Below are 57,671 nucleotides of genomic sequence, written 5' to 3'. Positions count from 1 at the left end.
CGAGGGTCTGGGCAACGGCGCGATCGCGCAGCGGCTCGTCGTGACGGACGGCGCGGTGCACAAGCACATCCGCAGCATCTTCGCCAAGCTCGACCTGTCGCCGGCCGACCAGGTGGACCGGCGGGTGGCCGCCGTCCTGCGGTACCTGGAGGACGCCCGCCGCCGGGCCTGACGACGCCGGGGGCCCCGGGGTACAGCCTGCTGTACCGCCACCTGGGGCGCGCACGGCAATGACCCCCGGACCTGGGGCTGATGTGCTGAACACGTCACGTCAGCCCCCTCGAAGGGACATCACGGTGAGCCCCCAAGCACCCGTCAGCGTCAAGAACGGACCGGCCACCGAGGCCGGACCGGCCGTCGAGGCCGCCAAGGCCCGCGGGAACCGCCCCACCACCGGCCTGCGGGGCAGCATGCACCGCAGCCCCGTGATCTGGTTCTTCTCGCTGGCCTTCGTGCTGAGCTGGGCGGCCTGGACACCGTACGTGATGTCCGAGAACGGCCTGGGCGTCTGGCAGTTCGCCTTCCCCGCGACCGGTGGCAGCACCCAGCTCTTCGGCGTCCTGCCCGGCGCCTACCTCGGCCCGATCGTGTCGGCCCTGCTGGTAACGGGGGCCACCGAGGGGCGCGCCGGACTGCGGGCCTGGCGCGGGCGGATGACCAAGTTCCGCGTCAACTGGCGCTGGTACGCCGTGGTCCTGCTCTCGGTGCCCGCGGCGCTGATCATCGCCTCGTCCGCGCTGGGCGACCGCGGGCCCGCGATGCCGCCCGCCGTGGTGCTGGCCGCGTTCCTGCCCGGCCTGCTGCTTCAGATGGTCACCACCGGTCTCGCCGAGGAGCCCGGCTGGCGCGAGTTCGCCATGCCCCGGTTGCAGCACCGCTACGGGCCGCTGGCCGCCACCGTCGTCGTCGGCCCGCTGTGGGGTGTCTGGCACCTGCCGCTGTTCCTGACCGAGTGGGGCGGCTACCCGGACGTGACCGGGCTCCACGTGCTGAAGTTCGTCGTCACCGCGATCGCCTTCAGCTTCGTGATGACCTGGGTGTTCAACCGCTCCGGCGGGAGCATGCCGCTGGTCATGCTGCTGCACTGCGGCATCAACAACTACTTCTCCGTGCTCTCGCTGGACATGTTCCCCTGGCTGTCCAAGGAGGCCACGTCCAACGCCTTCCTCCTCAGCGCCGTCACGGCGGCCCTCGTCCTGCTCGTCGCCACCCGGGGGCGGCTCGGATGCCCGCCGGCGTCCGGCGACGGCGCGCTCGACGCACCCGTGGATGTGCGGATGTCCTGAACGCCGCATCCGGAGGAAGCGGATTCCCCGTCTACAGGGGCATGGACATGAAACAAGGAGGGCAGGGCCCGGTGAGCGATCGCACGACACCACCGCCCCCGCGCCCGGTCCGCGGCACCGCCCGCTTCGCCGTCGCCGCGCTCGCCCTGGCGGCCGTCGCCTGGGTGGCCCGAGCCGTATGGCACATACGACTCGCCGTGGCGGGCATGCCGGCGTCCGGGCCGCTGGACCAGGGCGACGGCCGGCACCGCCCGCCGACCGCGCTGGAGGACGGGTACCACATCGTCAGTTCCCTGGGGGACGCCGTCACGGTGCTCTGCGCGGCCATGTTCCTGAACTGGCTGTGGCGCGTCCGGGACAACGCACGCGCCTTCTCCGGAGAACGCCCGCGCTACATATGGCCCTGGATGTACCTGGGCTGGATCGTGCCCGTCATGAACCTGTGGGTGCCCCGCGGCATCGTCGTGGACATCCACCGGGCGAGCGCCCCCGGCGAGCGGCTGCCGAGCGTCGTGAACTGGTGGTGGGGACTGTGGCTGGCCGGGATGCTCGGCGGGGCGGGCCTGATCTACGCCGACGACACGGACGACGTCATCGGGCGCGCCTACTCGGACGTGGGGCTGCTGCTGGCGGCCGACGCGGCCGTCATCGGCGCGGCCGTGACCTGCGCGCTCGTCGTCCGCACCGTCACGAAGGCGCAGCAGAACCGCCTGGGCGAGGACGTGCGACCGGGCGGCAGGGCATGAGCATGAGCGGGCCCCGGCCTCCGGAGCCGGCGGGCGTACCGACGCTCGGCCAGTCGGGCGAATTGTCCGTATAGTCATAATTTTCACCGGACTTGAGGGGTAGGTGTGCGGTAAGGAAAAACCCACCGAGGAGTTGGTGTTGATGTCGGTCGCCACGCTGCAACGGGATGTCCTGTCGGTGAACGCCGAGCTGCTGGAAGGGCTGATGGCGGCCCCCGAGACGGCGGTGAGCGGCGCTCCGCTGCCCTGCCCGAACGGGGCTGCCATCATCATCCTCGGGGCGAAGGAGCCGAAGGAGCCGAAGGAGCCGAAGGGCCGGTGATCGCCGAACGGCTGCGCGCCGCTTACGAGGCTTCGGCCGCGGATTTGGCGCGGGGTGCTCTCGGTGTCCTGCGGGGCGCCGGGGGCACCGCTGTTGTGGCGGATCATCTGGAGGCCGCGCAGGCCGGCCCGCCGATGGCCGCGGATGCCGGTGGGGTGGATGCCGGTGGCGTGGCTGCCGCGGTGAGCGCTGTGCGTGTGCTGGGGGCGGATGTGCTGGCTCCGTATGTGCTGGTCGACCAGAGGCTCCCGCCGGAGGAGTCGGCCGCCGTGTGCCTGTGCGTGTCGGCGTTGCCGCCGGTGCGGCAGTCACCGGCCGCGCCGCCCGGCGGGCCGGAAGCGCCGTGGATCAGGGCCTGGATCGACTGGGGGCTGGTCACTGTCCTGGCGGGCCTCGATCCCGCTGCGCGCCCGGCCGCCGCAGTGGTCCCGCAGCAACCGCCCCGCTGTGACGACAGCGCGCCGCGACACCGCACGGGCGGCGGGTCCGACGGCGATGGCGGGGAGGGGTGGGTGCCGTGGTCGTTGCGGATGGGGCAGCTGGCATCGCTGGCCCTGCCCGGTCTGGACAGCCCGGTCCACCACCTCGCACGGTGCGGTGTCCTGGCTTTGGCGCGGGGGGCGACCCGGGCGGTGTTGCGGGGTGACTTCGCCACGGCGGCCCGTATCACCCGCTGGCTGGCCTGGCTGGCCGCCGACGGTGTCCCGCTCCCGGTGAACGTGTCCTTGCTGGTGCGGGAAATCGCGCTGCGCGGCCATGACGGCGGCCGCTGCACCCTGGATCTGGCGATCGCCCGTCGCCTGCTGGGTGAGGAGGGCCCATGAGTACGGTCCTGGCGCCGCTCGCCCACGGCATCCGCTCACGCGCTCTGCACTGGCTGCACGCCCACCGCCGGCTGGGGGCGTTGGGGGAGGCGGGCATCGAGAAGGACCTGGACGCCTACAAAGCCCTGACGGAGACGGCCCTTGCCGCGGGTCTGGTCCTGCGGGACGGCACCGCCGGCAGCCGCGAGCGTGTCCTGGCCGGTGAGCTGCTGGAATTCAGCTGGGCTCAGCTGGGGCAGGGCACGCGTCTGTACGAGCGGCTGGTGCACCACCCCATGAAAACCGATCCGGTGGAGTGCTACTCCCACTTCGTCGACGCGGGTTACCGCCATACCGGCCTGGACCAGTTGATCTCCCACCTCGCGGCGGCGGGCGCCGCGCAGGCCGCCGAGCTTCTGCCCAACCGGCGGCTCGCCGTCGCCAACGCCCTGCGCGCCACTGGTTGTGGCCACACGGCCGCGGTCCCCGACTGGGAGACGCTGACCCGGGCCACCTGGCTCGGCCGCGTCCTGGAGCCCTGGCACATCGACTGGGAAACCGGCTACGACCTGACCCACACCGTCTTCCACCTCACCGATTGGGGACGCCGCCCGCACGCCCTGCCCGCCGACCTGGCCGCCTACCTCACACACTGGCTGCCGGTGTGGACCGACCTCTGGACAGAAGTCGGCGAGTGGGACCTGGTGGGCGAACTGCTGACGGTCGCCGGCTGTCTGCCCGACCCGCACACCGAGATCGACGACTGGCAGCGGCTGGCACGACTACAGCACCCCGACGGCCTGGTGCCCCGCGACAGCGACCCGGTCGACGACGATCCCGCCACCCGCTTCCAGGACCACCAGCACACCACCGTCGTGGCCGTCATCGCCGCATCCATCGCCCTCACCCGCGACCTGGAAACGCCCGCCGCCACCGGACCGGACAGCGGCCCGTGACGGCCCTCACCGAGACCGGCAGCCTGGCCGACGACGCCGAACGCCGACTCGCACCCGCCCTCGTGCGGCAGGCGACGCACCACCTGCTGTCCGCGGCACCGGGAGCCAGCACCATCGCCGTCGGGCTGCACCGAGAAGGCCGCCGTGCCACCGTCGTCCGGGGCGCCACCGCCCACCACGGCGGCGTGCCCGCGACCGCGGCGACCCGTTTCGAGATCGGCTCGGCCACCAAGACCTTCACCGCCCTGCTGCTCGCCGAACAGGCGGCGCGAGGCGAACTGAACCTCGACGACTCGCTGGCCCGCCACCTGCCCGCCGTCGCCACCGGGCCCGCGGCCAGGCACACCATCACCCTCACTCACCTGGCCACCCACACCTCCGCGCTGCCCGGCACCCCGCCCGGACTGCCCCGCCTCCTGCCCGCCCTGTGCGGGCCCCTGCTGCAAGCCCCTCTGCCTTCGCGAATGGCCGCCGCGTACGCCGCCTACACCCCCGACCACGCCCTGCGCGCACTGGGACGCACCCGCCTGCGAGCCCGGCCGGGCACGCGCGTGCGCTACTCCAACTACGCCGTCGGTCTGCTGGGACAGGCCCTGCCCGCGGCAGCCGGAGGCATCCCCTACCCCGACCTGCTCGACACCCGGGTACTGCGGCCCCTGGGCCTGCGGGAGACCGACTGCACCCCCACCGCGCCCTCAGGCACCACACAGGCCACCGGCTACTGGCACCACCGCGCCCAGCCCCCGCTGCGCATGCCCGCCCTCACGGCCTCCGGGGAACTCAGAAGCAGCACACGCGATCTGCTCACCGTCACCGAGGCCCTCATCGACCCCGCCTCAGCCACCGGCGTTCCCCCGAGCCTCCACACCGCCCTGCGGGACGTCCTGCGTCCCCGACTGCGCATCCCGCGCGGCACCACCCTGCTGGCACTGGTGTGGAACATCCGTCCCCGGCCCGACGGCTCACACCTGTACTTCCACACCGGCGGCACCTTCGGGTTCAGCACGTTCATCGGCTTCAATCCCCAACACCGCACAGCCCTCGTGGCGCTGGCCAACACCTCCGCCCACCGCCGCAACAACCTCGTGCAGCAGGCTTACAACACACTGATCGACCTGCACCGTTGAGCGCGGACTCCGCGCACACCACCCGAGTTCGGCCACGGAGCCGAGGGGGGCGGCCCACTGGGATGGACCGCCCCCTGGCACCGCGACGTGGCCTCTACGGGCCTACGAGCCGTCGTGGAGCGTGATGGCGGACGCCGGGCACACCGCGGCCGCCTCCCGGACGTCGGAGTGCTGGTCCGGGGAGGGCTCGGGGGTGAGGAGGACGACGATGCCGTCTTCGTCCCGCTGGTCGAACACCTCCGGTGCGAGCAGCACGCACTGCCCGGCACCGCAGCACTTGGCCTCGTCCACGCTGACCTTCATGGTCTTCCCTGTCCTTCCTTTCGTCACCACCGCACGGGCACCGTACGCAGACCGCCGACGAGGAGCCCCTCGACACGCTGCAACTCCTCGACGGGCACGGCCAGTCGGAGCGTCGGCAGCCTGCGCAGCAGCACTTCGAGGACGACCTGGAGTTCGGTGCGGGCCAGGGACTGGCCGAGACAGGCGTGCGGTCCGGCACCGAAGGTCATGTGGGGGTTCGGGGCGCGGGTGAGGTCCATCTCCGCCGCGTCGGCGAAGACCTGCTCGTCGCGGTTGGCGGCGGACAGAGCGCAGACGACGGTGGTGCCGCCCGGCAGCAGCTCGCCACCCACCTCCACGTCCTCCCCGAGGTAACGGCGCACCCCGAAGCCGAAGTTGGCGTCGAAACGCAGTACCTCGTCCACCGCGGTGCGCACCAGGGAGGGATCGTCCAGCAGCCGCTCCCAGCGGGTACGGTCGGCCAGCAGCATCGAGACCATCTTGCCGATCATGTTCGCGGTGGTCTCGTGCCCCGCGACCAGCAGTCCCATCCCGGTGCTCAGCAGCAGCTCGTCGGACAGGCCCTCGCCGCCCTCCGTGCCGTCCTTGATCAGGTTGCTGATCAGGTCGTCGCCGGGTTCGGCGCGCTTGGCCGCGATGAGCTCGGACATGTAGCGCGCGAACTCGCCGTACGACGCCTGCGCCTCCTCGGTCGAGTACCGGCTGACGTTCAGGAACGCGTCGGACCAGTAGGAGAAGCGGTCCCGGTCCTCGGCGGGCGCGCCCAGGAGGTCGCAGATGACGTACACCGGCAGTGGGAAGCCGACGGTCGCCTTGAGGTCGCCGGGCTGCCCCTGCTCCACCAGGTCGTCGACGAGGGACTCCACGATGGCCACCATGCCGGGGCGCAGCGCGGTCACGCGTTTGGCGGTGAGGTACTTGCCGACGTGCCGCCGCCACCGCAGGTGCTCCTCGCCCTGGGTGGCGATGGCGATCGAGGAGTCCCCGTTGGCGACCGGGCCGCCCGCGCCTTCGGGGGCGATCCTGGCGGCGCCCTCGTCCCTGTCGGTCGGGCGGGCGAAGCGGGGGTCGGACAGGAGGGCCTTGATGTCGTCGTAGCGGGTCAGGTACGCCGCCTTGTCCCCGCTGGGGAGTTCGACGGTGGCCACCGGGCACTTCCGGCGTAACTCCTGCCATTCGGCCGGTGCCTCCAGTGGCCCGTCGGTGGGCAGGGGCAGGCGCATGGCCGGTTCGTTCGGGCTCATCTGTCATCTCCTTGTGGGGGATCACTGGTCCGAGGACAGCGAATTGCACACTACACGCGCTGTGCATGATGCAACACTGGTGCATTCTGCACTCCTCAGGCATCGTGCAATCCCACGTAGGGTGTGGCCGTGCGGACCAGGCGGCGAAGGAGATGAAGGAGAACGGCGTGGAGGCCAGGGAGGCGGGGGAGCACATCGAGCGGGAGCTGATGATCCTGATGCGGCACCGGGAACTGTCGGTGCCCCGAGGCGCCCGCGACGGCGGCGCCCTGGACCGCAGCGCCTACGTCCTGCTCAGCAGACTCGAAGTCCAGGGGCCCATGTCCATCCCCGACTTCGTCGAGGCGTTCGGGCTCGCCCCGTCCACCTTCACCCGCCAGACCGCGCCCCTCCTGCGCGACGGCCTCGTGGAACGGATGCTCGACCCGGACGGCGGCGTGGCCCGCAAGTTCCGTATAACCGAGGAGGGCACGAAGCGCCTCTCCGCCCAACGCGAGGAAACCGTCACCAGACTGGCCGAGGTCCTGACGGACTGGCCCACCGAACGCCTGCGCCGCTTCGTCTCCGACCTGGAGCAGTTCAACACGGACATCGAACGCCTCGCGGGCCGCCCGTGGCCGCGCTCGGCGCGCTGAGCCCTCACGGCCGGCGTGGTGGAGGCAAGGCGTCGAGGGCGCTCCTGGGGACGACGTGGTCGAGGAGGTGCAGAGGGGCGGGGCGGACTCCGGTGAGGTCGGCGGCGTTCCAGTAGGCGAGGGCGCGGGGGAGGTCCACCAGGCCGTGGACCAGTGGTGGTGCGGTGTGGTTCCCGTGGGTCGGCGACGGGCGGGCCGGGTCGGTCATGTGGGCGTGGAGCAGGGACTCCAGGCGGCATGAGGCGAGGGTGCCGGGCAGGTGGTGGCGCCCGACGGGTTCCGGGCCCGCGCCGGTTGTGCGGGCGAGGGAGCGGAGATCCTCCGGCACGTGCGTCTCGGTGGTGTCGAGCGCGAGCAGCCCGCCTCCGACCACGAGGACGTCCTGCTCGTTGCGCATACGGGCGAGGGCGCGCCCGGTGTCGAAACAGTGCGGGAAGGAGTCGTCGACGACGATCGTGCCGGGCCGCAGCCGGTCGGGGTCCAGCAGGGTCGTCGGGCCGCTGACCGCGGTGACGAGGACGTCCGCCTGGTACACCTCGGCGGGCAGGTCCTGGTCCTGGCCGGATTCGACGACCTGTATGCGCATCGTGGGGTACTCGGCGGACAGGTCCGCGGCCAGGCGGTTGAGCCGTGGGGCGCTGCCCGGCAGGTCGCACAGGAGCAGCCGGGCCGGCGGGCGGGGGCCGCGGGCCAGCAGCAGGCGGAGGGACGAGGTGCCGATCGACCCGCAGCCGACGACGGCGAGGGTGAGTTCGGACAGGTCCCGGCCGGTCGCGTCGAGTGCGGCGTGCACGGTCTTGACCACGGCGACGGTGGTCGTCGCGTGCCCGGTGGTGAGCGCCGTCGTCGTCGCGGCGGTTTCCCGCAGGACGTCGTAGCCGTAGCCGGTCAGGGACGGGATCAGGCCGGCGAGCGACACGCACCGGGCTCCGAGCGACGCGGCGAGTTCGACGCCGCAAGCGGTGCGGGCGGCCAGGCCGCCGCCGGGGGTCAGTTCGTCGGCGAACACCGGGAGCGAGACGAAACCCGACCTGCCGAGGGGCGTGGTGACCGCTTCCAGGAGCCTGGCCCGCCCGTCCGGGAAGAGCAGGGCGCGCAGGTGTTCCCGCCCGGGTGCCGCCTGCGGGGGCAGGCCGGCGAAGGCGGCCAGCTGGTGGGGGGTGGGCAGGTAGCCGACCAGGGCTGCGTCGAGGTGGGGAACGGCTTGGGTGGTGTGGGTGGTCCTGGGGCTTTGCGCGGTGTGCAGTTGGTGGCGTATCTCCCCTGCGAACGCGATGAGTTCGGTGTCGGTGAGGGCCGCCGCCGACGCCCGGACGGTGACGCGCATGCCCTGGCCGTCCGCCGTCGGCCGCACGGCCAGGAACACGTCCGTGCCCATCGGGGGCGGGGCCAGCGCGGTGTCGGTGTCGGTGTCGTCGGTGTGCAGGGTCAGGGTGGTGTCCGGTGGCGTGCCGAGGGAGGTGAAGTCGAGGAAGGTGAAGAAGAACTGGGCGGTACGTGGCAACCCCCGGTCCGTACGCAGGTCCAGGGGCCCGGCGGTACGGGCCGCGACCGCCTCGGCGGCGATCCTCCGCAGGTCCTCGCCGAACGAGGGGGGAGTGGGCGGAGCGGGCGGTGTGGGCGGTGTGAGTGGCTCGCCTGGTCCGGACGGGCGCACCGCCACCGCCTCCGCGAATGGGCCGAAGACGCGGTGTGCGTCCCGCGTGCTCTCCTCGCGGCCGGTGACTGCCAGGCCGAGCACCAGGTCGCGGCGGGCGGTGAGTGCGGCGAGGGCGCGGTAGTACGCGGTGAGGAAGGGGGCGTGCGGCGTGGTGCCGGCGTTCCGCGCGAGGTGGCGCAGTGCCTGTGTGCGGGTGCTGTCGAGGGTGAAGCCCGTGGTGTGGAAGCCGGGGGTGGTGGTGCTGTCGGGGTGGGCCGCGCGGAGCGCGGGTGGGGTGTAGGGGGCGTGGTGGCGGGTGGCGTAGTCCACAGCCTGTGGATGGGTGGGCGTCTGCGGGGCTGGTGTCTGCGGGTCTGGGGCCTGCGGGTCTGGTGCCTGTGCGCGGGCCGTGAGGTGGGCGACGTGGTCGCGGAAGGTGGAGCGCAGTGGTTCGAGGCCGTGGGGCAGGCCTCGCTCGAACCGGTCGTACACGGTGAGGAGTTCGCGGGCGAGCAGGGCGGCGCTGTAGCCGTCGCCGATGAGGTGGTGGGCGTGGACGAGGAGGACGTGCTCCTCGGCGGAGACAGTGAACAGGCGCAGGCGCAGCAGTGGCCACGCCCACGGTTCGAAGCGGCGTCGTGCCTCCTCGGCGACCCGCTCCTCCAGCGCGTCCGGGTGGGCCAGGGTCTCCGTCTCGACGGGCAGGCGCAGCGAGGCGGGCAGTTCCTGTTGTACGGGTGGGCGGTTACCGGCGGGGAAGACGGTGCGGAGCATGGGGTGCCGGGCCACCAGGACGTCGACGGAGCGCTGGAAGAGGCCGTGGTCCAAGGGGCCGGTGAGGCGGAAGCGGGCCAGCCAGGCGGAGCCCCCGCCGGGCGCGAGGGGGTCGGCGAGGTTGTCGGAGAGGGCGTCGGCGAGGAGGAAGCCCCGTTGGGACGGGGTGAGGGGGTAGGGGGGTGGGACGGTGTCGGTGGCCGGGGGGACCGTTTCCGGTTGTTGGGTGGTCTCGCCCTCGGTGCCGGTGCCGGTGCCGGTGCTGGTGCCGGTGGCGGTGGCGGCGTCGACGGCCGCTGCCAGGGTGGTCAGGGTGCGGTGCGTGTAGACGGTGGTCGGACGCGGCAGGGCGGGGCGGGCGGTGCGCAGGCGGGCGAACAGCTCCAGCACCGTCATGGAGTCGCCGCCGAGCGTGAAGAAGTCGTCCTCCCGGAAGACCTCCGGCACCTCCAGCACCTCGCACCACACGCCCGCGACCAGGCGTTCGGTGGGGGTCGCGGGCGGGGTCCCGCGCCGGGGTGCGGGGCCCGGGCAGGCCGTCCCGGTCGTGTCGTCCGGCCGCGCCAGCCGGTTGCGGTCGATCTTGCCCGTGCCGGTCAGCGGGAGCGCCGGGACGGAGTGGACGCGGGCGGGCACCATGTACGGGGGCAGGGTGCGGGACAGGAAGGTGCGTACCTCGCGGGCGTCGGGCTCGTGCGCGCCGGTCCGGGGCTCGACGTACGCCACGAGACGCCCGTCCCGCAGCAGTACGGCCGTGCGGGCCACGCCCGGGTGGGTGAGCAGGGCGGCCTCGATCTCGCCGAGCTCCACCCGGTGGCCGCGGACCTTGACCTGGTCGTCCAGTCGCCCCAGGAACTCCAGCACGCCGTCGGTCCCGCGACGGACGCGGTCGCCGCTGCGGTACCAACGGCGGCCGTCCCGCTCGGTGAAGGCCGCCGCGGTGAGTTCGGGGTCGCCCAGGTAGCCGGGGGTCAGGCCGGTTCCGGTGATGAGGAGTTCACCGGCCTCCCCCGGGCCGCAGGGGCGGCCGTCCTCGTCGACGACGGCCAGTTCGGTTCCGGTGATCGGCCGGCCGATGGGCAGATGCCGTACGTCGTCGGTGGGGCGGGTGGTGATGATGTGGCAGGTGGCGTTGATGGTGGCTTCGGTGGGGCCGTAGAGGTTGGAGATCCGGTGACCGGAGCCAGGGCTGGCAGTGCTCTCCAACAGGTCGAACCAGCGGCGTACGTGGGCGGCGGGCAGTGCCTCGCCGCCCACGTGGACCCAGCGCAGCGCGGACAGGTCCGGGTCCGGGCCGCCTTCCCTGACACGGTTCTCGGCCGCGGTCAGCAGCCCCTCCCACAGTGTCGGCACCGAACTCCACACCGTGATCCGGTTCTCCACGACACGGTCGAGGAGTGCCTCGGGGTCGCGGAGAATGTCGCGGCTGAGGGTGTGCACCGTCGCGCCCGCGAGCAGCGGGGCCAGCACCTGGCGTACGGAGGCGTCGAAGCAGACCGACGCCGTCTGCACCAGCCGGTCGTCCGGGCCGTAGCCGAAGGTGGAGAGCGCCCAGTCGAGGTAGGCGGTCATGGACCGGTGTGTGACCGGGACGGCCTTGGGGCGGCCCGTCGAGCCGGACGTGAAGATCACGTACGCGACGGAGTCGGGATGGGCGGTGGGTTGCTCATACGGCACGGGCACGGGCACAGGGGCAGGTGTGGGCGGGGCCGGTGACGAGGCGTCGGTGACGACCAGCGTGACGTCGCCCGGCAGGGCGGCCGCAGCGGCACGGGTCGTCGCGTCGCACACCAGCACACGGACCCCCGTACGGCTCACCTGGTCCCGGTGCCGGGCGGCGGGATGGGTGGCGTCCAGCGGCACCCAGCCGGCGCCCGACCGCAGGATGCCGACGACGCCGGTGACGGTGTCCGCGCCCGGTTCGGTGAGCAGTCCGACCAGGTCGCCGGGCCGTACGCCGTGGGCGCGCAGCCGGGCCGCGAGGGCGGCGGAGGCCTCGTCGAGGGCCGCGTAGGTGAGGGTGGCGCGTCCGGTGTCGACGGCGACGGCCTCGGGCGTGGCACGCAGCCGTGCGCACAGCCGGTCCACGATGCCGCCGTCGCCGCCTTCCTCCGCCGTCACCTCCGCCGTCACCTCCACCGTCCCTGCCGAATCCCGTGCCGCTGCCGGGGGTTCCGCGACGGCGGCGCGCAGTTCGTCGACGTACGCGTCCGCGAGGCGGCGCACGGTCTCGGGGCGGAACAGGCGGGCGGGGTGGTTCCACGACAGGCGCAGGCTCGCGTCGGCCTCCCAGCACAGCAGTCCGAGCCGGGTGGCGGCGGTGGCGGTGGCCGCGGCCGTCGGCGTCACGGTGACCGGCCAGTCGGCGCCGTGGACCACGGGGAAGCGGGCGAAGCTGAACCCCGCCTCGGCGGCCGTGCGCGGCGCCGGGCCGGGGCCTCGGCGGGCGGCGGGCAGCAGCCGCGCGATGTCCGTACTGCTCACGGTGGCGTGGGCCTCGGCCTCGCGCCAGATCCGCCGCAGCCGTTCGGCCAGTACGGTCACGGGTTCGTCGGGGTCGACGGTCACGAACACCGGCAGGGTGTCGGCCAGCGGACCCACCAGACGGTCGATGCCGGGCAGCGGCAGTTCGCGGCGGGACCGCGCCACATTGACGGCGACGGCCCGCTGTCCGCTCCACCGCGCAAGGCAACGCCCGTACACCGCCAGCAGCAGATGGAACAGGGACACACCGTGCCGGGCGGCGACCTCGCGGAGCGCGGCCGTCAGGGTCTCGTCGACGACGGTGCGGTGGTGGGTGAGCGGCGGGGCGGGAGGCGCCTCGGGATCACCGTCGTACGGCAGCGCGGGGAACCCCGAAGCGGCCGTGTGTGCGGCGAGCCGGTCGCGCCAGTACTCCTGGTCCCGTGCGTGCGCGGGGGACTGCCGCTCGGCGGCGACGGCCGCCGCGTAGTCGGCGAACCGCGCGTGCGGGGGCGGGAGTCGGGGTGCGCTGTCGTCGTCCCGGGCGAGCGCGGTGTAGAGCGCCCAGAGTTCCTCGCCGAGCACTTTGAGGCTGAAGCCGTCAGCGGCGGCGTGGTGGACGACCAGGAGCAGATGGGAGAGGTGCGGGTGCTCGCGTACGAGGACGGCTCGTACGGGGTCCTCGGAGGTCAGGTCGAACGGGCGGTTGCACAGGGCCTGTTCGAGCTCGTCCAGCTGATGCGTGGCCGGTTCCCTCACCTCGTACCAGTGAGGGGCGACGTCGGCGGGCGCGGCGGGTACCGCGTACTGGCCTGGCCGGGTGTCGCCGTCCTGGGTGATCCGCAGGCGCAGCATGGGGTGGCGGGCGGCGAGGCGGGCCAGGGCCCGGCCGAGGAGCGCGCTGTCGAGGGGACCGCTGACGCTCTGGCGGACATAGCCGTAGGCGGTGACGCCCTCGTGGAGCGTCTCGGTGGTGTGGAAGGCGCGTTGCAGCGGGGTGAGGGGGCCGGGGAGGCCGTCGTCCGCCGGGGGCTCGTACGGGGGCTCGTATCCGGAGGCGGCCGGGGTCGGCTGGGGCCGGGTGGCCAGGTGGGCGGCCAGTTCGCCGAGCGTGCGGTACTCGAACAGCAGCGTGGCCGGCAGCGTCCGGCCGAGCTTCCTCTCCAGACGGCGCGCGAGGTCCACGGCGGTGAGGGAGTCCAGCCCGAGCGCGAGGAACTGCTCGTCGTCGCCGATGTCCTCCGGGGCGCGGTGCAGCGCCTCGGCCAGCAGGTGGCGTACGAGGTCGGCTACGGGCGTCGCGTCCTGGCCGGGCCCGGGGGTGCGGCGGATGCGGTCGCGCTCAAGGGCTCCGACGGGCCCTGCGGCTGGTACGGGTCCGGCCGCCGTGCCCGTCGGGTCCGCCGTGCCCGTCACCAGTACGTGGGCCGCGTCCACGTCGATCGCCGCGTACAGACCCGCCAGCGCGGCGCGCGCGGTCATGGGCGCGAGCCCCCGGACCCGCACACCGCTCGCCAGTCCCGTGTCGGCGACGGGGCCGAAACCGATCGCCTGCCACGGCCGGCCCGCCGCCCGCTCGGCGGCGGCGAAGGCGTCGAGGAAGGCGCCCGCGGCCGCGTAGTCGCCGAGTGCGCCGGCCATGCCGGGCAGGACGGACGAGACGGAGGAGAAGGCGACGCACACGGCGTCGTCGTGGCCGTGGCGGCGCAGCGCCCCGGCGAGCAGCGCGGTGCCGCGTACCTTCGCGGCGAGAACGTCCTCGATCTCCGCGTCCGGCTTGCCGCGCAGGCTGCCGGGGCGGGCCGTACCCGCGGCATGGAAGACCCCGTCCAGGGGCGGCAGACCGGCGACGAGTGCGTCGACGGCGACCTCGTCGCAGACGTCGACCGCGTGGTAGCGGGCCCGTGCGCCCCGCGCCCGCAGCTCGGCGAGAAGGTCCCGGGGCGGTGTGGCGGTGCGCCCGGTGAGGACGAGGTCCGGCGTGCCCCGCTCCGCGAGATCGCGGGCGAGCGCGGACCCGAGCCCTCCGGCGCCCCCGGTGATCAGGTACGTGCCGTCCGGAGGCAACGCCCTCGCGGTCGTGCCGCCCGCGCCGGCGCTCACGGCGACGGGTGTACGGGTCAGCCGGCGGCCCGCCCGCCAGGCGACCGTACCCCCGGCACCGGGTACGTCCTGGGCGTACAGCTCGCGTTCGAGTGCGTCGAGCCGGGAGTCGAGCGTGTCCCGTGCGGAGAGGTCGATGCTCCGGGAGGACAGGCCCGGGTGTTCGGCGGGCAGGGCGAGGGTGAAGCCGTGCAGCAGTGCGTGTCCGGGGCGGGACCGTTCCGGTGTCGGCGGGACGCCGGTGGTGTGGACGTCCTCGGTGACCAGCAGCAGCCGGGCGGTACCCGTGCCGAGCAGGGGCAGCACCTCGCGCAGCCCGGCGATGGCCGAGCGTGTCACGGGGTCCGTGGCGGCACCGGCGAGCCACACCACGGTGTCCGGGGCGGTCGGGCCGGACGCGTCGTGCTGCCCCAGCACGGTCACTCCGCGCCGGGCGAGCCGGTCGGCGAGGGCCTGCCCGAGTTCGCGCTCGCTGTCGGCACCGGCCAGCCGTACGGCACGGGGGCCGGGGGCGGCGGTGAGCGGGGCGTCGCTCCAGACGAGGCGTTGCGGTATCGGCGGTACCAGCGGTATCGGGGTGCGGTTGGCAGCCGGTACCGCGCCGGGCTGCCGCCCCGGCCAGTGGCGGTCGCGCTGGAACGGGTACGTGGGCACGGGCACCCGCCGCCGCCCCGCACCCACGGTGGTCGGAGCCATCGGGGACAGGGCCGTCCCCCTCGTCCACAGCCGCCCCACCGTCTCCAGCAACGCCTCCGCACCGGACCCCTGTCCGCCGCCCAGCGCGGGCAGGACCGCCACCTCGGAGGCGGCCGTGGCGTGCCGTGAGGCGGCGGCGACCGCGCGGACAGGGCCGCGGAGGGAGTCACCGGAGCCGAGTTCGACGAACGTGTCGTAGCCCTCGTCGAGCAGTCGGGCGACGGCGGCGCCGAACCGCACCGGCCGGATCGCGTGCTCGTGCCAGTACCGCGGTGTCAGCCCGGGGCCCCACTGGCCGGTGACGGTGCTCAGCATCGGTGTGCCCGCCGGGTGGAGCGTCAGGGCCTTGGCCGCGTTCCGCAGGGGGTCGAGGACGGGTTCCAGCATCGGCGAGTGGAAGGCGTGCGAGACGTGGAGGCGGCGCGCGGCCACACCACGGGCCGTCAGTTCGGCCACGGCCCGGTCGACGGCGTCCTCCTCGCCCGCCAGCACCACCTGCGCGGGTGAGTTGACGGCGGCCAGGCACAGCGTCCCGTCGGACGCGGCGATCACGGCGGCGACGGTGTCCTCGTCACCCCGGACGGCCGCCATGGCCCCCGGCGCGGCGAGGTCGCCCACCAGGCGCCCTCGTTCGGCGGCGAACCCCACCGCCTCGGCCAGGGTCAGCGTGCCGGAGACGCACGCGGCGGTGATCTCGCCGACGCTGTGCCCCAGAACCGCGTCGGCCCGCACCCCCCATGCGGCCAGTTGCCGGGCCAGGCCCACGCCGAACGCGACCAGCAGCGGCTGGGTCACCTCCGTCCTGGCCTGCACGGCGGGGTCGGCGTCCTCGTCCAGGCACCAGGCGGCCAGGGAGCGGCCGAGCACCGGCCCGGTCAGCGAGGACGCCTCGTCCAGCACCTCGCGGAACACCGGAGCCGACCGGTAGAGGGCACGGCCCTGGCCGGGGCGGAGCGCGCCCTGGCCCGGCAGCAGAAAGACGGTACGCGGCCGGGGACGTGCGACGGCGCCCTCGTCACGGGCGGCGTCGAGGCGGTCCGCGAGGTCCGCGAGGTCCGCGAGGCCCGCCATGCCGCCGTCGGCGACCAGGGCGAGACGGTACGGGCCCTCGTCGCGGGCGGTGTTGACGGTGGCGCAGACGTCGCCCTCGTCCAGTTCGGGGTGGGCCCGCAGATGGGCGGCCAGGTCCGTGGCGGCGGCGCGCAGGGCGGCGGGGGTGCGGGCCGACAGCGTCAGCAGGTGCGGGCCGAGGGCGGTGACGGAGGACGGCTCGTGCGGAGGCGGCGAACTGGGGCGGCTGGGTGCCTCCTCCAGGACGGCGTGCGCGTTGGTGCCGCCGAAGCCGAAGGCGTTCACGCCCGCCACCAGCGGGCGGCCCTCGTCGTGCCACTCCTGGTGCTCGGTGACGAGCGCGAACCCGGGCGCGAGGCGTTCGAGGAACGGTGCGGGCGGGGTGCCGTGCGGGGAGGGCGGCAGCTGCCGGTGGGTCAGCGCGAGGACGACCTTGAGCAGGGCGGGCATACCGGCGGCGTTGAGCAGATGCCCCAGGTTCGCCTTGACCGAGCCCAGCCCCCGCACCGTCCCGTCGGCACGCGGCGGGAAGGCGTGCCCGAGTGACTGCGCCTCCACGGGGTCGCCGACGGGGGTGCCGGTGCCGTGCGCCTCGACGTAGGAGACGGCGGCCGGGTCGACGCCGCACTCGCGGTAGGCGCGGGTCAGGACCTCGCGCTGGCCGTGCGGGTTGGGGGCGAGCAGGCTCAGCGAGCGCCCGTCATTGTTCACCGCCGTACCGCGCACGAGCGCGAGCACCGGATCGCCGGAGTCCAGGGCGTCGTCGAGGCGGGCGAGGACGAGGGCGGCGCCGCCCTCTCCGGGGACGAACCCGTCGGCGTCGGCGCCGAACGCACGGCACCGGCCGGTCGGGGACAGCGCACCCGTCGCTTCGAGCAGCCGGTGGCCGGTCGGCGTCAGGCCCAGGTTGACGCCGCCGACCACGGCGAGGTCGCACTCGCCGGACAGCAGGCTCTGGCGGGCCAGGTGCAGGGCGACCAGGGCCGAGGAGCACGCCGTGTCGACGGCGAGAGCCGGACCGTTCAGGTCCAGTACCTGCGAGAGGCGGGCGGCGAGCAGACTGGGCAGGTTGCCGGTGAGCGCGGCGGGGTGGCGGGCGAGGTCGCCGTCCGCGGCCTCGGCCAGGACCTCGCGGTAGCCGCTCTCACCGGCGGCCGCGAACACACCGATCCTGCGGCCGGTGCGCCGGGGGCCGGCGTACCCGGCGCGTTCCAGCGCCTCGTGGGCCAGTTCGAGGAAGATCCGCGCCTGTGGGTCGGTCGCGCGTGCCTCCGTGTCGTCCATGCCGAAGAAGGCGGCGTCGAAGGCGGCCGGGCCCGGGTCCGCGTCGGCGAGGAAGGAGCCGAAGCGGGCGGACGGCGAGGGGGCTCCTGTCCAGCGGTCCTCGGGTATGTCACCGACGGTGTCGCCTCCGGAGACGAGGAGTTCCCAGAACGCCTCGGGCGTCCCGGCACCGGGGAAACGGCAGGCGGTCGCGAGCACGGCGACCGCGCCGCCGGGTGCGCTGTCACCGGCGCCGCCCGCATCCGCATCCGCATCCGCATCCGCATCCGCATCCGCATCCGTATGCGTATCCGTCGTATCCGCTGTGTCCGCAAGCAGACCGACCACATGCCCGGCCAGCGCCGCCACGGTGTCGTGGTCCCGCAGGACACGAGGCTCCACGGTGACGGAGAAGGTGTCCTCCAGCCCGGCCAGCACGGCCATCGCCCTGAGCGAGGAACCGCCCAGGTCGAAGAACCGATCGTGCAACCCGACTTCCGCCTCGGGCCGCTCCAGGACACGCGCCCAGACCCTCCGTACCGACTCCCGCACCTCACGCAGCGACCGAGGCGAGGGCGCCGCTCCCGGAGCCGTTGCCGTTGCCGGAGCCGGAGCCGGAGTCGGAGCGTCGGCCCAGCGGGCCTCGACGGCGGCGTACGCACCGGACTCCAAGCGCGTACGCATGACGGCCCGGCGCAGCTTCCCGCTGGTGGTACGGGGAAACGCCCCCGGCGGCAGCGGCAGCACCCGCACGTCGTCGTGCCCGAGTGCCTCCCGCAGCCGGGCCGCGGCGGCCCGCAGGACCGGCCCGGCCGTGCCCAGCGGCGGCCGCGCCCACTGCACGAACGCGACGACCCGTTCGCTCCCGCTGTCCGGGTCGGTGGACCCCACCACGGCCACCGCACCCGGGGGCAGCCCCGGCGTCGCGGTGACGGCCTCCTCCAGGTCCGGTGCGTGGAACGTACGGCCGTTGACGAAGACCACGTCCTTGTGGCGCCCGGTCACGCACAGCCGTCCGGCCCGCAGGAACCCGAGATCCCCGGTGCGCAGCCAGCCGTCCCCGGTGAACGTGGCGGCGCTCGCCTCGGGCGCCCGGTGGTAGCCGCGCCCCACCTGAGGCCCGCGTACCTCCACGTGCCCCACACGCAGGTCGCCCAGCGCAGCGCCGGAACCACCGGAACCATCGGTGATGCGGACCTCGCAGCCCGCCACGGGACGGCCGACGTCCATCAACTCCACGGCGTGCGGCCCTGGTCCGGTCTCGACGGCACGGCCCTTGCTGAGCGCGGCGCGGTCCAGTACGAGCGGTTCGGCGATCTCCCCCAGGGGCGGGACGGTCACGGCGAGTGTGGCCTCGGCCAGTCCGTACACCGGCAGCGGGGCGCGGGCGTCCAGGCCCGCCGGGGCCGTACGGGCCGTGAACTCCCGCCAGACGCGCGGCGCGATGGGCTCGGCGCCGACGAGCATCAGCCGTACGCAGCTCAGGTCGAGACCGGCCAGGGCGGCGGGCGGCACCCGTCGCACGGCGAGGGCGAGGGCGAAGTTGGCCGCCGAGAGGACGGTCGCGCGGTGCCGTGCCACGGCCTCGAACCACAGGGCGGGACGCTTGGCGAAGGACAGCGGCTCCAGCCGCACCTGCTTCAGACGGGCCGCCATGGGCACCAGATGCGTGCCGATCAGGCCCATGTCGTGGAAGTACGGCATCCAGGTCGCGGTCACGTCGTCGCCGGTCAGCGCGGTCGCGGTCCGTATCTGGCGGAGGTTGGCGAGGACGCCCGCGTGGGTCAGCTCCACGCCTTTGGGGGCGCCGGTGCTTCCCGAGGAGAACTGGAGGAACGCGACGTCCCGGGGCGCGGGCCGCGGCAGTCGCCGGGGCGGACGGCCCTCGCGGAGTTCGTCCAGGGGCAACGCCCGTACCGTGCCCTGGATTTCTCCGGCCAGGGGCGCGGTCGCCCCGTCCACGACCACGGGCGGCCTGCCGAGGAGGTCCCACACCGGTGTTACCCGGTGCGCCTCGGGGGCGAGCGGCACGGGGACGGCGCCCGCCGCCAGCGCGCCCCAGAACATCGGCTGGAAGTCCTCTCCCCGGTCGGCGACCAGGGGCAGCGGGGTTCCCGGCGCCACACCCGCGGCGACCAGCCCGCCCGCGACGCGCAGTGCCTCGTCCCGGAGCCCGGCGAAGGTGACGGTGCGCTCGCTGCCGTCCCCCCGGACGTGGACGACGGTCTGACCTGGGGCTTCGCGCGCCGCGTCGAGCAGCACCTCCAGCAGTGCCGTCGCGCCGTTCGAACCCTCGCTTGTGCTGATCACTGTTCGAACCTACAAGTTCGCCCGGTGTCAGCAGGTGCCAACGGTGTCAGCGGTCTCGCGGGAATGGGCTGATCCCGGCGGGCGTCGAGTCTCTGTTCTCTGTTGGTAACGTGAAATGGTGAAATATAGCCCATATGGTGCAACTCCGACAGTGTCCGGAGGGTGATGCCATGGCTTCTCACCGCCGCACCACATCGTCCAGTGGCACCGGAGAGCTGCTGCACACGCTCGGGGATCTCACCGGACGGATACTGGAGCGGATCAAGTTCCAGCAGGCCCGCGTCGAGCTCGCCGCCGCGCTGCAGCGCCAGGTCCTCGCAGCCGAGCTGCCGGTGCTGGCCGGCCTCCAGGTGGCGGGGCGGTACGCGCCCGCGCGGGCCGGGCTGGACATCGGCGGTGACTGGTACGACGGGTTCCTCATGCCGGACGGCTCCGTGGGGTTCGCGATCGGGGACGTACAGGGCCACGACGTGGAGGCCGCCGCTCTCATGGGGCAGGTGCGCACCTGTCTGCGCGCCGTCGCGACCGCTACCACGGACCCGGCGGAAGTGCTCGGGCGCACCAACGACCTGCTCGTCGCCATGAACTCCGGGCTGTTCGTGACCTGCTCGTTCCTGCGCTTCGACCCGGTCACCCGCGAGCTCGCCGACGCCCGCGCCGGGCACGTACCCGCCGTCTGGGCCACGGCCGACGGCCACTGTGACATCGTCCTGAACGACGGCGGTCTGCCCCTGGGCATCGTCGCCGGCGAGCGGTACCCGTCGACCCGGCGGCTGCTGACCGACGTGGGCGCGTACGTGCTGTTCACCGACGGTGTGGTGGAGGGCCCCGGCTACCCCATCGAGGAAGGGCTCGCGCAGGTGGCGGAGCTGGCCCTCGGCGCCTGTGCCAGCGACCCGGAGGCGCTGGCCGCACGGGTGATCAAGGTGGCGGACCTCACCGGCCACAGCGACGACGCGGCGGTCCTCGTCCTGCGGTACGGAGGGCTCCGGCAGCAGCGGGAGGGCGCGGTGTGAGCGGCGACCGGGCGCGCCCACAGAGGCCGCGGCAGGACCGGGCACGCCGGGAGCGGCTGCGGCGGTACGGCGCCGTGGGCCTGCGGATGGCTGCCGTGCTGGCCGCCTACTACGTCTGCGCCAGGATCGGGCTCCGGCAGGAACTGGTGCGGGGGCAGGTCACGCCGTTCTGGCCGCCCACCGGGATCGCGCTCGTCGCCCTGATGCTGTGGGGCCTGCGCATGTGGCCGGCCATCGCTCTCGGGGCGTTCCTGGTGAACGTGGCGCTCGGGCCGTGGATCGTCCCCGTGCTCCTCATCGCGGCCGGCAACACGATCGGCCCCGTCTGCGCCTACCTCCTCCTGCGGCGGGTGGGCTTCCGGACCGAACTCGACCGGCTGCGGGACGCCCTGGCGCTGGTCTTCCTCGGTGCCCTGGGCGGGATGGTGATCAGCGCGACGATCGGTGCCGGCGTTCTGGTGGCCTTCGGGGCGCTGTCGTCCGGCGCGTTCTGGCCCACCTGGTCGGTGTGGTGGACGGGCGACGCCATGGGGGTCCTGGTCATCGCCCCGCTGCTGCTGGTCGCACGCCACGCCAGATGGCCACGCGGCGTCCCCGTGCTCCGCTGGGCCGAGGCCGTGGCCCTGCTGGGCGGCACGGCGGCGGTCACCGTGGTGGCCACCCGTACCTCGGACAACCTTCTCTTCATCGTCATCCCCTTCGTGATCTGGGCGGCGTTCCGCTTCCAGCTGGCCGGCGCCGCGCCCTGTGTGCTGATCTCCTCCGCGATCGCCATCTACGCGGGGTCCGTCGGGTCGGGACCGTTCGCCGGTCACGACCTCCTCGCGAAGATGGTCATCCTCCAGGCCTTCAACGGCACCGTGTCCCTGACGGCCCTGCTGCTCTCGGCGATCGTCGCCGAACGGAACAACACCTCCCGGGAGATCGAGCAGGTCTGCGAGCGCCTGAGGGAAGCGTTGTCCCGGCTGGCACCGGACGAGAGGTTCGATCTGCCGTACGGGCCGCCGGAGCAGTGGCCGACGCCCCGGCCGGACGGACGCGATCAGCGCGGGCAGCGCCGCCGCTGAGGTGCGCCGGAGGTGCTCAGTGGGGGCGCCCCAGCGCCAGTCGTGCCACGCGGGGCCAGTCCGCCGGCTCTCCGCCCGCCCGTGGTGTGCGGCGGCGGTGGCGCGGGACGCGGACCCGGAGGGCACCGGGTGCGCTGCGGCAGAGCACGGGGGCGGGCAGTACGGCGTGTTCGCCGTCGATCCCGACCGGGAGGGTGGCCGTGTCCGACTCCACGACGACCTCGGGGGCGCCGACCCGGAGAAGTCCCGCGGCGCGCGGGCCGCGCACCATGCCGGCCGCCTGGGCGGTGTCGGTGACGCGCACGCCCACCACGCCGAGCAGACCCGAGTCCAGCCGTTCCCGGCGCCCCGGACGGGCCGCGTCGACCGCGCGCCCGTAGGGGTTGTTGCTGACGAGCAGCGCCTGGAGCCCCTCGGCCCGCGTCTGTCCGGCCCGCATCCGCAGCGTGGGCGCGTCCTCGCCGCTGAGGAGGCCGGGAAGGGTCCGCAGGGCCGTGTGGCGCTTGGCGTCGCGGTACGCGGGGTCGGCGACCACGGACGCGTACGTGCCGAACGAGGCGTTGTTGACGAAGACCCGGTCCCCGGCGTACCCGAGGTCGACGCGGAGTTCGACGCCGCCGGTCAGGGCCTCCAGGGCGGCCACCGGGTCGTCGCGGTCGAGCCCGAGATCGAGGGCGAAGTGGTTGCGGGTGCCGACGGGGATCACCGCGAAGGGCAGGTCGTGGCGTGCCGCGACCTCGGCCACCAGCGCCTGGGTGCCGTCACCGCCCGCCACGGCCAGGAGGTCGGCTCCCCCGGCGACGGCCTGCCGGGCCAGTCCGGCGACGTCCTGGTGCCGGGGCCCCTCCAGCAGGACCACCTGGGCGCCCGCCGCCCGCGCCTCGTCCACCAGGTGGAAGCGCCCCACCTTGCCGCCGCCGGAGCGCGGGTTCATCAGGACCCAGGGGTGACGGGGCGCCTCGTCCACGGCTCGTTCCGTGGTGGCGTGGGCGGGTGCCAGGGCCGTACGCGCGCAGGCCACGGCCAGTACCCACAGGGCCAGGGCCAGGCAGGCCGGCCACAGCATGCCGTACGCGGCGTACACGGCGAGGACCGCGAGCGGTGCGGCCACCGACAGGGCCAGCCCGAGGGCCCGGACCACACCGGTGTGCGCGAGGGTCCACCACACCCCGGCGGCGGCGAGCGCCAGTCCGGCGATGCCGGCCAGCGCCCAGAGCACGCTCCGCAGCCCGGCGACGACGAGCGGCACCAGCACGCTGCCCGTCAGGGCGAGCACGGCGAGGCGAGCCAGGCCGACGCCGGTCCCGACGCCGGTCCCGTGTGCTGCCGCGCGGGACTGCCTCACACGTGGTGCGGTGTGCGCTCGTGCCGCTCGGCCTCGTACTGCGCGGCGGCCTCCCCGCGTCCGCTCACGCACAGGGCCCAGATGACCCAGCCGGTGAGCGCCATCATCACGACCGACCAGATCGGGTAGTACGGCAGCGACAGGAAGTCGGTGATGAAGATGAACGAGGCGATGATCACGCCGGTGACGCGTGCCCACATCGCGTTCGCGAGCAGTCCGAAGCTGACGAGCACGGCGACGATGCCCAGCGAGAGGTGGAGCCAGCCCCAGCCGGTCAGGTCGAACTTGAAGACGTAGCTGTTCGTCGTGACGAAGATCGTGTCGTGGGCGATCCCCATGATGCCGCGGAAGATGGACAGCACGCCGCCGATCATGAGCATCACGGCTGCGAAGACCGTCCCGCCGCTGGCCCAGTTCTGCCTCGATGTGCGCGGTTGCCGGGTGTGTGTCGCTGTCATCTCGGTTCCTCGTTTCGTGTCGTCCGGCATGCTCGGCGATCAGCGACCGGAGGTAGGGGTGGAGGTGGAAGTGGGGGTGGTAGTGGAAGTGGGGGTGGAGCCGCCGGTGCCGGGGTGCTCCGCCCGGCCGTGGCCTGCCAGTACCAGCTGCTTCGCCTTGCGGAACTCCTCGTCCGTGATGTCACCGCGGGCGCGGATCTCGGACAGCTTGGTGAGTTCGTCGACGCTGCTGGGCGCGCCCTTGCCGCCCGCGGTCTCCCTGATGTAGCTCTCGAAGGCCTCCTGCTGCGCACGCGCCTGCTCCATCTCCCGGCGGCCCATGTTCTTGCCGCGGGCGATCACGTAGACGAAGACGCCCAGGAAGGGCAGTACGACGACGAACACCATCCACCCGGCCTTCGCCCAGCCGCTCAGTCCGTCGTCACGGATGATGTCGAGGACGATGCGGAAGAGCAGGACGAACCAGAGGATCCACAGGAAGAACCAGAGCATGGTCCAGAAGGCGCTCAGCAGCGGAAAGTCATACGCCAGATAGGTCTGCGCGGTCATGTCCGTCCTCCGTCCCGGTTGCTCGGGTGCTCGCCCGGCAGCCGATGTGTGCCGACTTCAGCGTGCCCGCGGCAAGGACGGGCGGCCTCACCCGATGCGGGTGATCGTGCGGGGTCCTTCCGGCGCTCCGGAAGGACCCGCCCCGGCGTGCGCGGCCGGCCCCGCCGGGGATTCACGCGGTCGCCTGGTTCTCCTGCCCGGCGGCAGGGCCCGGCCCCGGGCCTGCGGCGGCGGGGCCCGCCGCGGCCGCGAGGATCGCCAGGAGGAGCAGCACGGCCAGAACGATGCCGATGACGAGCGCCACCGCGCCGATCGTGGGCTCGTTCCAGAGCAGCAGCGCCAGGACTCCCGCCGCGATGACGACACCGGTGGTCCCCTTCCGGTGGCGCCCCAGCCAGCGGCCCACCGGCCCCGTCCGTGCTCCGGTGCGGGCCAGCGCCCGGCCGGTGGCGGTCGTGCCCCGGTCCGCCGTCCGCCGGATGGCGGAGGCGACCCGGCCGGGACCGAACATGTACGCGGACAGCGCCGTGATCACGGAGGCGACGAGGACGGTGCGCGTGGTCTCGCGCAGGAAGCGGACGAACGTGTCGTAGATCGACGCGGCCGCGTCGGGGGGCAGCTCGGAGGACGGGACCGAGCCCAGGTAGACCTGTCTGGCGACGGCCAGCGCGACGAGCAGCACCACCATCATCACGGCGAACCCCGTGGCCGTGACCACGAGCATCGCCCGGTGTCCCGGAGCGGTCCATAGGGCGAGGCCCGCGAACACGACGGTCACGACGGGCAGCCAGACGCCGACGACGTTCAGCACGCGGAACGCGTCCTGCGCCTTGCTCAGCTCCTTGGTGTGGAACAGCGTGATCGTCCGGTCGGGGGTCGGGATGTGGGCGGCCTTCTCGAAGCCCGCGTCGACGAGGCGCTGCTTCACCTGGTCCACGACCTGGCCCACGTTCAGCTGGATGGTGTTGCCCTGGGCCTGTACGGCACCCTTGTGCTCACCGGTGAGCACGTTCACCACGGCGGGTTGCGCCCGCCGGTTGGCGCCCACCCACACCTTCTTGAAGGTGTCGCTGGTGACCACGCGGGTCACGACGCGGTCGACGGCGCCCTTGACCGCGTCGTGCAGCGGGCCCGCGAGGGCATCGGCCGCCGCCACCACGCGGGGCGGTGCCCCGGCGTCCTTGAGGTTGTTGCTGAGCGCGTTCGTCACCGCCTTGACGTCGATGTTGTCCATGACGCGGCTGGTGAGCCGGTTGATCAGGACGTTCTGCACCGCCGGATCGGAGGCCAGCGGCGCGACGGTCTCCACGTACCGGTCGGTGTTGGTGACCGTCTCCTGGAGCCAGGACGTGACGACGGCCAGGGGAGCGAGCAGCAGCGACAGCAGCAGCAGGAGCGAGGCACCGGCCCGGCGCAGCCGCCGGTGGCGCAGCGACGCGGTGCGGCGCAGCCGCTCGTACTCCGCGTGCTCCGCGGGGGTCAGGGCGTGGCTGTGGGGCGTGGCTCCGCCGGAGCCCGGTTCCGGCGAGGACGGGGACGACGCGGCCGGGTTCATCGCGGGTCAGACCGTCGGTTCGGGGCCGTGGGGGGCCGTGGCGCGCTCCCCCTTGTGGAGCGCGGCCCGCCATGCGAAGGCGACGGCCGCCTCGGCGACGCCGAGCAGGATGAGCCACACACCGACCAGCCGGGTCAGGGCGAGGGCCGACTGAAGGGGCAGGGCGAGCACCACGATGCCCGCGATGATGCCGAGGATCGCCACGCCCATGACGATGCCGCGGTGCGGCAGTTCTTTGGCGGCGATGGCCGTGTAGAGGGTGAGGATGCCGGACACGAGCCAGACGACCCCGACGATCACGGACAGCGCGGCGACGGTCTGCAACGGGTTCCGCAGGCACAGCACCCCCGCCAGGACGAACAGCAGGGCCAGCAGCAGCGCCGGCAGCCGTTCGCCGGCCCCCTCCCGGGCGAACGCGGCCACGAACCGGAACACCCCGATCACCAGCAGGTACAGGCCGACGACGACCGCCAGGACGTGCAGGGTCCCCTGCGGCCAGACCAGCACCACGATGCCGGGCACCAGCGTCGCGACGGCCGAGCCCAGGATCCACGTCCAGGACCGGCCGAGTCGCGCCAGCGCGTCCTCGGGGTCGCCGAAGGGACCCGCGGCCGCCCCGCCGGGTGGGTGTTCCGGTCCGGTCGGCGGTACCGGACCACGCGACACGGTCATGGCTCCTCCTCGCGTGATCGAGCAGGTCGCTTCCGGACCGTCGGCGGGGCGGTGCGCGGGGACCTGACAGGTCCACCGTCCCGCGCGCCGGGGGCTCGCCGGGTCACCCACTGCGGGTGATCCGTCCGTACCGTCGCGGCGGTGAGGTGAGACGGGAGGCGCGTAGGACGAGTGGGTGAAGAACGATGGAAGCCGATGGAGATGAGCGATCCCCCGACCTCCCGGACGGACCCCACCCGGTCCGGGCCCGCCGCGCACCGGTGGGACCGGTGGGACCGGTGGCTCCGCGCCCGCCGGTGGGCGGGGGCCGCCTGCGTCGCCCGTACGGTGTTCATCGCCGCCGGTCTCGTCACCGCCTACTACTGCCTGCTGCCGCTGGGCGGGCGTGGCACGGCCGGAGCCCTGGCCCTGTTCGCGTGCGGCCTGCTGGCGGTCCTGCTGCTGTTCTCGTGGGAGGTGCGGGTCATCGTGCGCTCGCCCCACCCGCAGCTGAGGGCCGTCGAGGCGCTGGCCGCCACAGTGGCGCTGTTCCTGGTCGTCTTCGCAAGCGCCTACCACCTGCTGTCCAGCTCCGCCCCGGGCTCCTTCAACGAGCCGCTGACCAGGACGGACGCCCTGTACTTCACGCTGACCGTGTTCAGCACCGTCGGCCTGGGGGACATCACCCCGCGCTCCCAGACGGGGCGCGTGGTGGTGATGCTTCAGATGGCGGGCGGGCTGCTGCTCGTGGGGGTCGCCGCGCGGGTGCTGACGGGCGCGGTCCAGGCGGGACTGCGCCGCCGGGCCGGTGAGCCGTCGGCGGAGCCGGGTGCCGCGACCTCCACCACGACACCGGACCAGCCGGACCGGGAGGCCGGGCGATGACCGTACCGAGTGATTCGATGTCTGCCCCGTCGTACGCCCCGTCGTACGCCCCGTTGTCTGCCCCCTCGTCCGCCCTGTCGCCGTCGGAGCGGGCGGCGTACGGACGGCACGCGCGCACGCGTGCGTCACGTTCGGCCCACGGCTGGTTCGAACCGGACCAGCGGCGACCCGACCCCGTCGAGGTGCTGGAACGTCAGTCGGCCACGCGCATACCGGAGTTGGTGCCGGTCCGCTACGGACGCATGCTGGAGTCGCCGTTCCGCTTCTGCCGCGGCGCGGCCGCGATCATGGCGACGGACCTGGGTCCGGTCCCGAACACCGGCTTGCGGGTGCAGCTCTGCGGCGACGCGCACCTGCTGAACTTCCGGCTGCTCGCCTCGCCGGAGCGCCGTCTGGTCTTCGACATCAACGACTTCGACGAGACCCTGCCCGGACCGTTCGAATGGGACGTCAAACGCCTGGCGGCCAGCTTCGTGATCGCCGCCCGCGCGAACGGTTTCCCGCTCAAGGACCAGAACAGCGCCGTGCGGGCGTGCGTGCAGGCGTACCGCAAGCGCATGCGCGACTTCGCCGGCATGCGCACTCTGGACATCTGGTACGCCCAGGACGACGCCGCGCACGTGCGGGAACTGCTGGCCTCCTCGGCGGACGCGGCGGCCAGGCGCCGCGCCGCCAGGGCCTCGGAGCGGGCCCGCACGCGTACCCACCTCCAGGCCTTCGCGAAGCTCACCCGCGTCACGGCCGAGGGCCGGCGCATCGCCCCGGACCCGCCGCTGGTCGTTCCGCTCGCGGACCTGCTGGACCCGGCCGAGGACGGGCAGGAGAAGGAGCTGCGGACGGTCCTGGAGGGCTATGTACGGACCCTGCCGTCCGAACGCCGGTTCCTGCTGCGCCACTTCCGGCTCGTGGACATGGCCCGGAAGGTGGTCGGCGTCGGCAGTGTCGGCACGCGCTGCTGGATCATCCTCATGCTCGGCAGGGACGACGACGATCCGCTGCTCCTCCAGGCCAAGGAGGCCCAGGAGTCGGTGCTGTCCGCCCCCACGGGCGGCGAGCCCTGGGACAACGAGGGCCGCCGGGTGGTGACCGGGCAGCGGCTGATCCAGACGACCAGCGACATCTTCCTGGGCTGGACGCACATCTCGGGCCGCGACAGGCAGGGCCACGACTTCTACGTGCGCCAGCTGCGGGACTGGAAGGGCATCGCACGGCCGGAGACCATGGGGCCGGGCCTGCTCGCCCTCTTCGGCCGGCTGTGCGGGGCGTCCCTGGCACGGGCCCACGCCCGCTCCGGCGACCCCGTCGCCATCGCCTCCTACCTGGGCGGCAGCGACCGCTTCGACCGTGCGCTCACCGAGTTCGCCCAGTCCTACGCCGACCAGAACGAGCGGGACTTCGCGACGCTGGGGGCCGCGGTCGGGTCCGGCCGGATCAGGGCGGAGCGCCTCTGAGAGCCCCATCGGAAGGGCCCTGGCGAGAGTCGTCAATCCGGGAGCTGCCGCATCTCCACCACGCGCAGCCCCAGGGACTGGCAGCGCGCCAGCAGCCCGTACAGCTGCGCCTCGTCGACGACCGGGCCGAACAGGACGGTCTGCCCGGCCATCACCACGTGACCGAGCTCCGGGAAAGCCTCGGCCAGGGTTTCCGACAGTTGTCCGTCGACGCGGATCTCGTAGCGCATGAGCTGCTCCCGCGGGCGGCGTGAGACACGTGGACGGCGCCCCTTCCTGCGATCGCCCTTTCCTGCGATCGTCCGCCGTGGCGCGTCGTCGGGCCTCACCCGGTACAGGTGACCTCCCGGCTCAGCGCGCCGCTCCGGCCGGTCCGGCTGCTCCGGGCGGTCCGGGCGGGACATCGGTGTCCGGCTGCCGCGGCGGGCGACCGGTCCGGCCGCTCGGCAGCCGCGGTGTGACCAGGAAACTGGCGAGGGCGACGCCACCGGTGGCGAGGATCGCCGCCCTGAGGCCGTCGAGCTGCGCCGAGGCGTACGACTCCGTGACGGCGTCGACCTCGTGCGGCGGCAGCCCGGCCCGCTCGGCCGCCGAGCGCACCTGATCGGTGGTGACGAAGGAGATACCGGATTCGAGCGCGACACCGACGGTGCGGCGGGTCTCCTCGGACAGCCGCGGGTGGCCTTCCACCTGTGTGGTGAAGGCATGGGCCAGCGCACCGACGAGGAGCGACCCGATGAGCGCGGTGCCCAGCGCCGAGCCCAGGTTCTGTGCCGTGAACTGGAGCCCGCCGACCTCGCTGCGTTCCTTCTCGGCGGCGCTGGACTGGACGACGTTGCCGAGCTGGGAGGCCAGCAGGCCGACGCCCACGCCCAGCACGGCCATGGCGCCCGCGAACTGCGCGTCGTCGATGACCGGGTCGATGGCGGCCAGCAGCCACGCGATGGCCGCCGTGAGGATCAGCAGGGCCAGCCGGATCACCCGGCGCGGCCCCATCACGCGCCCCAGTGCGGACCCGCCCATCGAGGTCACGAGCATGGTGACGGACACGGGGAGCAGGCGCAGCCCCGTCTGGAAGGCGTCGAAGCCCTGCACCACCTGCAGATACAGCGGGATGGCGAAGAACAGTCCCAGCAGGATGAGGTTCTGGCTCAGCAGCGTCAGCAGACCGGAGCGCAGCGGGGGCCGGCCCAGCAGGGACAGGGTGACGAGGGGGTCGGCGCCCCGGCGTTCGCGGCGCCGCTCCCAGTGGCCGAAGCCGGCCAGGACGGCCACCCCGGCGCCGACGACGAACAGGGTCGGGGCGAACCCGAAGACGGTGAAGGGAGCGTTGCGCGGCTGTACCCATCCCCAGGTGCTGCTCTGGAGCACCCCGAGAACCCCGAGCCCGAGTCCGGCCGCCGAGAGTGCGGCACCGACGCCGTCGAGCCGTGGGCGCGGGCCGGTCAGGGGGGTCTGCGGGATCACCCGGCGGCAGAGCAGGACGGCCGCGACGACCACGACCTCACCGGCGAACACCAGCCGCCAGGTGAGGTAGGTCGTCACCCAGCCGCCCAGCAGCGGGCCGACCGCGATCCCCGCGCCGGCGAGCCCCCCGATGACGCCGTAGGCGACGGCCCGGTCCCGCCCGCGGTACGACTCGGCGACGAGCGCGGCCATGGCCGGCAGCACCAGGGCGGCGCCGAGCCCCTCGATGACGGACCAGCCCAGCGCGAGGACCCACACGGTGGGGGCCGCCGCGGTCAGGGCCGAGCCGGTGCCGTAGACGATCAGCCCGAGGAGGAACACGCGGCGGCGTCCCAGGATGTCCCCGAACTTGCCGCCGATCAGCATGAACGCGGCCATGACCAGCGCGTACAGCGTGATGACGGCCTGGATGGCGGTGACCTCGGTGTCGAAGTCGTGGACCAGCTGCGTGATGGACACGTTCATGACGGAGGTGTCCAGGACCATCAGGAACTGAGCCGTGCCCAGGACGATCAGAGCCCACCAGTGCTTCACGGTGTCCACCTCGCCGAGTCGGCCCGGCCGCCGTCACCCCCCATCGCAGCCGAGGCCCCTGTCCGGCGCCTCACCCGCCGCGGGGGAAGGACGCGGCGGAAAGAACGGCTGCGGGGCGGCTGCGGGGCGGCCGGGCCGCCGGGGTACGCCCGTCACGGCGCTCACCGTCCCGCGCTCACAGCAGACCGAGGTCCCGGGCGCGGCGTACCGCGTCGCCCCGGCGGTTCACCGCGAGTTTTCGGTAGACGCTCTTGAGGTGGGTCTTCACCGTGTTCACCGACACATAGAGGTCGGCGGCGATCTCCTCCGTCGACATCAGGCGCGCCAGCCGCTCCAGCACGTCGCGTTCCCGTCCGCTCAGCTCCGCCGCGACGAGCGGCGAGGGCCGCGCCTCGGGCCGGGGCGGGGCGTCGCGTGGCGCGGGACCGGAGGTGAGCCAGCCCGCGGCCAGGTCGTGGAGCGGTGCCGTGGCCAGGAGCGGCCGGATCCACGGCAGCGCGTCGAGGAACGGGCGGCGCAGCCGCTCGCGCCGCGCGTCGAGGAGCGCGTGCCCGACGAGCCTTCGCGCGGTGGCGGTGTCCCCCGCCTGCTGGGCGGCCCGAGCCCGCACCAGCGCCGCCCGCACGGTCACCGCCGGACCGGTACGGCCCCCGGCGTGGACGCCGTCCAGCAGGTCCATCGCCGCCCCGGGACGGCCCGCGGCGAGCTGTATCCGCGCCGCCTCCACGGCACACGCCGGCTGGTCCACGGACACGTCCCGGAGCGCCTCGGCCGCCTTCTCGGGCCGTCCTTCGGCCAGATGGGCGGCGGAGGCGACCAGCGCCTCGTGACTCGCGGCCCAGGGTGAGGTCATCGCGGCGGAGACGGCCGGGTCCGCCGCCTCGACCGCGGCGCCCGCGTGGCCCCGGAGCAGCTGAAGCCGGGCCGCGACGATGGCCCGTCCCGCCGCGGTCACCGGGTCCTGCGTCGCGCGGCGCAGCCGGTCCGTCTCGTCCAGGAGGGCCTGGGCCCGGCCCAGTTCGTCGCGGTCGACGGCCACAGCCGCCAGGACCAGCCGTACGACGCCGGAGCCGCACGGCGGGGGCAGGCTGAACCGCTCCGCCTCGGACACCGCCGCCAGGGCCTTGCGCTCCGCCCGGCCGGGCCAGCCGTTCAGGTAGTCGATCAGCGCCAGGTGCCCCATCGCCTCCTCCCGGGGGAGCACGGTGGACGCGTCACCGGGAGTGCCGGCCACCGTGGTCAGGGCGGCGCGGGCGTCCTCGAAGCGCCCGGCCCACAGACGGGTGGAGCCCAGATGGGTCAGCAGGAGCGCGGTGAGTTCGGGATGCCTGGCGAGGAGATGCGCGGGCACCTCCTCCCGCAGTTCGCCCGCGGCCCTGGCGGCCCTCTCGGCCCGTACGGGAGAACCGGTCAGTCGCGCGGCCAGCGCCTCCAGCAGCGCACAGCTCAGCAGGGCGGCCGCCACCTCGGACGCGTCGGGCACGTCGGCGTTCAGGCCCTCCTCGGCGTGGTGCAGATGGGCGAGGCCGTGGTCGAGGTCGCACCTGGCCAGGTCGCGGGCGGCCCGCACGAGGTGCGCCGCGGGGCTCGCGGCCTCGGGCCCCATCCGGGAGAACAACTGGTCCAGGTCCTCGGAGCGCAGACCGGTGAAGAGCTGTCCGATCGCCAGGTCGTCGACGAGGGCGCCGGCGGTGAAACCCCAGTCGCCCGCGGCGGCACCGTGCGCGAGGGACTCCGGCAGGAACCCGGAGGAACGCAGCCACCGCGCCGCCCGCCGGTGGAGCTCCGGCTCCAGGCCCGGCAGGCGTACGCGCAGATGGGCCCGGAGTATCTCCCCGAACAGCGGATGGAGCCGGTACCACGAGTGCCCGAGATCCTCGACGAACGCGTTCGCGCGGTGCAGTCCGACGAGCAGGCGCTCGGCGTCGGTGCGCCCCGTCAGCGCGTTCGCCAGATCGGGGCAGAAGCGCTCCAGGACGCTGACGCGCAGCAGGAGGTCCTGGGTCTCCTCCGGCTGCCGCAGGAGCACCTCGGCCAGCAGGAAGTCCGCGACCGCGCTGCGGTCCGCCTCGAACTCCTTCAGATAGATCTCCGGGTCGGCGCTCTCCCGCGCGGCCAGGGCGCACAGCCGCAGGCCGGCGGCCCAGCCCCGTGTGCGGTCCACCAGGGCGCGACCAGCGGGGACCGGAAGGGCCAGACCGTGCAGTTCCAGCAGGGCGACGGCCTCTTCGGGGGTGAAGGCCAGCTCCGCCGCGCGGATCTCCGTCAGCCGGCCGGCCGCCCGGTAGCGGTGCAAGGGCAGCAGGGGTTCGGTGCGGGTGACGAGGACCAGGCGCATGCCCTGCCCGGCGTGGTGCAGGACGAACTCCAGTTGTTCCGCGATCTCGGGTGCGGTCACGCGGTCGTACTCGTCGAGGACGACGACCACCGGCTCGTCCCGGCCGCTCAGTTCGGCCGCGAGCGCCGCCAGCAGCCTGCCGTCCACCCGGCTGGGGTCCGCCGGGAACCCGACCGTGCCGGACGCCGGTACGCCGCGGGAGCGCAGGGCCTGTAGGACGTACGCCCAGAACACCCCGGGACGGCGGTCCCCCGGCTCGACGGTGAGCCAGGCGACCGGCTCCTCCCGGCCGGCCGCCCAGTCGGCGACCAGCAGGGTCTTTCCGGCACCGGCCGCTCCGTTGACCAGCGTCAGGGGCGTCCGGAGAGCCTGGTCGAGATGCCGGACGAGCCGCTGCCGCCGCAGGAACGTGGCGGGCCTCGCCGGCAGGACGAACCGGGTACGCAGAAACGGATCACCCAGCGGATCGGCGTACGGTACAGCCGGAAGGCCCGGTACAGCCGGAAGACCCGGTACAGCCGGAACGGTCGGTCCCGGAACCCACTTGTCGGACTCGGCCACGGCGCTCACCACCACTGTCCACCGCTGTCCACTCAAGGTCGGACCATGGGCGCGCTCTCCCCCCTCAGCATCCCAGCCTTCCGGCACATCCGCGCGGCACAGCGCCCCGCACCGCCGCTCACCAGCCTGTTCGGCGCTCCCGGGTCCTGAGGACGGCGTACACGACGAGTGCGAGCACGCCCGTCACGCCCGTCATCCGTGCCCACAGGCCCCCGGTGCCGTAGGGCATCTGCTGCACCCAGCCGACCGGGACGAACGCGAGCACCGACCCGGCGATCAACAGGGCCGCGAGGGCGGGCCCGAAGCGGGCGCGGGCCACCGCCAGCGCGGCCGGCACGGCGAGGACCAGCGGGGTGAAGAAGAAGAGCAGGCGCAGCGGATCGGGCCGCGCGTCGGCCGTGGAGAACGGCCCGGAGACGGCCTGGAAGACGGTCACCGACCCCGCCAGCAGCGGCACCCCCAGGGCCAGGGCGACCAGCGCCATGGTGCGGCGGGCGCCGCCGGAGGCGGGCGGCAGGTCGGGCGGGGCGGCGAGTACGAGGAGGGCGGCCAGGGCGAGCCCGGCGAGCGTCGCCTGGTTCTGTGCGAGCCCTTCGGCGCCGTCCGTCCAGCGGACCAGCGGCAGGGACGCCGCCGCGCCGAGGAGCGCGGCCCCGGCGGCGATCCGGGCGGCGGTCCAGCGGCCCGCGAGCGCGCAGCCGAGGACGGCGAGCCAGGGGACGTAGGCGAGCGGGGTGTAGGCGCGCTCTCCGTCCCAGGGCAGCGAGGGGAGTTGCTGGACGACCAGCAGGGTCAGGCAGAGGGAGGCGGCGACGGGCACGGCGAGGGGCAGCAGCCCCGCCAGGAAGCGGCCGCCGGGGCGGGCCGAGTCCATGCCGGTGCGCAGACGCAGGGCGTGACCGAGGACGGCGGCCTGTTCGAGGACACCGGCCAGCCGGCCCCGGTCGGCCGTGACCTGGGAGAGGAGGTCGCTGACCTCATCGGCGTACTCGCGCCGGTAGGCCGTCGGGTAGGCGCGGGTCGTCCAGTGCGGCGCGGGGGTGCTCATGCGGTGGCTCCGTCCGGTCGGATCGGTCCCACTCCCAGGCGTCGTGCCGCCTCGTCGGCGGTGGCGCGCAGCCGCTCGGCCTCGGCGGCGAGGAGGGTGGAACCCGCGTCGGTGAGGGCGTAGGTGCGACGCATCCGGCTGTCGACGATCTCCTCGCGCTCGATCCGGACGAGCCCCTGCTTGAGCAGGCGGTCCAGTGCGCCGTACAGCGTGCCCGCGCGCAGGCGCACCCGGCCCCGGGAGATCGTGTCGACCTCCTTGATCAGGGCGTAGCCATGGCGTGGGGCGTCCGCGAGCGCGGTCAGAAGCAGGAGCGTCGGCTCCCGCAGTGGTTGCTCGGTCATGGACCGACTATATATCGGCTGCCGATATATAGTCGGTCCGAAGTCGCCGAAGTCGCCGAAGTCGCCGAAGTCGCCGAAGTCGCCGAAGTCGCCGAAGTCGCAGGAGTTGCTGTTCCTGTTACGCCGTCACTTCCCGTACCTACGCGGAGCGGCTGCTCGTCCAGCTGTGGGCCACGTCGACCACCAGTCGGTCGGGCAGCTGGATCACCCGGAACGGCAGCCGGGCGCGGACGCCGAGACCGATCTGTGTCTCGCCCTCCAGGCTGCCCGCGAACCGGGTGTCCCTGAAGGTGCTGTATCCGTCGACGTCCACACCGGGCAGGGGGCGGCCCACGTTCCCCGGGTAGGTGGGGGTGCCGCTGTCCGGTGCGTAACTCGGCGCGGAGACACGGATTTCGAGTACGGCCCCGCCGCCGACCGGGATGTAGTCGCCCGAACCGTCCTGGTGGAGCCGGTCGACGTACTGGACGTGGTAGCCGACGTCCCCGCCGCCGGGCACGTCCACCACCATGCGGTCGTAGCAGTCGTGCCGTGCGGTCCTGATGTTCTTCAGCGGCACGGTGCCGGTGGCGGCACCGCTCTTGGTGCCGCTGCCCCAGCCCGTCGGGCAGGCCGCGGCCCGAGCCGCGGTCGCCGGGGCGGCGCCCGCGCTGGTCGCCGCGGCTCCCACCCCGGCGCCCGCGAGGACAAGTGCCGCCAGTGCCGCTCCGATTCGTCGCATCGTTCCCCCTTGGTCGTATGAAGCTGACGCGCTGTGAGACACGCTTTTGCGTCGGAAGGTTGCATAGCGGGTCCCCGGGGGCGGGTCGGGCAAACAGGGGCAGTCGTGCACCTGGTACGCGCGGGCGCCGGTGAACTCGCGGATACCCGCGGCGAGTCCGGACGCGACGCGGGGCATCGCACGGGGCGCCGCGTGCGCGGCGTCCCCCGGCGCGCAGGGGGCCCCCGTCCGGTGAGCAGCAGGGCTACCGCCGAGCCCCGGAGCGGGAGCCCCGGGACTCGGCGCCCGCCCCTGAAGCTCCGGCCCACGGCGGTCCGACGGCGGCGGTGCGGGCCGGGCGGAGGAGCACGACGGCGTCAAGTCCCCCGCCCGGCGCGGCTTCCAGCGTGATGCGGCCGCCGCTCGCGCGGGTGAGCTGTTCCACGATGGGCAGACCGAGTCCGGTGCCGTCGTGGTGGCTGTCGGAGGCGCGCCAGAACCGGTCGAAGGCACGTCGGCGTTCGGTCTCGGTCATGCCGGGGCCCTGGTCGATGACATGCAGTTCGACGCCCCGGGGCACAGGGCGGGTGGCCACGGTGATGGTGGTGCCGGGCGGGGACACGCGCAGCGCGTTGGCGAGCAGGTTGTCGATGATCTGTTCCAGCGCGCCGGGAATGGCCCAGACGTGACCGGCCCGGTGGCCGGCGGTGCTGACGCCGACATGGTGTTCGGCGGCGAACGGCGCCCACATGGCGGCACGTTCGGCCACCACGGCGTCCAGGTCGGCGGCTTCCGGCGTGGTGGCGGCGGCCTCCAGACGGGCCAGGGAGAGCAGCCCCTGGATCATGCGGCCGAGGCGTTCGGTCTCGCCGATGGCCTCTTCCAGGCTGTCGTGGACGGCGGGGTCGAGGTGCGGTTCGAAGTTCTCCAGCCGGATCCGCAGGGCGGTCAGGGGAGTTTTCAGCTGGTGGGAGGCTTCGGCGGCGAAGGCGCGCTGCGCGGTGAGGAGATGTTGCAGACGGCCGGCGGTGTGGGTGAAGGAGGCGGCCAGGCGCCGCAGTTCGGGCGGGCCGAGGTCGGTGGCCGGAGGGTGGGTGAGGGTGCCGTCGGCGAGTTGGGTGGTGGCGCGTTCCAGGGCGTGGACGGGCCGGACGATCCAGCGGGCCAGGGCGAGGGCGATCAGTGTCACCACCGCCAGCACGCCCAGGCCGGTCAGGGCGAGGGTGAGCCAGATGTCGTGGACCCGGCCGTTGAGGACGTCGGTGGGGTAACTGAGCCGCAGGGCGCCGCGGATGGTGCTGCCGGAGGAGCCGGGGACGGTGGCGTAGCGGATCTCGGCGCCGCTGTCCGGGTCGCGGGCGGTGCCGACGGTGGGCCGGTTGCGCAGGGCGGTGGCGATGTCCGGCTGGGCGGACAGATCGGTGCCGACGGGTGTGAGGGAGGCGGAGTCGGTCAGGACGGCGCCGGTGCGGTCCACGATGACGATCCGTGCTCCGGTCCCGCTCGCGTAGCCGGTGGCCAGCTCGGGCAGCTCGTCGGTGTTGTTCTCCTCGATGCGTTCCTCGGCGAGCTCGGCGAGCATTCCGGCGTCCCGTTCGACGCTGTTGGACAGGCGGGAGGTTTCGGCGCGGGCGTACAGCAGTCCGAAGGGGATCTCCAGGCCGAGCAGCACCAGCAGGACCAGGCCGAGAAAGCCGGCCAGCAGACGCCGGGTCATGCACCGGCTGCCGGGTGCGCGCCGCCGGAGGGTCGTACGGCATCGGGGGGCCGTACGGCATCGGACGGTCGTACGGCATCGGACGGTCGTACGGCATCGGGGACGTGGAGGCGGAAGCCCACCCGGCGGACGGTCTCGATCCAGGCGGGATCGCCGAGTTTGCGGCGCAGGGCGGCCACGTGCACGTCCAGGGTCTTGGTGGGCCCGAAGAAGTGCGGGTCCCACACCTGGTCGACGATCTCCCGGCGCGAACAGACGGCCCCGGGGTCCGCGGCGAGGTGGACGAGCAGGTCGAACTCCTTGGGCGCCAGGGCGATGGGCGTTCCATGGAGGTGCACTTGGCGGGTGCGGCGGTCGATGACCAGCGGCCCCACCGCCTGCGGCGCCTCCACGGGCGGCGGGCCGCCGGCGCCGGGCGCCCGAGCGGGCAGGCCCGGCACGGCCGCGCCCTCGGCCATACCGGCGGGGGCGCCGTCGGGGGCGTCGGCACCCGCCGTGGCCCCGGGGCGGGCGCGGCGGCTGACCGCGCGGATACGGGCGACCAGTTCGCGGACGCCGAACGGCTTGGCCATGTAGTCGTCGGCGCCCAGTTCGAGGCCCAGGACCCGGTCGATCTCCTCGCCCCGGGCCGTGATCATGATGATCGGTACGTCGGAGCGCCGCCGCAGGGCCCGGCAGACGTCGATGCCGTCCATGTCCGGCAGGCCCAGGTCGAGCAGCACCATGTCCGGTTCGTCCGCGGCCAGCGCCGCCGAGCCGGTGCGCGCCCGCTCCACGGCGTACCCGTAGCGGGCCAGGCCCTCGGCCAGTGGGCCGGCGATCCGTTCGTCGTCTTCGATGAGCAGCACCTGCATGGCGTCAGGCTCACACAACCGCACCGTTCCATGTGCCATGATCACGCCAATCCATCGCAGTTCGAACGGTCGGGCCCGTCGACGGCAGGCGGGGAGGGTGCCTGCCGTCGGCCGGCCCGACTCCGTGGCTCCGGCGGCCGGATCAGCCCTCGTCGCCGGCCTCGTCCTTGGTCTTGACGACCTTGTAGGTCTTCGGGTCGAGGTAGACCTCCACCTCGCCCCCGTCGGACTTCTTGATCTCCACCGCGTACATGCCGGGATTCTCGGCGTCCTCTTCGGACTTGATCACCGTGCCGGGAAACTCGGCCAGGGCCGCGGCCTCGGCCTTCTGCTTGGCCTCGCCGGTCAGCGGGGTCTCCACCGCGTCACCGCCGCCGTCGCCCTCGGCCTCGGCCTGCGCACCGCCTTCCGCGGCCTGGGTGTCGCCGCCGGCCTGGCCGGAGGCGGCGCTGTTCGAGGACGAGCCGGAGTCACCGGAGCCGGAGTCCGAGCTGCCGCAGGCGACCAGCCCGACCAGCAGGGCGGCGGTGGACACAGCGGCGGCCAGGGCGCGCTTGGAAGCGTTCATGTCGAGATCTCCAAGGGTGTCGGGAACGTCAACGACCCTAGGAACAGGCACTCAAGCAGGAGACTAGAGAGCGGCCAGGAAACCGATAAGAAACGCCCAACCTTCTACGGGTGTGCCGCGCCCGGTGGTGGTGAGCCGCGGAGCGTGGCCAGGCGCCGCTCGTATTCCTCCTCGTCGATCTCGCCGCGTGCGTACCGCTCGGCGAGGATCTGCTCAGGACCGGGGCGGGGGCCCGGGGCGCCGGGGGAAGGCGGGGTGCCCCAGCCGGCGTGCCCGCCGCCGTGTGGTCCCGGACGCTGCGAGAGAGCGCGGAAGAACAGGACGACGATCACGACGATGACGACGATCACCGCCAGGAACAGGAGGTTGCCGAGCACCATCCACGGCCACATCCATCCGCCGCCGTGTCCGTACCAGTACATCATCGCGGTTCACTTCCCCAAGGTCCCCAGATCAGCGGCGCTCGGGGCGGGCACACGCTGCGACCTTCCTCCCTCCATGGTCACTCCGCGACGGTCGCTCCGCGACGCAGCCGTGCGAGAACAGCGGGCAGCGGGCTCAGGCCGACGCGGCCCGCTCGATCAGATCCGCGGCCGTGCGCAGCCCGTCGCGTGCCCGGATGGTCTCCGAGGCCTTGGCCAGGGCGGCCCGTCGGCCGGTGTCGCCGAGCAGCTCGTCGAGGGCGCCGTGGAGCTGGGCGTCGGTGAAGCGGTAGGGGTCGAGCCGGATGCCGTGGCCCAGTTCGGCCATCCGCTGGGCGTTGTCGTACTGGTCCCAGAAGAGCGGCAGCAGGATCATGGGCTTGCCGAAGTGGAGGCACTCGGTGGTCGTGTTGTTGCCGCCGTGAGTGATGACCAGGTCGACCAGCGGCAGGATCCGGGTCTGAGGAAGGAACTCGGCGCCCCACATGTTCGGCGGGAGGTCGATCTCGTCGTGCAGGGGGCCCTTGGAGACGATGTACCGGTGCCGGGTGCGGGCGAGTGAGGCGATGACCCGGCGCATGAGGCCGACGTCGGCGGAGCCGAGCGAGCCCAGGCTGAAGTAGATCAGCGCCCCGTCGTCCGTACCGCCCGCCGGGTCGGCCGGCTCTGGCGGCAGGGTGAACTCCTCGTCGGTCTCCCGGACCGAGGAGTCCAGCCGGTGCCAGGTGGGGCCCAGTGGGCGGGCGTCGGTGTAGTCGGCGAGCTCGGGGTAGAGGTAGAGGTTCAGGTCGCCCTCGTGGATGAACTCCAGGTCGGGCAGCGGCCGTGCGCCCTGTTCGGTCACCCAGGTGTTGAAGTCGGCCCATAAGGCGCGGTGGGTGCGGTCGTACTCGGTGCGGAAGGCGTCCCAGCCGGTGCGGTCGCCCGCCGGGTATCCGGAGAAGGGCGGGGGCACGTGGTCGCCCTTCATCTCCAGGGGGTTGCACGAGACGATCCGTACGAAGGGCACTCCGGCCGTGGTCAGCGCGGGGAAGCAGACGACGTTGTCCTCGACGATCACGTCCGGGCGGACCCGGTCGATGATCGCCTTCAGCCGCGGCTCGCAGTAGCGGGCTCCGGAGACCAGTTCCTCCCAGACAGGCTTGACCCAGGTGCCCAGCTGCTCGATGGTCGGCTTACGGAACTCGGGTGCGGTGTCCCATATGAAGTCCTTCCAGAACTGGCCCGCGTCCTGGGGCTGTTCGGGCGGGGGTGCGAGATCGACCAGGTCCTCCTCGAAGCCGAGCGGGCTGAGCCTGCCCTTCCAGGATGCCTCGGCCGCGAACACCACACGGTGGCCCCGGCGGCGCAGGACGTCTCCGATGCCGACGCAGTTGTTCGTCGGGCCGTAGGCGCTCTCCGGTGCGAAGAGGATGGTCAGGGGTCTGCTCAAGGGTCCGCTCAAGGGCCTTCTCCCGTCGTCTCAACCGTCGTCTGAACCGTGCGTCGTCTCAACCGTGCGTCGTCTCGACCGTCTCCTCGATCAGTACGGCGCTCTCCGGGTGCCAGGACAGTGCGACGCGGGCGCCGGGGGCCACGGGGGCCGGGCCCGGGGCGGTGAGCAGGACCGGCCGGTCCAGGCCGGGAACCGTGACCGCGATCCGTGAGGAGCCGCCGAAGAAGCTGATGTCCAGCACCGTGCCGTGCAGCGGAGCGTCAGCGTCGCCGTCCGGGTCGGTGAACCGGATGTTCTCGGGACGTACGGCGACGAGCCCGGTGATGTCGCCGCTCGCCGCGTCCCCGGCTGCCGCCGGCAGCACGCCGACACCGGGCACGTCGAGTCCGCCGGAGGCCAGCAGCCGTCCGGCGAAGATGTTGTTGGCGCCGACGAAGCCCGCGACGAATCTGCCCCGTGGGCGCCGGTACAGCTCGACGGGCGTGTCGACCTGCTGGACGCGCCCCGCGTCCAGGACGGCGATCCGGTCGGCGAGCGACATCGCCTCCTCCTGGTCGTGCGTGACGACGAGGAAGGTGATGCCGGCCTCGTGCTGCAGCCGCTTCAGCTCCAACTGCATCTCCGCGCGGACCTGTTTGTCGAGCGCCGACAGCGGCTCGTCGAGCAGCAGCAGGCGGGGCCGCTTGACGATGGCGCGGGCCAGGGCGACGCGCTGCCGCTGCCCGCCGGACAACTGCTGCGGCCGTCGCCGGGCCAGGGCGGTCAGTCCGACCGTGTCGAGCACCTCGGTGACCCGTTCCCGGATCTCCGCCCGGGGCAGCCCTTCGCGCGCCAGCCCGTACGCGATGTTCCTCTCCACGGACATGTGCGGGAACAGGGCATAGGACTGGAACATCAGATTGACCGGCCGTCGGTGCGGGGCCAGGGCGAGCAGGTCCCGGCCGTCCAGGGTGACCGTGCCGCTGTCCGGGGTCTCGAACCCGGCGAGGACGCGCAGCAGGGTCGTCTTGCCGCAGCCGCTCGGGCCGAGCAGCGCGAAGAACTCGCCCTCCGCGATGTCCAGGCTCACCGCGTCCAGGGCGGTGGTGTCGCCGAACCGCCGGGTGACCTCATGGATACGGATCACGGTGCCTCCGCGAGCCGGCTGATCCGCTGGGCCGCGATCACCACGGTGAAACTCACCGTCAGCAGGACGGTGGCGAGCGCGTTGATCTCCGGGGTCACCCCGAACCTGATCATCGAGTAGATGACGATCGGCAGGGTGGGGTCCTGGGGTCCCGCGGTGAAGAAGGCGATGACGAACTCGTCGAGCGAGAGCGTGAACACCAGCAGCGCGCCCGCCACGATCCCCGGGGCGAGGCCCGGCAGGGTCACCCGCAGGAACGTACTGACCTCTCCCGCGCCGAGGTCGCGTGAGGCCTCCTCCAGCGAGGGGTCGCCATGGGCGATCCGGGTGCGGACGACGGCCGTGACGAAGGCCAGGCCGAACACGGAGTGCGCGAGCAGGACCGAGTACAGGCCGAGGGTCGCCGAGATCAGCGAGTAGAAGGCCAGCAGACCGATCGCGAGCACGAGGTCCGGCAGGACGGCGGGCATCACCGACAGGGCGTACAGCAGCCGTGACCGGCTCGCGTGCCGGGCCAGCCCCACGGCGAGGAGCGTGCCGAGGACCGTGGACAGGACGGTCGCGCCGACCGCCACGATCACCGTGTTGGCCAGACCTCTCAGCACCTCGTCGTCGCGGGCCAGCGTCCCGTACCAGCCGGTGCCGAACCCGCCCCACTCGTAGGGGCTTTCGGACCGGTTGAAGGACATCGCGACGAGCACGCCGACGGGCGTGTAGAGGAACAGGTACGTCAGCCACAGCGGAAGTCGCGCTGCCGGCCGGCGCATCAGGGACGACTCCCCGTCCGGTGCCCGGCCCAGGCCTGCGCCATCAGCAGCAGGACCAGGAACGCCATGAGCGCGAGGGCCAGCACCGAGCCGAACGGCCAGTCCCGCGCGGTCAGGAACTGGTCCCTGAGCAGATTGCCGACCATGACCGTACGCCCGCCGCCCAGCAGCTCGGGGACCACGAAGTTGCCGAGGCTGGGCACGAAGACGAAGACGCAGCCGGTCAGCACGCCGGGCAGGGTGAGCGGAAGCGTCACCCGGCAGAACGTACGGACCGGGCGCGCGCCCAGGTCGGCCGAGGCTTCGAGGAGCCGTCGATCGACCCGCTCGATCGCCGCGTACAGCGGCAGCACCATCAGCGGCAGGTAGGCGTAGAGCAGCCCGACGACGACGGCCCCCTCCGTATACAGCAGCCGCAGCGGCCGGTCGGTCACCCCGACGCCGGTGAGGGCCCTGTTGACCACGCCCTCGCCGGACAGCAGCACGATCCAGGCGTACGTACGGACCAGGAAGTTGGTCCAGAACGGCAGCACGACCAGGACCAGCGCGACCGTACGCCACCGTGCGGTCAGCCGGGTGATGGCGTACGCCGTCGGGTAGCCGAGGGCGAGCGCGAGCACCGTGGTGATGCCCGCGATCCGCAGCGAGTCCGTGAGGACGCCGGCGTACAGGGGGTCGGCGATCCTCGCGAAGTTGTCACCCGTCACCCCGTCCTCGTACGCGATCCCGCCGAACCGGCCCCGCCGGAAGGCGGTGTAGCCGATCACCAGGGCCAGCGGCAGCACCAGCAGGACGACCAGGTACGAGAAGCCGGGGCCGATCAGGACGAGGCGGGCTCGTGCGCGCGCTCCGGAGCCGGTTCGTGTGCGCGCTCCGGAGGCCGCTGAGCCCGTTTTCAGCCGACGCGTCACCGGGCCCGCCCCCGCACGGCCTCCGGCCATCACCCCGCGGTGACTTCCGTGACGATCCGCGCGTAGTCCGCCGTGGCGTCCCCGAGGTCGACGGCCGACTCACCCTCCAGCAGCTTCTCGGGCGTCATGGCGAGGGCCGGATACTTCTTCACCAGGCCGGGGTCGACCTCCGCCATGGCCGCCGCGTTGGGCACCTTGTAGAAGATGTTCGAGGCGACCCAGGAGTGCGTCTTCGCGTCGAGGACGTAGTTGATGAAGGCGTGCGCCGCCTCCTTGTTCTTCGACGACTTGAGGACGACCATCGTGTCGGCCCAGAGGTCGCTGCCCTCCTTGGGGACCACGAACCCGATCCGCTTGTCGTCGGTCGGGCACCAGCCGTCCCACGCCTCCACCAGCGCGGCCTCCCCGGACTTCAGCCGGTCGCCGAACGTGGTGTCGTCGTACGCGAGGAGCCCCTGCTTGGCGTCGAGCAGCAACTCCTTGACGCGCGCGAGCTGTTGTCCGTCCGTCGTGTTCACCGAGTAGCCGAGCACCTTCTGCGCGGGGAGGAAGAGCCAGCGCTCGGTCTTCAGCATGGTGATCTTCTTCTTCAGCGCGGCGCGCGGCTTCAGCAGATCGTTCCAGCTGTCGGGCGTGTAGCCGGTGAGGTCCTTGCGGTAGCAGAGCCCTGTGGTGCCCCAGGTGTAGGGGACGGAGTAGGTGTTGCCCTTGTCGTGGGCGAGACGGGACGCCAGCGGGTCCAGGTTCGTCAGGTTGGGGACCAGTTCGTGGTGGATGGGTTCGAGCAGCCCCTGCGCCGCGAGCGCCTGCGCGTACTGGCCCGACACGAACGCCACGTCGATGCCGCTGCCGGAGGCGGCGGTCAGCTTGGCGACGATCTCTTCGTTGGTCGTGTGCTTCGCGACCGTGACGGGGGTGCCGACGGCGGACTTGAACCGGGCGGGCAGGTCCTCCGGCATATAGCCGTCCCAGTTCGACACGGTGAGCCGCTGCTTGCTCAGGTCCGCCTCGGGGTCGAGCTTCGCGGGGGCGGCGGAGCCGCTTCCGGCCGGCTCGTTGCCGCCGCCGCAGGCGGAGAGCACGAGCGCGAGCACGGCTGCCGCCGCGGCCATGGGAACCTGCCTGGGTCTTCTGACACCTGACGGTCTACGCGTACGCGACACACCCACTCCCTCGCTGTCGAGATCAGCCGGTCGTGCGGGGCAGCGCCTGATGCACCGACAGGTTCGCGGGCAGGCAGCGGTTCCGAAGTGTCGCAGCATGAGCGAATATCGGGCAAGATGCCGGAACGGGACCGTGTGCGCGATCTTTCGCCGCTCGGGCGGCTCCCCGTCCCAGCACCCCGTTCCAGGCGGTCAGCGTCCGTGCTGGTCAGCGCCCGTTCCACCGTTCCGGTGTCCCGGAGTGGCCGCCTTTTGTGGCGGGCGGGACGGATCGCGGAACAAGCTGCGGTCGTCCAAGCAGCCCGCTGGACGAACCCACTTCCGCACCATGGAGATCTCGATGCGTTCGCGCCTTGCCACCCGCCCCGCCCGCCTCGCCCGCTTCGCCCTGGCCGCCGTCGCGTCGGTGGCCCTCACCGCCACCGCCACCGCCACTGCCACCGCCGACAGCCGGAGCGAGAACGTACGGGCCTGCGCAACCAACGACCTGACCTTCACGGTCAGCGAGCAGACCCAGGCGGGCGGCTACCTCCTCGTCACCGCCAAGGCCAAGTCCGGCGTCACCTGCTCCCTGGAGGGCGTCTTCCCCTCCGCGTCCTTCGGCTCCTCCGCCGACACCGAGGTGTCGCCGGCCGAGCACGGCGTCAGCGAGAGCGTCACTCTCTCCGGCTCCGCCGCCGCCTACGCCGGCATCAACCCCAAGACGACCAGCGACAACAACGGCAGGCAGTTCGACCGGCTCCACCTGTCCGTCGCGGGCGACGAGGTCAACGCCATCACCCTCGGCCTCCCCCGCACCGTCACGGTCGACAGGCCCATCGCCACCAACTGGCACGCCGACCCCGCCGACGCCGTCCCGTTCTCCAGCTGACCTCCTTCTCCAGCTGACTTCCTTCTCCAGCTGACCTCCGCGCCGTGTCACATCGCGCCGGGCCGATCCGTCAGTGAGGTGTAACCGGCGACAACGACACAGGAGCCCAGCATGGAAGCTCGACTGAACCTCTTCGGCAACCCGCTCGCGGGGAAGTTCCTGCGGTACATCAACTCGGCGGGCAAGGTCCTCTCGGACTCGACCCTGCCGGCCGCGACGCAGGAGTTGGTGAAGCTCCGCGCCAGCCAGATCAACGGCTGCGGTTTCTGCACCGACATGCACACCAAGGACGCCGCGGCCGCGGGGGAGACCGCGCAGCGTCTCCACCTGGTCGCGGCCTGGCGGGAGGCGAAGGTGTTCACCGATGCCGAGCGCGCCGCCCTGGAGCTGACGGAGCAGGGCACCCGCCTCGCGGACGCGGCCGGTGGTGTCTCGGACGAGGTCTGGGCGAACGCCGCCAAGCACTACGACGAGGAGCAACTCGCCGCCCTGGTGGCCGTGATCGCCCTCATCAACGCCTACAACCGCCTGAACTGCATCATCCAGCAGCCCGCCGGCGACTACCAGCCCGGCCAGTTCGCATAACGGGAGTGGCGGCACACGCCCCGGGCACCCTCAGCGGAGGCCCGGGGCGTGGTGCGCGTTCCGCTGCGTGTGCGGATCGCGCCGGGCTCGGACAGCGTCACCCGGCGGGCGCGCCCCGGGCAGGAACAGGGCGGTGAGCAGGCCGATCACCATCGCGCCCGTCGCGATGAGGAAGGAGACACGGAAGCCGTGCAGGCTCGGGACCGCGACCCCGTTCACGTCGTTCGCGGTGTTGGCGAGGACCATGCCGATGACGGCGCTGGAGACCGAGGCGCCGATCGAGCGCATCAGGGTGTTGAGTCCGCCCGCCGCGCCTGTCTCCGAGGCGGGGACCGCGCCGACGATCAGGGCGGGGAGTGAGGCGTAGGCGAGGCCGATGCCCGGGCCCAGGATCACGGTGACGACGAGGCTCTGCCAGGGGGCGCTCATCAGGCCCAGGCCGGCGCCGTAGCCGATCGCGATGATCAGCATGCCGAGGATCAGCGTGACCTTGGGGCCGTACCTCGCGGACAGCCGGGCGTAGAGGGGGGTCGCGAGCATCATGGTCAGGCCGAGCGGCGCCACGAGCACGCCCGCGACCACCATCGACTGCCCGAGACCGTAGCCGGTGGACTCGGGGAGCTGGAGCAACTGGGGGAGGACGAGGGAGACGACCAGGAAGGAAAAGCCGACCATGATCGAGGCGAGGTTCGTGAAGAGCACCGCCGGGTAGGCCGTGCTCCGAAGATCCACCAGCGGTGCCTTCAGCCGCAGTTCCATCACGCCCCACAGGACGAGCACGACCGCCGACGCGGCGAACAGGCCGAGCGTGGTGCCCGAGGTCCAGCCCCAGTCACTGCCCTTGGTGATCGGCAGCAGCAAGAGGACGAGACCGCAGGACAGCCCGATCGCGCCGAGGACGTCGAAGGTGCCCTGCGCGCGGGTCGGGGACTCGGGGACGACGAGGAGGGTGAGGGCGATGCAGAGGACGCCGAGGCCGGCGGCGCCGTAGAAGAGGGCGTGCCAGTCGGTGTGCTGGGCGACCAGGGCCGCGGCGGGCAGGGCGAGGCTGCCGCCGACGCCCATGGAGGTGCTCATCAGGGCCATCGCCGAGTCGAGCTTTTCGCGGGGGAGCAGGTCGCGCATCAGGCCGATGCCGAGGGGGATCGCGCTCATCGCGAAGCCCTGGAGGGTGCGGCCCACGACCATCGTGAGCAGGTCGCTGGTCAGCGCGCTGACGAGCGCGCCGACGACCATCACCGCGAGACTGAGGACCAGCATGCGGCGCTTGCCGTAGAGGTCGCCGAGGCGGCCCGCGACCGGCGTGGTGACGGCGCCGGAGAGCAGGGTGGAGGTGATGACCCAGGTGGCGTTGCTCGGCTCGGTGCCCAGCAGGTGCGGCAGGTCTTTGACGACCGGGACGAGCAGGGTCTGCATCACCGCGACCACGATGCCCGTGAAGGCGAGCACCGGGACGAGGGCCGAGCCGGCGTCGGCGCCGACATCAGCGTCGGCGCCGGCTCCGGTGGCGGGCCGCCCGGTGGACGTGTGCGTCACGACGTTGCCGCCCAGGCGCCGAGGGCGAACCCGCTACCGTCCCGTCGGACTTCCACGGCACCCGCGCCACCGAAGTGCGCGGGGACGAGCAGCTCCCGTTCGTCGACTGCCCGCCCGAGAATCCGACGGCGACTGGCCACCGCCTGTTCCGGGGCCAGACAGGCGTTGCTGTTGCAGCAGGGCTGGAGGATCTGCACCGGGCTGTGCAGCAGATCTCCGACGAAGACCGCTCGGTCGCTCCCCGATGCGAGGCGCAGCACGGACGAACCGGGAGTGTGGCCGGGCGCGGACTCCAGGGTGAGGTGCTCGTCGATGCGGTGGAGGCCGTCCCACAGCACGGCCTGTCCGGCGTGGTGGACGGGCGCGACACTGTCCTCGTAGATCAGCCGGTCGACCTCTTGCAGACCGTTCCCGTATCCATTGTCGGGGCCGTAGTGGAAGTCGTCGGCGGCCGGAATGAGGTACTGGGCGTTGGGGAACGTCGGTACCCACTCCCCGTCCGCGTCGACGGTGTTCCAGCCGACGTGATCGACGTGGAGGTGGGTGTTGACGACGACGTCGACGTCCTCCGGGCGAACGCCGGCCCTCGCCAGAAGGCCGAGGAAATCACCCTGGCACTGGTGGAACGGCGGCATGCCCGGCCGTTCGCGCCCGTTGCCCGCTCCCGTGTCGACCAGGACGGTCCGCCCGCCGCTGCGCAGCACCCACGTCTGCAGAGCGAGGACCGCCAGATCGCTGTCCGGCTCCCAGTGGTCCGGTGCCAGCCAGCCCTCGTTGTCCTTCCAGACGTCGGCAGTGGCTCCTGAGAACATGCCGGAGGTGGGCGCGAACGGTCTGTGCCACTCAACGACCCGGATGACCTCGACATCCCCCAGCACCAAGCTCCGCACGCTCTCGTTCTCGTTCTCGTCCTCGTTCGTCATGTGCTCGACCTTAGGAAGGCGGAACGAGCCCCTCAATGCGCATCCGGCTCAATGAAATAAGAATCCGTCTCACGCTCTATACGGCAGATACGCTGGGCGGATGGATGTGGTGAGCGACGCGATCTCGGTCGTGCACCTCGGGCACCCGTGGTCCCACCGGGTGCGGACGAGGGGGAGTTGGTGCGCGCGGCTGGACCCGTACGACGGCGCGGGCTTCTACGTCGTCCTGAAGGGCAGGTGCTGGCTCCTGCCCGACGGCGGCGCCCCGGTGCGTCTCGGCGTGGGCGACGCGGTGCTGCTGCCTCATGGCGCAGGTCATGTGATCGCCGACTCCCCGGTCGACGCGGCGGTCGCGCAGGAGAAGGCGGTGCCGTTCGAGCAATGGCTTGAGGAGACGGGGCCGCGAGCCCTGCCTGATCGTGACGACACGGAGATGCTCTGCGGCAAGTACTGGCTCGACTGCAGCCGCATCCACCCGCTCATGGCGGAGCTGCCCGAGGTCGTCCACCTCCCCAACCGCGTGGGCAGCCACCTCGAACTCCGTGCCGCGATCGACCTGCTCGCCGGTGAGCTGGACGAGAGGCAGCCCGGCTCCTGCATCGCGCTGCCGAGCCTGCTCGATCTCCTCCTCGTCTACATGATCCGCTCCTGGATGACCGAGGCCACCAGCGGAGCCTGGCCCAGCGCACTGGGCGACCCGGTGACGGCTGCCGCGCTGCGGGCGCTGCACTCGAACCCGGCCGCGCCGTGGAGCAACGACAGCCTGGCCGCGGAGGCGGGCGTCTCCCGTCCCACCCTGGCGCGCCGGTTCACCACCCTGGTCGGCCGCCCTCCGATGGCGTACCTCACGTGGTGGCGCCTGATCCTCGCCGCCACCCTGCTCCGGGACACCCCGGACACCCTGGCCGCCATCGCCGGCCGAGTCGGCTACGGCAGCCCGTACGCGCTCTCCCATGCCTTCCAGAGGGAGTTCGGCACCACACCGGGGCGATACCGGGCGCAGGCCGCAGACCGATCCGCAGACCGATCCGCAGACCGATCCGCCGGATGAGTACCCGGTGCCCGCCCGGCGGTGTGGCCGCCCGGCGGGCACCCGAGGTGCGGTGACGAGGGGTCATCCCGCGGCGCGCAGGGTTCCGAGCAGTCCGTGTGCCTCGTCTTCGATCCCCGCGGCGAACCAGACGGTGCGCCTGCCACCGGACTGGTCGGTGCCGCGTTGCAGCCCCCACAGGCCGGGGATCACGATCGGGTTCCCGGCGGGGTTCGTCACGGTGCCCTCGAACCGGCCCGTCTTCAGGTCGAAGGCGTGGATGCGGCCGTCTCCGAAGTTGCCGACGAGCAGGTCACCGGCGAACTGCCCGAATCCCTTGGGCGCCGTTTCGAGGCCCCAGGGCGAGTTGAGCACACCACGGCTCGCGAAGCGCTTGAGCAGCTTGCCCTCGGTGCTGAACACGTTGATGAAGCCGTTGCCCGGACCGGCGACGTCGTCGTGCTTGGCGGCGTCCTGGAGGGCGTATGTCACGAAGACCTTGTCGCCGATCGTCTTGATGCCGAACGGTGCGAATCCGGCGGGCAGGCTCGGGTCCTGGAACCGGCCGTCGGGCGGCAGCAGCTTGAAGTTCGTGTCGAAGCTGTCGACGCGGGCGTCACGGAAGTTCGCGACGAGGATGCGCGGCTTCTCGTGCTTCTTGTCCTGCTTCTTGTTGTCCTCCTTGCCCTTCTTCTTGCCGGGCACCAGCGCCAGGCCCTTGAAGACGGCGTTCGTGCCGTCGCTGGGCTCGAAAGCGACCTGGATGGCGTTCGGGCTCACGTCCGGGTTGAACGCGAACAGGGAGCCGCTCTCCGAGGAGAAGAGGAACCGTGCGGGACCGGACTTGCCGCCGGCGCTGAAGCGGAAGGTGTCGGTGTCGTTGCGTACCACCCCGTCCGGAGCGGCGCCCGCGGGGAACTTCACGACCAGCCCGGTGTTGTTGACCGGCTGGTTGTCCAGGGCGCCCGAGTACGCCGTGGCCGTGTCGGAGCCGTTGTTCGACACGAGGATCGCGCCGTTGTTCTTGCGGACCAGCCCCCAGGGGTTGACCAGGTTCGGGTCGGTCGTCTCCGCCCTGCCCGGGATGTCGGAGACGAGGTCGCGCTCCACGAAGCCGTGACGGGTCGTGCGCTGCGTGTGCTCCGCCCCGGGCGACGCGCCGGCGAGCGCGCCGACCGTGCCGAGGGTCAGCACGACCGCCGTCATCCGTCGCATGCCGCGGCGGGATCGACGGGCCGTTGCCTGTGATGCCATGCAGGTGCTCCTGTCCAGTACGGGTCCCGACGGGACGAACTGGTAGAAGTCATCTCATGTGCCCGCAACCCTGACCGTCATCGACACGCGAAGTACCACCCTCGACGGGCCCTGCCTTCGTCCATGCGCCGCGCCGCTCCTCACCGGGGGACTCGCCTGGTGACTCACCCGGGGGACTCACCAGGTGACGGGGAGACGGGTGACGCCGTGGATCGTGGTGCCGACGCGCAGCGGTACCTGTTCCGGAGGGACGGCGAGGCGCAGGGCGGGGAACCGTCGCAGCAGTGCCGGGTAGGCCAGGCGCATTTCCGTCCGGGCGAGTTGCTGTCCCAGGCACTGGTGGACGCCGTGGCCGAAGGCGAGGTGTCCCATGCGGCCGCCCGCGACGTCGAGCCGGTCGGCGGCCGGGAAGTGCCGCGGATCGCGGTTGGCCGCCGCCAGCGAGACCGTCACGGACTCGCCCGCCCTGATCGGCCGGCCCTCGACCTCGACGTCCTCGCGTGCGGTGCGTACGACGACGAAGACGATGCTGAGGTGGCGCAGCAGTTCCTCGACCGCCGCGCCGACCGTCGCGGGCTCGCGCACCGCTTCCAGTTGGGCGGGGTTCCGCAGGAGCGCGTAGGTGCCCAGGGCGAGCATGTTCGCGGTGGTCTCGTGTCCGGCGAGGAGCAGGAGCGAGGCCATCCCGGCGATCTCGGTGTCGGTCAGTTCCGGGTGGGTGGCGAGGCCGCTGAGCAGGTCGTCGGCCGAGTGCGTGCGCTTGTGTGCCGTGAGGTCGCCGAGGTACGCCGTCATCCGGCGCATGGCGGCCTCCCGGTCCTTCTCCGGCAGGTCGAAGCTGATCAGCAGGACGGAGTCGCGCTGGAAGCCGGCCCGGTCGGCGTAGGGCACCCCGAGCAGCTCGCAGATGACCAGGGAGGGGATGGGCAGCGCGAACTCCTGGACCAGATCGGCCGGAGGCCCGGCCGCGGCCATGGCGTCCAGGTGGTCGGCGACGATGGCGGCGATCCGCGGTTCCAGGGCCTTCATCCGGCGCACGGTGAACTGGCCGGTCAGCAGCCTGCGGTACCGGGTGTGATCGGGAGGGTCCATCAGGAGGAAGAAGCCCGGCGGTGCCGGTGAGCTCTGCTGGTCGTCGGGCGGCCCCATGGGTCGACTACCACGAAACGGGACTGCTGCGCTCGTACCGCGAGGCACTCCGGGAACTGCACCGCGTCGGCGCCCCCCTCCGCACGCCCCGGTCCCCCGTCTGACGCGCTCATCCCACCTCCGCGGGGGAAGCCGGTCGCACGGCAGCCCCCGTGTCATCCCCCGTGGCCGCCTCCCAGATCCCGATCGCCGTCGTCTCCGCGAACTCCTTCGGTGACGGCTCGTTCGGCAGCTGCGCGGGCACCGTCGTCCCCTTCTTGTCGCCCGGCCGGTCGGCGAACAGCGCGACCGTCACGGCGAGCCGGCTGTCGTACCCGGTCGTCCACACGGTCCGCCGTGTGGTCCCGCCCCCCGCCCCGCCAGTGAAGAACCTCTGCGGCGCGGCGGAGCCGATGGCGACGGGCGCCGGCCCGGTTCCGGCCCGGTCGGCCGCGAGGAACGCCTCCTTCTGGTTCAGGGCGCGCCGTACGTCGGGCTTCGCCTGGTAGACGGTGCGCCCCTCCTGTGTGATGCGGGCGACGGTGTACGGGGCCGCATGCATCCCGTTCGCCGCCACCGTCGCGTACGCCGACGCCAGGCCCAGCGGGGTCGGCGCCGCCGTCCTCAGCAGCCGGCGCAGCGGCTCGCCGGGCCGCATCTCGCTGAACGGCTCCAGTGCCGTGCCCGCCTCCACCGCACCGCTCACCGCGTCGTTGAACGGCTGCCGCGCGTAGTCCGAGCCCCCGTACAGCAGCCGCACCGCCCCGTCGCCGGGCACCATCCCCACGACGGCGGTGTGCACCCGGACGCCTTTGCCGCCGGACGGGGCGTCGACCTGTTGGGTGGTGGTGTCCTGCAGCGTCAGGTCGAAGGTGGTCGACACGGTGTAGCCGCCGCTCGCCAGCTGGTCGTCGGTGATGCCGAGCCGGTCTGCGGCCTCTTTCGCGGCGATGTCGATCAGATACTGCCGCTGCCCCTCGGTCTCACCCGGCGGATAGAACCGGAACGCCGGGAAACGCGCCGCGGCCCGCTGCTTCGCCGTGATGCTCCCGCTCGCGGCCATCGCGTCGAGTACCCACTCCCAGCGGTCCTCCAGCTTCGCGGTCACCTTCGGGTCGGAGCCCGCCTTCTCGTAGTACGAGGGGATGTTGACGATGGACGCCAGCGCCGCGCCCTGCGAGACCGTCAGGTCATCGGCGTCCACGCCGAAGTAGTTGCGTGCGGCGGACTGGATTCCGGCGGCGCCACGGCCGAAGTACACGGTGTTCAGATATCCCCTGAGGATCTCGTCCTTGCTCCTGGTGCGGTCCAGCTTGATCGCGATGAGCGCCTCGCGCGCCTTGCGTGACAGTGACCGCTCCGGGCTCAGCAGCGCGTTCTTCACATACTGCTGGGTGATGGTGGAGCCGCCCTGCTGCTCGCCGCCGGTGACCGCCGCCAGCGCGGCCCGCGTGATCGCCCGGGGTGAGATCCCGCTGTCCGTACGGAAGGAGCGGTTCTCCGCGGCGATCACCGCCTCCTGGACGTGGAGGGGGACGTCGGACAACGGAACGTCCTGCCGGTCGACCGGTCCGCGCCGGCCCAGGTAGGCGCCCTTCGAGTCGAGGAACACGGTGCTCTGGGTGATGGTCTCGGGGTGCGGCTCGGGAATGGCCGTCAGTTCGTACGCCACGACGGCCGCCGCACACAGCGTCCCGATCAGCGCGAGGACGGCGAGGAACAGCCGCCGCAGACGCCGCCCCCGGGTACGCCGGAAGCGGACCCGGAGCGGAGTGCGCCCGCCGTGCCGGGACACAGGCCGCATCCGCTTCCCCAGGCGCCGCGCCACACGCGCCAGTCGGAACTCGTCCGTCCCGCTGGTACCGGCCCCGCCCGTACCAGCCCCACTCATACCAGCCCCACCTCGATCCCCGACCGCGCGGCGACCTTGCCCGAGGCGTCGTACGCCGTCACGTTCTGCTCGCTCCGGCCGCCGGCGAGCAGCGTCTTCACGTCCTTCCCGGACAGCGGAGTGTTCGCGTACCAGATGCCCCAGCCCGGACTGCCCGCCAAGGTGAGGACGGACGCGGTGATCGTGCCGGTGGGGGTTCTCACCTCGACGCGGCCCGGATCGCCGCGCAGGCCGCGGTAAAGGCCCGACAGGAAGAACCTGTCCCGCACGTATCCCACCCGCGCGGAGACGCCCGGTTCGTCGAGCGGGAGACCGCTGTCGGTCAGTCGCTGGACGTGGTGACGCCCTTTCGAAGCCGACCAGTGCCCGCCGTCGGCCGTCAGCCACATCCGCACCCCCGGCACGGCGGACACCCGCTCGCCCAGCGCCACGACCCGTACCGGACTCTCCGCCCGGCGCGCGGCACCTCCCGCACCACCTCCGGACGTCCCGTCCGTCCCGCCGCCTCCGATACCGCCCGCGGTGAGGAGGGCGGCCGGGGTGAGCAGCGCCGCGCAGGCGGCCGAGGCCGCGGCGAGGCGGCGCCGCCGCAGGGCGCGGCCCGACGCCTCGATGCCGGCCAGCGGAACCTCGGACGGGACGATGTCCTCGACGGCACGGGCGTACCTCTCCCGCAGTCGCCCGGCGTCGGCGCCGGCCTCCCTCACACCGCGTTTGGCGTGAGCGCGCACCGCGCCCACCGAGCAGCCCAGCAACTGGGCGATCTCCACGTCGGCCATGCCCTCCCACAGCCGCAGCACCAGTACGGCCCGCCGTCGCGCGGCCTGCCGTCCGCGCAGCCCGCGCAGGTGGCCCTTCACCAGGGCGCGCCGCACATGGAAGTCCGCGTCGTCGCGCGGAACACGGCGCCACCGCGCATACGTCAGCACCAGCGTTCGCCGAGCCAGTTCCTCCGTCTCACCGGGATCATCGGTGAGGAGCCGCGCCGTCATGACCAGCCGGGGCCAGTTCGTCCGGGCGTACGCGGCGAAGTCGTGCGGGGCGGGCAGCACGTCGTGTGCGGGGAGCACGTGAGCGGTCCTTCCGTTCGGGAACTCGGTTGCGCGGAACGCGGCACCAGCGGTCGCGGTAGCACAACTGCCTTACTGAGTACGTAGGTTGATCACTCGGTGAGCGGTGAGCGGATGCGACCTACGGGACCTGTACGCACGGCCGGGGCGGCCGGGTTGCAGGGCGACGGCACGGATTCCGGCGGGGCATGACCGAGGACGAGTTCGGACGCGGGCGAGCCATCGGCGGGAAGGCGATCGTGCTGCACCCGGTCGGAGCGTACGAGGCCCTTGTCCGCGTACGTCAGGCCCTCGTCGGGATCACCGAGCCGGATCGCCTGGCGGGCGAGGAAGGAAAACCCGTTCGGGCACGCAGCACCAGTCGCTGGCCTCCGCCGGGCACATGGCTGAGGAGTTCGGGCCGGAGCTGCTGTAGGTAGTCGACGAAGAGCAGCCGCACGGCCCACTCCATCGAGCGGCTCGCGAAGTCGCCCAGCAGGCGGCCCCCGCCACCGTCGACGTTGTCTGCGCGGTGGATGTAGTCGGCGACCAGCCGCAGCTCATCGAACTCCGTCGGGAGAATCCGCTTCGGAAGCTCGGGTGAAGCGGTCGGGCTACAAGTCGGGCACGGTCTACCGGGGCGTGGTCAAGGAGGGGCTGGTATGCAGTGCCCCGCCCGGCTCCCTCACCCGCCGGACGGGGCACACCGCTGGTCTCCGCGACGGGGGGAGCGCGGACCAGCGGGTCTAGGGGCGGGTTCTTCGAGCGAAGTTGATCACTGCGTATGTATCCGAGTTACCGACTTCGCCGTGCAGTCCCCACGTAGTGGGGCAAAGAGGCCTACGGTGCCGAGCGCGTTGTGCTGTCGGCCAGGCGCCGCGGGCCTGGGCCTCGGCAGTCATAGAGTCGGCTGTCGTTCTCGCGCTGAGCGTCGCCTGGGTATCGGTCAGGGTGACGGCCACCGCAACGTAGGGACTGTCCGGGATGCCGGACGCGAGCTCGGCGGCCAGGTCGCCGAGGAGATCGGCGACGGACGTGCTAAGGCCCCACGCCATGAAGCATTCCGTCACGGTGTGCATGACCTGCTCCGTCAGATGGGCTGAGGCAGGCCAGGTCCAGCACATCGACTGGCCAGGGTCCCGCGTCGGGGCCGGAGCCTGCACGGCGGAGATCGCGAGTGTGTCGTCCGGGGCGGATCGGGGCGACATCGGTGGTGTCCTCGTCGGTGTGATGGTGCGGTATTTGTGGGCACTCATCGGGTGCTCTCCACGCGCAGCTCAGCCCAGCAGCGTTTGCCCCACGGGCCGCGCGTCGAGTGGGAGCCCAGTACGTCGTAGCCCCAGCGATTGGCAATGGCGTCCACCAGTCGCAGGCCTCGGCCTGACTCCGACTCGGCCTCCACGGATCGCAGTTGGGGCACATGGCCAGGCGCTCTGTCGACGACTGCCAGCCACACCCGGGTGGGTGCGGGCCGGGCGACGATGAGGCGGATGCTGTTGCTGGCGGTGTGGGTGATGGCGTTCGTGACGAGTTCGGAGATCAGCAATGCGGCGGTCTCCGTCTGCTCTTCCAGATCCCAGAGGCACATGGCCTGTCGCGTGAGCCGTCGCGCTTCCTCCACGGTCTCGGGCACGGCTGGCTTGGTGACGTTGTAGCCGGGGTGGCCGGTCGCGGCCGGGCGAACGACAGGCATCGTCACTCCGCACCCCCGAGCTCGACGTTTGTCCGCAGCTTTTCGGCGTCCCCGTGGGCCGGGTCGTCGTTGCGCTTGGCGAAGGGACGGGCCCGCACGTCTATCGGCCGTGCACAGGCGATGGCGGCTGAGCTTGTGTTCCGAGCAGTGCTCGTCGTGCTGAGCTGCTTCTGGGGAGACGGTGGGGTCATCGCGGCGCCTCTGTTCGCGGGCGGTGGTCTTGAGGGGGCGCATCCGGGACGCGCCCGCACGAACCGTGCGTGATCAACAGACCGTGATCTGACGAGCACTCACGGGCCTTGCTTCTACCTTGCTCTAATCTGCGGTTAGTTCGCAACATTGTGAGAGGAAGCCGCAGGGGTGTACGTACGTTCTCGTCGTAACTCCCCTCCTTGAACCGCAACGTTGTGCCAGAATCCGCACATGGTCGCTGCGCATACGCCACCGCCGGTCATCAGACGGCGACTTGGGGGCTTGCTTCGCCAGTACCGGAAGACATCCGGGCGGACGCTCGCCCAAGCTGCTGGCATTCTCGGATGGGAGAACACACGTCTCAGCCGTGTTGAAACCGGCCAATATCAGATCAGGACAGAGGAGGTCTCAACACTGCTGCACGAGTACGGCATCACCGATGCCGAGACCATCGGCGAGGTAACCCGCATCATCAACTCCGGGTACCGCGCTTGGTGGGCCGCCTACGCTGATGTCCTGCCACAGGCCTATGCGGACATCATCGCCCTGGAGTCGGAAGCCGTAATGATCCGCGCCTACTTCCCGCAGCTCATCCCGGCCTTGCTACAGACCCCGGCCTACGCACACGCGATCATCTCCAGCTCTCCCCGTGCCGCAACCCAGAAGACCGCAACGGCGCTGGTGCAGGTGCGGCAAGCCCGCAAGGAGATCCTCACCAGGCCGGCGGGCCCCACCGAACTGCGCACAGTGATCGACGAATCCGCCTTGTACCCCCGGGCCGGCTCTACCCCCCGACTTGTTGCGCGACCAACTCCTCAGCCTCCTGGACATGTCGGAACGCGAGAA

Annotated in this window: 46 protein-coding genes (1 of these 46 running past the window's edge); 16 read left to right on the top strand and 30 right to left on the bottom strand. The window is 72.6% G+C overall.

What is annotated here, in order from left to right; all coding sequences use genetic code 11:
- The 7 genes from IE262_RS31415 to IE262_RS31385 all read left to right on the top strand — a co-directional run.
- Positions 1-172, top strand: the final stretch of a protein-coding gene (locus tag IE262_RS31415) for a response regulator transcription factor (protein ID WP_189878604.1). It extends 488 nt beyond the left edge of the window; only the last 172 of its 660 coding nucleotides appear in the window; its start codon lies off the left edge, out of view; its stop codon occupies positions 170-172.
- A gap of 124 nt (positions 173-296) precedes the next feature.
- A complete protein-coding gene (locus IE262_RS31410; protein ID WP_308432819.1) occupies positions 297-1,286 on the top strand; it encodes a CPBP family intramembrane glutamic endopeptidase in 990 nt (329 codons plus the stop codon).
- A 47-nt stretch (positions 1,287-1,333) separates the two neighbouring features.
- Positions 1,334-2,032, top strand: a complete 699-nt coding sequence (locus tag IE262_RS31405; protein ID WP_189878468.1) for a DUF4328 domain-containing protein — start codon at positions 1,334-1,336, stop codon at positions 2,030-2,032.
- A gap of 142 nt (positions 2,033-2,174) precedes the next feature.
- The gene (locus IE262_RS31400) at positions 2,175-2,354 is read left to right on the top strand and encodes a hypothetical protein (protein ID WP_189878466.1); all 180 of its coding nucleotides are present in this window, start codon (positions 2,175-2,177) and stop codon (positions 2,352-2,354) included.
- Positions 2,351-3,178 (top strand): hypothetical protein, encoded by an 828-nt coding sequence (locus IE262_RS31395; protein WP_189878464.1) that lies wholly within the window; start codon positions 2,351-2,353, stop codon positions 3,176-3,178. The genes IE262_RS31400 and IE262_RS31395 overlap by 4 nt, the downstream gene beginning before the upstream one ends.
- On the top strand, positions 3,175-4,113 hold the full coding sequence (locus tag IE262_RS31390) for a DUF6895 family protein (protein ID WP_189878462.1): 939 nt from the start codon (positions 3,175-3,177) through the stop codon (positions 4,111-4,113). Before IE262_RS31395 ends, IE262_RS31390 begins: the two co-directional genes overlap by 4 nt.
- Entirely contained in the window at positions 4,110-5,240 is a 1,131-nt protein-coding gene (locus IE262_RS31385; RefSeq protein ID WP_189878460.1) for a serine hydrolase domain-containing protein, read from the top strand. The genes IE262_RS31390 and IE262_RS31385 overlap by 4 nt, the downstream gene beginning before the upstream one ends.
- Before the next feature lie 102 nt (positions 5,241-5,342).
- On the opposite strand, the gene IE262_RS31380 is transcribed toward IE262_RS31385, so the two are convergent.
- Both IE262_RS31380 and IE262_RS31375 read right to left on the bottom strand, forming a co-directional pair.
- Entirely contained in the window at positions 5,343-5,543 is a 201-nt protein-coding gene (locus tag IE262_RS31380) for a ferredoxin (RefSeq protein WP_134038570.1), read from the bottom strand.
- A gap of 23 nt (positions 5,544-5,566) precedes the next feature.
- Entirely contained in the window at positions 5,567-6,787 is a 1,221-nt protein-coding gene (locus IE262_RS31375) for a cytochrome P450 (RefSeq protein ID WP_189878458.1), read from the bottom strand.
- A 152-nt stretch (positions 6,788-6,939) separates the two neighbouring features.
- On the opposite strand from IE262_RS31375, the gene IE262_RS31370 reads away from it, so the two are divergent.
- Positions 6,940-7,422: a MarR family winged helix-turn-helix transcriptional regulator gene (locus IE262_RS31370; RefSeq protein WP_373305191.1), complete on the top strand. Its 483-nt coding sequence runs from the start codon at positions 6,940-6,942 to the stop codon at positions 7,420-7,422.
- A 4-nt stretch (positions 7,423-7,426) separates the two neighbouring features.
- Here the strand turns inward: IE262_RS31370 and IE262_RS31365 are convergent, their stop codons facing one another.
- Complete coding sequence (locus tag IE262_RS31365; protein ID WP_229877635.1) at positions 7,427-19,741, bottom strand: non-ribosomal peptide synthetase/type I polyketide synthase; 12,315 nt, start codon at positions 19,739-19,741, stop codon at positions 7,427-7,429.
- Positions 19,742-19,911: 170 nt separating this feature from the next.
- Here IE262_RS31365 and IE262_RS31360 point away from each other — a divergent pair, with 170 nt between their 5' ends.
- Together IE262_RS31360 and IE262_RS31355 are read left to right on the top strand one after the other, a co-directional pair.
- A complete protein-coding gene (locus IE262_RS31360) occupies positions 19,912-20,757 on the top strand; it encodes a PP2C family protein-serine/threonine phosphatase (protein WP_189878456.1) in 846 nt (281 codons plus the stop codon).
- A gap of 86 nt (positions 20,758-20,843) precedes the next feature.
- Positions 20,844-21,824, top strand: coding sequence for an MASE1 domain-containing protein (locus IE262_RS31355; RefSeq protein ID WP_189878598.1), 981 nt, complete (start codon positions 20,844-20,846; stop codon positions 21,822-21,824).
- Between the two features lie 16 nt (positions 21,825-21,840).
- Here IE262_RS31355 and IE262_RS31350 read toward each other — a convergent pair whose 3' ends face one another.
- The 5 genes from IE262_RS31350 to IE262_RS31330 all read right to left on the bottom strand — a co-directional run bounded on the left by IE262_RS31350 (position 21,841) and on the right by IE262_RS31330 (position 26,403).
- Entirely contained in the window at positions 21,841-23,169 is a 1,329-nt protein-coding gene (locus IE262_RS31350; protein ID WP_229877634.1) for a diacylglycerol/lipid kinase family protein, read from the bottom strand.
- Complete coding sequence (locus IE262_RS31345; protein WP_134038578.1) at positions 23,166-23,627, bottom strand: DUF7144 family membrane protein; 462 nt, start codon at positions 23,625-23,627, stop codon at positions 23,166-23,168. Before IE262_RS31345 ends, IE262_RS31350 begins: the two co-directional genes overlap by 4 nt.
- A gap of 39 nt (positions 23,628-23,666) precedes the next feature.
- On the bottom strand, positions 23,667-24,176 hold the full coding sequence (locus IE262_RS31340) for an SHOCT domain-containing protein (protein ID WP_189878454.1): 510 nt from the start codon (positions 24,174-24,176) through the stop codon (positions 23,667-23,669).
- A gap of 172 nt (positions 24,177-24,348) precedes the next feature.
- Positions 24,349-25,731, bottom strand: coding sequence for a hypothetical protein (locus IE262_RS31335; protein ID WP_189878452.1), 1,383 nt, complete (start codon positions 25,729-25,731; stop codon positions 24,349-24,351).
- Between the two features lie 6 nt (positions 25,732-25,737).
- Complete coding sequence (locus tag IE262_RS31330) at positions 25,738-26,403, bottom strand: HdeD family acid-resistance protein (protein ID WP_189878450.1); 666 nt, start codon at positions 26,401-26,403, stop codon at positions 25,738-25,740.
- A gap of 201 nt (positions 26,404-26,604) precedes the next feature.
- On the opposite strand from IE262_RS31330, the gene IE262_RS31325 reads away from it, so the two are divergent.
- Entirely contained in the window at positions 26,605-27,267 is a 663-nt protein-coding gene (locus tag IE262_RS31325; protein ID WP_189878447.1) for a potassium channel family protein, read from the top strand.
- Positions 27,268-27,284: 17 nt separating this feature from the next.
- Complete coding sequence (locus IE262_RS31320) at positions 27,285-28,718, top strand: DUF2252 domain-containing protein (protein WP_189878445.1); 1,434 nt, start codon at positions 27,285-27,287, stop codon at positions 28,716-28,718.
- Between the two features lie 32 nt (positions 28,719-28,750).
- On the opposite strand, the gene IE262_RS31315 is transcribed toward IE262_RS31320, so the two are convergent.
- From IE262_RS31315 to IE262_RS31245, 15 genes are all read right to left on the bottom strand, one after another.
- Positions 28,751-28,948 carry a DUF8691 family protein gene (locus tag IE262_RS31315; protein ID WP_134038589.1) on the bottom strand — a complete coding sequence of 66 codons (198 nt, stop codon included), beginning with the start codon at positions 28,946-28,948 and terminating at the stop codon, positions 28,751-28,753.
- 121 nt (positions 28,949-29,069) lie between these two features.
- On the bottom strand, positions 29,070-30,719 hold the full coding sequence (locus tag IE262_RS31310) for an MFS transporter (RefSeq protein ID WP_189878444.1): 1,650 nt from the start codon (positions 30,717-30,719) through the stop codon (positions 29,070-29,072).
- 175 nt (positions 30,720-30,894) lie between these two features.
- A complete protein-coding gene (locus tag IE262_RS31305; RefSeq protein WP_229877664.1) occupies positions 30,895-33,519 on the bottom strand; it encodes a winged helix-turn-helix domain-containing protein in 2,625 nt (874 codons plus the stop codon).
- Positions 33,520-33,736: 217 nt separating this feature from the next.
- Positions 33,737-34,666: a hypothetical protein gene (locus tag IE262_RS31300; protein WP_189878442.1), complete on the bottom strand. Its 930-nt coding sequence runs from the start codon at positions 34,664-34,666 to the stop codon at positions 33,737-33,739.
- The gene (locus IE262_RS31295) at positions 34,663-35,010 is read right to left on the bottom strand and encodes a PadR family transcriptional regulator (RefSeq protein WP_134038595.1); all 348 of its coding nucleotides are present in this window, start codon (positions 35,008-35,010) and stop codon (positions 34,663-34,665) included. The genes IE262_RS31300 and IE262_RS31295 overlap by 4 nt, the downstream gene beginning before the upstream one ends.
- 139 nt (positions 35,011-35,149) lie before the next feature.
- Complete coding sequence (locus IE262_RS31290; protein WP_134038597.1) at positions 35,150-35,731, bottom strand: AMIN-like domain-containing (lipo)protein; 582 nt, start codon at positions 35,729-35,731, stop codon at positions 35,150-35,152.
- A gap of 244 nt (positions 35,732-35,975) precedes the next feature.
- Positions 35,976-37,427 (bottom strand): sensor histidine kinase, encoded by a 1,452-nt coding sequence (locus IE262_RS31285; protein WP_189878440.1) that lies wholly within the window; start codon positions 37,425-37,427, stop codon positions 35,976-35,978.
- Complete coding sequence (locus tag IE262_RS31280) at positions 37,424-38,281, bottom strand: response regulator transcription factor (protein ID WP_189878592.1); 858 nt, start codon at positions 38,279-38,281, stop codon at positions 37,424-37,426. The genes IE262_RS31285 and IE262_RS31280 overlap by 4 nt, the downstream gene beginning before the upstream one ends.
- A 142-nt stretch (positions 38,282-38,423) precedes the next feature.
- Entirely contained in the window at positions 38,424-38,849 is a 426-nt protein-coding gene (locus IE262_RS31275; protein ID WP_189878438.1) for a PepSY domain-containing protein, read from the bottom strand.
- A 104-nt stretch (positions 38,850-38,953) separates the two neighbouring features.
- Positions 38,954-39,274 carry an SHOCT domain-containing protein gene (locus IE262_RS31270; protein WP_189878436.1) on the bottom strand — a complete coding sequence of 107 codons (321 nt, stop codon included), beginning with the start codon at positions 39,272-39,274 and terminating at the stop codon, positions 38,954-38,956.
- Positions 39,275-39,407: 133 nt separating this feature from the next.
- The gene (locus tag IE262_RS31265; protein WP_189878434.1) at positions 39,408-40,703 is read right to left on the bottom strand and encodes a glycosyltransferase; all 1,296 of its coding nucleotides are present in this window, start codon (positions 40,701-40,703) and stop codon (positions 39,408-39,410) included.
- Between the two features lie 58 nt (positions 40,704-40,761).
- On the bottom strand, positions 40,762-41,832 hold the full coding sequence (locus tag IE262_RS31260) for an ABC transporter ATP-binding protein (protein ID WP_189878431.1): 1,071 nt from the start codon (positions 41,830-41,832) through the stop codon (positions 40,762-40,764).
- Entirely contained in the window at positions 41,829-42,599 is a 771-nt protein-coding gene (locus tag IE262_RS31255; protein ID WP_189878429.1) for an ABC transporter permease, read from the bottom strand. The genes IE262_RS31260 and IE262_RS31255 overlap by 4 nt, the downstream gene beginning before the upstream one ends.
- Positions 42,599-43,540: an ABC transporter permease gene (locus tag IE262_RS31250; RefSeq protein ID WP_189878428.1), complete on the bottom strand. Its 942-nt coding sequence runs from the start codon at positions 43,538-43,540 to the stop codon at positions 42,599-42,601. Before IE262_RS31250 ends, IE262_RS31255 begins: the two co-directional genes overlap by 1 nt.
- Entirely contained in the window at positions 43,540-44,622 is a 1,083-nt protein-coding gene (locus IE262_RS31245; protein WP_134034187.1) for a polyamine ABC transporter substrate-binding protein, read from the bottom strand. The genes IE262_RS31250 and IE262_RS31245 overlap by 1 nt, the downstream gene beginning before the upstream one ends.
- Before the next feature lie 391 nt (positions 44,623-45,013).
- On the opposite strand from IE262_RS31245, the gene IE262_RS31240 reads away from it, so the two are divergent.
- The gene (locus IE262_RS31240; RefSeq protein ID WP_166681598.1) at positions 45,014-45,544 is read left to right on the top strand and encodes a DUF4232 domain-containing protein; all 531 of its coding nucleotides are present in this window, start codon (positions 45,014-45,016) and stop codon (positions 45,542-45,544) included.
- Positions 45,545-45,655: 111 nt separating this feature from the next.
- Positions 45,656-46,129, top strand: a complete 474-nt coding sequence (locus tag IE262_RS31235; RefSeq protein WP_189878425.1) for a carboxymuconolactone decarboxylase family protein — start codon at positions 45,656-45,658, stop codon at positions 46,127-46,129.
- A gap of 30 nt (positions 46,130-46,159) precedes the next feature.
- Here IE262_RS31235 and IE262_RS31230 read toward each other — a convergent pair whose 3' ends face one another.
- Both IE262_RS31230 and IE262_RS31225 read right to left on the bottom strand, forming a co-directional pair.
- The gene (locus tag IE262_RS31230; protein ID WP_373305189.1) at positions 46,160-47,665 is read right to left on the bottom strand and encodes an MFS transporter; all 1,506 of its coding nucleotides are present in this window, start codon (positions 47,663-47,665) and stop codon (positions 46,160-46,162) included.
- Positions 47,662-48,588: an MBL fold metallo-hydrolase gene (locus IE262_RS31225; RefSeq protein WP_189878423.1), complete on the bottom strand. Its 927-nt coding sequence runs from the start codon at positions 48,586-48,588 to the stop codon at positions 47,662-47,664. Before IE262_RS31225 ends, IE262_RS31230 begins: the two co-directional genes overlap by 4 nt.
- Positions 48,589-48,688: 100 nt before the next feature.
- On the opposite strand from IE262_RS31225, the gene IE262_RS31220 reads away from it, so the two are divergent.
- Positions 48,689-49,639 carry an AraC family transcriptional regulator gene (locus tag IE262_RS31220; RefSeq protein ID WP_189878422.1) on the top strand — a complete coding sequence of 317 codons (951 nt, stop codon included), beginning with the start codon at positions 48,689-48,691 and terminating at the stop codon, positions 49,637-49,639.
- A 63-nt stretch (positions 49,640-49,702) separates the two neighbouring features.
- On the opposite strand, the gene IE262_RS31215 is transcribed toward IE262_RS31220, so the two are convergent.
- The 5 genes from IE262_RS31215 to IE262_RS31195 form a co-directional block, all read right to left on the bottom strand.
- Positions 49,703-50,872 carry a TIGR03118 family protein gene (locus IE262_RS31215; RefSeq protein WP_189878420.1) on the bottom strand — a complete coding sequence of 390 codons (1,170 nt, stop codon included), beginning with the start codon at positions 50,870-50,872 and terminating at the stop codon, positions 49,703-49,705.
- A 177-nt stretch (positions 50,873-51,049) separates the two neighbouring features.
- Positions 51,050-52,021, bottom strand: a complete 972-nt coding sequence (locus IE262_RS31210) for a cytochrome P450 (protein ID WP_229877632.1) — start codon at positions 52,019-52,021, stop codon at positions 51,050-51,052.
- Positions 52,022-52,130: 109 nt separating this feature from the next.
- Positions 52,131-53,891 carry a transglycosylase domain-containing protein gene (locus IE262_RS31205; RefSeq protein WP_229877631.1) on the bottom strand — a complete coding sequence of 587 codons (1,761 nt, stop codon included), beginning with the start codon at positions 53,889-53,891 and terminating at the stop codon, positions 52,131-52,133.
- On the bottom strand, positions 53,888-54,961 hold the full coding sequence (locus IE262_RS31200) for a sigma factor-like helix-turn-helix DNA-binding protein (RefSeq protein ID WP_229877629.1): 1,074 nt from the start codon (positions 54,959-54,961) through the stop codon (positions 53,888-53,890). Before IE262_RS31200 ends, IE262_RS31205 begins: the two co-directional genes overlap by 4 nt.
- Before the next feature lie 1,231 nt (positions 54,962-56,192).
- Positions 56,193-56,633, bottom strand: a complete 441-nt coding sequence (locus tag IE262_RS31195) for an ATP-binding protein (protein ID WP_189878416.1) — start codon at positions 56,631-56,633, stop codon at positions 56,193-56,195.
- Between the two features lie 423 nt (positions 56,634-57,056).
- On the opposite strand from IE262_RS31195, the gene IE262_RS31190 reads away from it, so the two are divergent.
- The coding region (locus tag IE262_RS31190; RefSeq protein ID WP_189878413.1) for a Scr1 family TA system antitoxin-like transcriptional regulator at positions 57,057-57,671 on the top strand (615 nt) is incomplete at its 3' end.

This window comes from Streptomyces bluensis (genome assembly GCF_014650715.1).
Classification (GTDB): domain Bacteria; phylum Actinomycetota; class Actinomycetes; order Streptomycetales; family Streptomycetaceae; genus Streptomyces; species Streptomyces bluensis.
This window is presented reverse-complemented; position numbering and strand designations above follow the sequence as displayed.

What these genes read in the sequence shown, in the direction of transcription:
- IE262_RS31405 (WP_189878468.1), top strand. Translation starts at nt 1,334, where the DNA reads ATGAAACAAGGAGGGCAGGGCCCGGTGAGCGATCGCACGACACCACCG.
- IE262_RS31400 (WP_189878466.1), top strand. Translation starts at nt 2,175, where the DNA reads ATGTCGGTCGCCACGCTGCAACGGGATGTCCTGTCGGTGAACGCCGAG.
- IE262_RS31390 (WP_189878462.1), top strand. Translation starts at nt 3,175, where the DNA reads ATGAGTACGGTCCTGGCGCCGCTCGCCCACGGCATCCGCTCACGCGCT.
- IE262_RS31380 (WP_134038570.1), bottom strand. Translation starts at nt 5,543, where the DNA reads ATGAAGGTCAGCGTGGACGAGGCCAAGTGCTGCGGTGCCGGGCAGTGC.
- IE262_RS31375 (WP_189878458.1), bottom strand. Translation starts at nt 6,787, where the DNA reads ATGAGCCCGAACGAACCGGCCATGCGCCTGCCCCTGCCCACCGACGGG.
- IE262_RS31370 (WP_373305191.1), top strand. Translation starts at nt 6,940, where the DNA reads ATGAAGGAGAACGGCGTGGAGGCCAGGGAGGCGGGGGAGCACATCGAG.
- IE262_RS31360 (WP_189878456.1), top strand. Translation starts at nt 19,912, where the DNA reads ATGGCTTCTCACCGCCGCACCACATCGTCCAGTGGCACCGGAGAGCTG.
- IE262_RS31355 (WP_189878598.1), top strand. Translation starts at nt 20,844, where the DNA reads ATGGCTGCCGTGCTGGCCGCCTACTACGTCTGCGCCAGGATCGGGCTC.
- IE262_RS31345 (WP_134038578.1), bottom strand. Translation starts at nt 23,627, where the DNA reads ATGACAGCGACACACACCCGGCAACCGCGCACATCGAGGCAGAACTGG.
- IE262_RS31340 (WP_189878454.1), bottom strand. Translation starts at nt 24,176, where the DNA reads ATGACCGCGCAGACCTATCTGGCGTATGACTTTCCGCTGCTGAGCGCC.
- IE262_RS31335 (WP_189878452.1), bottom strand. Translation starts at nt 25,731, where the DNA reads ATGAACCCGGCCGCGTCGTCCCCGTCCTCGCCGGAACCGGGCTCCGGC.
- IE262_RS31330 (WP_189878450.1), bottom strand. Translation starts at nt 26,403, where the DNA reads ATGACCGTGTCGCGTGGTCCGGTACCGCCGACCGGACCGGAACACCCA.
- IE262_RS31325 (WP_189878447.1), top strand. Translation starts at nt 26,605, where the DNA reads ATGAGCGATCCCCCGACCTCCCGGACGGACCCCACCCGGTCCGGGCCC.
- IE262_RS31320 (WP_189878445.1), top strand. Translation starts at nt 27,285, where the DNA reads ATGTCTGCCCCGTCGTACGCCCCGTCGTACGCCCCGTTGTCTGCCCCC.
- IE262_RS31315 (WP_134038589.1), bottom strand. Translation starts at nt 28,948, where the DNA reads ATGCGCTACGAGATCCGCGTCGACGGACAACTGTCGGAAACCCTGGCC.
- IE262_RS31300 (WP_189878442.1), bottom strand. Translation starts at nt 34,666, where the DNA reads ATGAGCACCCCCGCGCCGCACTGGACGACCCGCGCCTACCCGACGGCC.
- IE262_RS31295 (WP_134038595.1), bottom strand. Translation starts at nt 35,010, where the DNA reads ATGACCGAGCAACCACTGCGGGAGCCGACGCTCCTGCTTCTGACCGCG.
- IE262_RS31290 (WP_134038597.1), bottom strand. Translation starts at nt 35,731, where the DNA reads ATGCGACGAATCGGAGCGGCACTGGCGGCACTTGTCCTCGCGGGCGCC.
- IE262_RS31285 (WP_189878440.1), bottom strand. Translation starts at nt 37,427, where the DNA reads ATGACCCGGCGTCTGCTGGCCGGCTTTCTCGGCCTGGTCCTGCTGGTG.
- IE262_RS31280 (WP_189878592.1), bottom strand. Translation starts at nt 38,281, where the DNA reads ATGCAGGTGCTGCTCATCGAAGACGACGAACGGATCGCCGGCCCACTG.
- IE262_RS31275 (WP_189878438.1), bottom strand. Translation starts at nt 38,849, where the DNA reads ATGAACGCTTCCAAGCGCGCCCTGGCCGCCGCTGTGTCCACCGCCGCC.
- IE262_RS31270 (WP_189878436.1), bottom strand. Translation starts at nt 39,274, where the DNA reads ATGATGTACTGGTACGGACACGGCGGCGGATGGATGTGGCCGTGGATG.
- IE262_RS31255 (WP_189878429.1), bottom strand. Translation starts at nt 42,599, where the DNA reads ATGCGCCGGCCGGCAGCGCGACTTCCGCTGTGGCTGACGTACCTGTTC.
- IE262_RS31250 (WP_189878428.1), bottom strand. Translation starts at nt 43,540, where the DNA reads ATGGCCGGAGGCCGTGCGGGGGCGGGCCCGGTGACGCGTCGGCTGAAA.
- IE262_RS31245 (WP_134034187.1), bottom strand. Translation starts at nt 44,622, where the DNA reads ATGGCCGCGGCGGCAGCCGTGCTCGCGCTCGTGCTCTCCGCCTGCGGC.
- IE262_RS31240 (WP_166681598.1), top strand. Translation starts at nt 45,014, where the DNA reads ATGCGTTCGCGCCTTGCCACCCGCCCCGCCCGCCTCGCCCGCTTCGCC.
- IE262_RS31235 (WP_189878425.1), top strand. Translation starts at nt 45,656, where the DNA reads ATGGAAGCTCGACTGAACCTCTTCGGCAACCCGCTCGCGGGGAAGTTC.
- IE262_RS31225 (WP_189878423.1), bottom strand. Translation starts at nt 48,588, where the DNA reads ATGACGAACGAGGACGAGAACGAGAACGAGAGCGTGCGGAGCTTGGTG.
- IE262_RS31220 (WP_189878422.1), top strand. Translation starts at nt 48,689, where the DNA reads ATGGATGTGGTGAGCGACGCGATCTCGGTCGTGCACCTCGGGCACCCG.
- IE262_RS31215 (WP_189878420.1), bottom strand. Translation starts at nt 50,872, where the DNA reads ATGGCATCACAGGCAACGGCCCGTCGATCCCGCCGCGGCATGCGACGG.
- IE262_RS31210 (WP_229877632.1), bottom strand. Translation starts at nt 52,021, where the DNA reads ATGGGGCCGCCCGACGACCAGCAGAGCTCACCGGCACCGCCGGGCTTC.
- IE262_RS31205 (WP_229877631.1), bottom strand. Translation starts at nt 53,891, where the DNA reads ATGAGTGGGGCTGGTACGGGCGGGGCCGGTACCAGCGGGACGGACGAG.
- IE262_RS31195 (WP_189878416.1), bottom strand. Translation starts at nt 56,633, where the DNA reads ATGCCTGTCGTTCGCCCGGCCGCGACCGGCCACCCCGGCTACAACGTC.